General features: G+C 39.3%; 47 protein-coding genes, 2 tRNA genes, 1 other RNA gene and 1 pseudogene (1 of these 51 running past the window's edge). 29 read left to right on the top strand and 22 right to left on the bottom strand.

The window, feature by feature from the left end; genetic code table 11:
- The 6 genes and pseudogenes from NTX86_04265 to cmk form a co-directional block, all read left to right on the top strand.
- Window positions 1-1,613 (top strand): hypothetical protein (locus tag NTX86_04265; protein MCX5922515.1); only part of this gene is annotated, 1,613 nt, incomplete at its 5' end.
- 13 nt (window positions 1,614-1,626) lie between these two features.
- A complete protein-coding gene (locus NTX86_04270; GenBank protein ID MCX5922516.1) occupies window positions 1,627-3,384 on the top strand; it encodes a hypothetical protein in 1,758 nt (585 codons plus the stop codon).
- Window positions 3,338-3,634, top strand: coding sequence for a hypothetical protein (locus NTX86_04275; GenBank protein MCX5922517.1), 297 nt, complete (start codon window positions 3,338-3,340; stop codon window positions 3,632-3,634). The genes NTX86_04270 and NTX86_04275 overlap by 47 nt, the downstream gene beginning before the upstream one ends.
- Before the next feature lie 135 nt (window positions 3,635-3,769).
- Window positions 3,770-5,647 (top strand): annotated as a pseudogene (locus NTX86_04280) (hypothetical protein).
- Window positions 5,648-5,727: 80 nt separating this feature from the next.
- On the top strand, window positions 5,728-7,461 hold the full coding sequence (gene recJ, locus NTX86_04285; protein MCX5922518.1) for a single-stranded-DNA-specific exonuclease RecJ: 1,734 nt from the start codon (window positions 5,728-5,730) through the stop codon (window positions 7,459-7,461).
- Window positions 7,458-8,141, top strand: a complete 684-nt coding sequence (cmk, locus tag NTX86_04290; protein MCX5922519.1) for a (d)CMP kinase — start codon at window positions 7,458-7,460, stop codon at window positions 8,139-8,141. The genes recJ and cmk overlap by 4 nt, the downstream gene beginning before the upstream one ends.
- 73 nt (window positions 8,142-8,214) lie before the next feature.
- Here the strand turns inward: cmk and NTX86_04295 are convergent, their stop codons facing one another.
- The gene (locus NTX86_04295) at window positions 8,215-8,445 is read right to left on the bottom strand and encodes a hypothetical protein (protein ID MCX5922520.1); all 231 of its coding nucleotides are present in this window, start codon (window positions 8,443-8,445) and stop codon (window positions 8,215-8,217) included.
- A 122-nt stretch (window positions 8,446-8,567) separates the two neighbouring features.
- Window positions 8,568-11,030 carry an endopeptidase La gene (gene lon, locus NTX86_04300; GenBank protein MCX5922521.1) on the bottom strand — a complete coding sequence of 821 codons (2,463 nt, stop codon included), beginning with the start codon at window positions 11,028-11,030 and terminating at the stop codon, window positions 8,568-8,570.
- A 495-nt stretch (window positions 11,031-11,525) separates the two neighbouring features.
- On the opposite strand from lon, the gene NTX86_04305 reads away from it, so the two are divergent.
- The 7 genes from NTX86_04305 to raiA all read left to right on the top strand — a co-directional run bounded on the left by NTX86_04305 (window position 11,526) and on the right by raiA (window position 18,196).
- Window positions 11,526-12,998: a hypothetical protein gene (locus NTX86_04305; protein ID MCX5922522.1), complete on the top strand. Its 1,473-nt coding sequence runs from the start codon at window positions 11,526-11,528 to the stop codon at window positions 12,996-12,998.
- Window positions 12,999-13,146: 148 nt separating this feature from the next.
- Window positions 13,147-14,016 carry a 30S ribosomal protein S2 gene (gene rpsB, locus NTX86_04310; protein MCX5922523.1) on the top strand — a complete coding sequence of 290 codons (870 nt, stop codon included), beginning with the start codon at window positions 13,147-13,149 and terminating at the stop codon, window positions 14,014-14,016.
- A 21-nt stretch (window positions 14,017-14,037) separates the two neighbouring features.
- Window positions 14,038-14,126: transfer RNA gene (locus NTX86_04315), tRNA-Ser, on the top strand.
- Between the two features lie 216 nt (window positions 14,127-14,342).
- Window positions 14,343-14,436: signal recognition particle sRNA small type (ffs, locus tag NTX86_04320), an RNA gene on the top strand.
- A gap of 215 nt (window positions 14,437-14,651) precedes the next feature.
- Window positions 14,652-16,439: a DNA polymerase III subunit gamma/tau gene (gene dnaX / locus NTX86_04325; GenBank protein ID MCX5922524.1), complete on the top strand. Its 1,788-nt coding sequence runs from the start codon at window positions 14,652-14,654 to the stop codon at window positions 16,437-16,439.
- A complete protein-coding gene (gene der, locus NTX86_04330) occupies window positions 16,423-17,751 on the top strand; it encodes a ribosome biogenesis GTPase Der (protein MCX5922525.1) in 1,329 nt (442 codons plus the stop codon). Before dnaX ends, der begins: the two co-directional genes overlap by 17 nt.
- A gap of 100 nt (window positions 17,752-17,851) precedes the next feature.
- Window positions 17,852-18,196 (top strand): ribosome-associated translation inhibitor RaiA, encoded by a 345-nt coding sequence (raiA, locus tag NTX86_04335; GenBank protein ID MCX5922526.1) that lies wholly within the window; start codon window positions 17,852-17,854, stop codon window positions 18,194-18,196.
- On the opposite strand, the gene NTX86_04340 is transcribed toward raiA, so the two are convergent.
- Entirely contained in the window at window positions 18,176-19,078 is a 903-nt protein-coding gene (locus NTX86_04340) for a hypothetical protein (GenBank protein ID MCX5922527.1), read from the bottom strand. The genes raiA and NTX86_04340 overlap by 21 nt on opposite strands.
- A gap of 90 nt (window positions 19,079-19,168) precedes the next feature.
- Between NTX86_04340 and NTX86_04345 the strand changes: the two genes are divergently transcribed.
- Window positions 19,169-19,241: transfer RNA gene (locus tag NTX86_04345), tRNA-Ala, on the top strand.
- 514 nt (window positions 19,242-19,755) lie between these two features.
- On the opposite strand, the gene NTX86_04350 is transcribed toward NTX86_04345, so the two are convergent.
- Window positions 19,756-20,580 (bottom strand): hypothetical protein, encoded by an 825-nt coding sequence (locus tag NTX86_04350; GenBank protein MCX5922528.1) that lies wholly within the window; start codon window positions 20,578-20,580, stop codon window positions 19,756-19,758.
- Between the two features lie 158 nt (window positions 20,581-20,738).
- Here NTX86_04350 and NTX86_04355 point away from each other — a divergent pair, with 158 nt between their 5' ends.
- From NTX86_04355 to rpsT, 11 genes are all read left to right on the top strand, one after another.
- Entirely contained in the window at window positions 20,739-21,176 is a 438-nt protein-coding gene (locus tag NTX86_04355) for a hypothetical protein (protein MCX5922529.1), read from the top strand.
- Window positions 21,131-22,009, top strand: coding sequence for an HD domain-containing protein (locus tag NTX86_04360; GenBank protein MCX5922530.1), 879 nt, complete (start codon window positions 21,131-21,133; stop codon window positions 22,007-22,009). Before NTX86_04355 ends, NTX86_04360 begins: the two co-directional genes overlap by 46 nt.
- Before the next feature lie 33 nt (window positions 22,010-22,042).
- Window positions 22,043-24,886, top strand: a complete 2,844-nt coding sequence (locus NTX86_04365; protein MCX5922531.1) for an ankyrin repeat domain-containing protein — start codon at window positions 22,043-22,045, stop codon at window positions 24,884-24,886.
- Window positions 24,887-25,226: 340 nt separating this feature from the next.
- Complete coding sequence (locus NTX86_04370) at window positions 25,227-25,910, top strand: MotA/TolQ/ExbB proton channel family protein (GenBank protein ID MCX5922532.1); 684 nt, start codon at window positions 25,227-25,229, stop codon at window positions 25,908-25,910.
- A gap of 9 nt (window positions 25,911-25,919) precedes the next feature.
- The gene (locus NTX86_04375; GenBank protein MCX5922533.1) at window positions 25,920-26,336 is read left to right on the top strand and encodes a biopolymer transporter ExbD; all 417 of its coding nucleotides are present in this window, start codon (window positions 25,920-25,922) and stop codon (window positions 26,334-26,336) included.
- Window positions 26,305-27,201, top strand: a complete 897-nt coding sequence (locus NTX86_04380) for a TonB C-terminal domain-containing protein (GenBank protein ID MCX5922534.1) — start codon at window positions 26,305-26,307, stop codon at window positions 27,199-27,201. Before NTX86_04375 ends, NTX86_04380 begins: the two co-directional genes overlap by 32 nt.
- An 11-nt stretch (window positions 27,202-27,212) precedes the next feature.
- Window positions 27,213-28,640 (top strand): hypothetical protein, encoded by a 1,428-nt coding sequence (locus NTX86_04385; GenBank protein ID MCX5922535.1) that lies wholly within the window; start codon window positions 27,213-27,215, stop codon window positions 28,638-28,640.
- A 108-nt stretch (window positions 28,641-28,748) separates the two neighbouring features.
- Entirely contained in the window at window positions 28,749-30,581 is a 1,833-nt protein-coding gene (ftsH, locus tag NTX86_04390) for an ATP-dependent zinc metalloprotease FtsH (protein MCX5922536.1), read from the top strand.
- A 17-nt stretch (window positions 30,582-30,598) separates the two neighbouring features.
- The gene (locus NTX86_04395; protein ID MCX5922537.1) at window positions 30,599-31,393 is read left to right on the top strand and encodes an inositol monophosphatase family protein; all 795 of its coding nucleotides are present in this window, start codon (window positions 30,599-30,601) and stop codon (window positions 31,391-31,393) included.
- Between the two features lie 82 nt (window positions 31,394-31,475).
- Window positions 31,476-31,679 (top strand): bL28 family ribosomal protein, encoded by a 204-nt coding sequence (locus NTX86_04400; protein ID MCX5922538.1) that lies wholly within the window; start codon window positions 31,476-31,478, stop codon window positions 31,677-31,679.
- Between the two features lie 27 nt (window positions 31,680-31,706).
- Window positions 31,707-31,988 carry a 30S ribosomal protein S20 gene (gene rpsT, locus NTX86_04405; GenBank protein MCX5922539.1) on the top strand — a complete coding sequence of 94 codons (282 nt, stop codon included), beginning with the start codon at window positions 31,707-31,709 and terminating at the stop codon, window positions 31,986-31,988.
- Between the two features lie 114 nt (window positions 31,989-32,102).
- Here the strand turns inward: rpsT and NTX86_04410 are convergent, their stop codons facing one another.
- From NTX86_04410 to NTX86_04440, 7 genes are all read right to left on the bottom strand, one after another.
- On the bottom strand, window positions 32,103-32,663 hold the full coding sequence (locus tag NTX86_04410) for an ankyrin repeat domain-containing protein (protein ID MCX5922540.1): 561 nt from the start codon (window positions 32,661-32,663) through the stop codon (window positions 32,103-32,105).
- 30 nt (window positions 32,664-32,693) lie between these two features.
- The gene (locus NTX86_04415; GenBank protein ID MCX5922541.1) at window positions 32,694-33,209 is read right to left on the bottom strand and encodes a hypothetical protein; all 516 of its coding nucleotides are present in this window, start codon (window positions 33,207-33,209) and stop codon (window positions 32,694-32,696) included.
- Window positions 33,210-33,253: 44 nt separating this feature from the next.
- Window positions 33,254-33,715: a hypothetical protein gene (locus NTX86_04420; protein MCX5922542.1), complete on the bottom strand. Its 462-nt coding sequence runs from the start codon at window positions 33,713-33,715 to the stop codon at window positions 33,254-33,256.
- A 103-nt stretch (window positions 33,716-33,818) separates the two neighbouring features.
- A complete protein-coding gene (gene mrdA / locus NTX86_04425) occupies window positions 33,819-35,576 on the bottom strand; it encodes a penicillin-binding protein 2 (protein ID MCX5922543.1) in 1,758 nt (585 codons plus the stop codon).
- Window positions 35,577-35,582: 6 nt separating this feature from the next.
- Window positions 35,583-36,506: a tyrosine-type recombinase/integrase gene (locus NTX86_04430; protein MCX5922544.1), complete on the bottom strand. Its 924-nt coding sequence runs from the start codon at window positions 36,504-36,506 to the stop codon at window positions 35,583-35,585.
- A 14-nt stretch (window positions 36,507-36,520) separates the two neighbouring features.
- Window positions 36,521-39,256: a sigma 54-interacting transcriptional regulator gene (locus NTX86_04435; protein ID MCX5922545.1), complete on the bottom strand. Its 2,736-nt coding sequence runs from the start codon at window positions 39,254-39,256 to the stop codon at window positions 36,521-36,523.
- Window positions 39,257-39,505: 249 nt separating this feature from the next.
- Window positions 39,506-42,220 (bottom strand): sigma 54-interacting transcriptional regulator, encoded by a 2,715-nt coding sequence (locus tag NTX86_04440; GenBank protein ID MCX5922546.1) that lies wholly within the window; start codon window positions 42,218-42,220, stop codon window positions 39,506-39,508.
- Window positions 42,221-42,488: 268 nt separating this feature from the next.
- On the opposite strand from NTX86_04440, the gene NTX86_04445 reads away from it, so the two are divergent.
- Entirely contained in the window at window positions 42,489-43,166 is a 678-nt protein-coding gene (locus tag NTX86_04445) for an endonuclease III (protein ID MCX5922547.1), read from the top strand.
- Between the two features lie 162 nt (window positions 43,167-43,328).
- Here NTX86_04445 and NTX86_04450 read toward each other — a convergent pair whose 3' ends face one another.
- The 3 genes from NTX86_04450 to thrS all read right to left on the bottom strand — a co-directional run bounded on the left by NTX86_04450 (window position 43,329) and on the right by thrS (window position 47,093).
- Window positions 43,329-43,901, bottom strand: coding sequence for a hypothetical protein (locus tag NTX86_04450; GenBank protein ID MCX5922548.1), 573 nt, complete (start codon window positions 43,899-43,901; stop codon window positions 43,329-43,331).
- Window positions 43,902-44,219: 318 nt separating this feature from the next.
- Window positions 44,220-45,086, bottom strand: coding sequence for a hypothetical protein (locus NTX86_04455; GenBank protein ID MCX5922549.1), 867 nt, complete (start codon window positions 45,084-45,086; stop codon window positions 44,220-44,222).
- A 297-nt stretch (window positions 45,087-45,383) separates the two neighbouring features.
- Entirely contained in the window at window positions 45,384-47,093 is a 1,710-nt protein-coding gene (gene thrS / locus NTX86_04460) for a threonine--tRNA ligase (protein MCX5922550.1), read from the bottom strand.
- A gap of 201 nt (window positions 47,094-47,294) precedes the next feature.
- Between thrS and NTX86_04465 the strand changes: the two genes are divergently transcribed.
- Window positions 47,295-48,773 carry a PhoH family protein gene (locus NTX86_04465; protein MCX5922551.1) on the top strand — a complete coding sequence of 493 codons (1,479 nt, stop codon included), beginning with the start codon at window positions 47,295-47,297 and terminating at the stop codon, window positions 48,771-48,773.
- A gap of 95 nt (window positions 48,774-48,868) precedes the next feature.
- Here the strand turns inward: NTX86_04465 and yidD are convergent, their stop codons facing one another.
- From yidD to rpmH, 3 genes are read right to left on the bottom strand one after another with little or no spacing between them, the layout of a single operon-like run.
- Window positions 48,869-49,057, bottom strand: a complete 189-nt coding sequence (gene yidD, locus NTX86_04470; protein ID MCX5922552.1) for a membrane protein insertion efficiency factor YidD — start codon at window positions 49,055-49,057, stop codon at window positions 48,869-48,871.
- The gene (locus NTX86_04475) at window positions 49,054-49,548 is read right to left on the bottom strand and encodes a ribonuclease P protein component (protein ID MCX5922553.1); all 495 of its coding nucleotides are present in this window, start codon (window positions 49,546-49,548) and stop codon (window positions 49,054-49,056) included. The genes yidD and NTX86_04475 overlap by 4 nt, the downstream gene beginning before the upstream one ends.
- Window positions 49,549-49,574: 26 nt before the next feature.
- Complete coding sequence (gene rpmH / locus NTX86_04480) at window positions 49,575-49,721, bottom strand: 50S ribosomal protein L34 (GenBank protein ID MCX5922554.1); 147 nt, start codon at window positions 49,719-49,721, stop codon at window positions 49,575-49,577.
- A gap of 349 nt (window positions 49,722-50,070) precedes the next feature.
- Between rpmH and NTX86_04485 the strand changes: the two genes are divergently transcribed.
- Window positions 50,071-50,478 (top strand): hypothetical protein, encoded by a 408-nt coding sequence (locus NTX86_04485; GenBank protein MCX5922555.1) that lies wholly within the window; start codon window positions 50,071-50,073, stop codon window positions 50,476-50,478.
- 124 nt (window positions 50,479-50,602) lie between these two features.
- Here NTX86_04485 and NTX86_04490 read toward each other — a convergent pair whose 3' ends face one another.
- The 5 genes from NTX86_04490 to NTX86_04510 form a co-directional block, all read right to left on the bottom strand.
- The gene (locus tag NTX86_04490) at window positions 50,603-51,049 is read right to left on the bottom strand and encodes a hypothetical protein (protein MCX5922556.1); all 447 of its coding nucleotides are present in this window, start codon (window positions 51,047-51,049) and stop codon (window positions 50,603-50,605) included.
- Between the two features lie 54 nt (window positions 51,050-51,103).
- A complete protein-coding gene (locus tag NTX86_04495) occupies window positions 51,104-52,738 on the bottom strand; it encodes an ankyrin repeat domain-containing protein (protein ID MCX5922557.1) in 1,635 nt (544 codons plus the stop codon).
- 40 nt (window positions 52,739-52,778) lie between these two features.
- The gene (locus NTX86_04500) at window positions 52,779-53,924 is read right to left on the bottom strand and encodes a hypothetical protein (protein ID MCX5922558.1); all 1,146 of its coding nucleotides are present in this window, start codon (window positions 53,922-53,924) and stop codon (window positions 52,779-52,781) included.
- A 199-nt stretch (window positions 53,925-54,123) separates the two neighbouring features.
- On the bottom strand, window positions 54,124-55,059 hold the full coding sequence (trxB, locus tag NTX86_04505; protein ID MCX5922559.1) for a thioredoxin-disulfide reductase: 936 nt from the start codon (window positions 55,057-55,059) through the stop codon (window positions 54,124-54,126).
- Between the two features lie 32 nt (window positions 55,060-55,091).
- Window positions 55,092-56,447 carry a hypothetical protein gene (locus NTX86_04510; GenBank protein ID MCX5922560.1) on the bottom strand — a complete coding sequence of 452 codons (1,356 nt, stop codon included), beginning with the start codon at window positions 56,445-56,447 and terminating at the stop codon, window positions 55,092-55,094.
- Between the two features lie 399 nt (window positions 56,448-56,846).
- Here NTX86_04510 and NTX86_04515 point away from each other — a divergent pair, with 399 nt between their 5' ends.
- Window positions 56,847-57,671, top strand: partial view of a hypothetical protein gene (locus tag NTX86_04515; protein ID MCX5922561.1) — the 5' portion only. It continues 285 nt past the right edge of the window; the window shows 825 of its 1,110 coding nt (coding positions 1-825); the start codon lies at window positions 56,847-56,849; the stop codon falls past the right edge of the window.

The following is a 57,671-nucleotide window of genomic DNA, read 5'->3' on the forward strand; positions in this document are numbered from 1 at the left end:
CGGTTGAGTACGAAGTAGTGTTGCCGGCAATTGCCAAATTAAGTAATGTTAAAAATCAAATAAAGCAGGTGGTTACTTCTTCAATTGCGGAGTATATGAAGCCGCTTTCTCAGTATGTTAAAAGGACTTCTAAAGCGGTGCAAGAAAATCCATATAAAGATAAAATTGCGCATGTGCGGATTGGTAACGAATTATGTACTGAAGAAAAAGCGTATCTTGAAAAACGTATGCCTAAAGTAAAAGTTACACTTGAAAAATTACTGGGTCGTTCAATAGATTTAAAAAATGTGCCCAAAATTGCTCTTCTTGGCAGCGGTGGTGGTCATCGAGCTCTCGTGAGTTTTACTGGGTGGGCTGAGGGCTTTACGAAAATAGGATTGATGGACACGGTAACCTACATGGCGGGTGTTTCTGGATCTACGTGGTTTGTAGCATTATGGTTATTGAGTGGTTTGCCCATCGATAAGTTTAAAGAAAAACTTTCTATGACGGTTGGCGAGGGGTTACTAAATATAACTCCCTATGAATTTATATTGTTAGCTAACAGCTTTTTGGTGAAAGCTGCTTTTGATCAAAATGTAACCTTAATAGATATATGGGGTGGCTTAATCGCCAATACGTTCTTGAAAGACTCTGGGGATAAACGTTATATGCAATACTTATCACAACAAGTAAAAACCATAGCGGATGGCGATTGGCCGTTGTCTATTTATACGGCAATTCGTGCGGATGAGAATAGCAAGCAAGATATCTATGAATTTACGCCATATGAAATTGGAGCGACCTGGCTGGGGCCACAAGGTATTTATGTTCCCACATGGGCATATGGAAGAAAATTTAAAAATGGTGTCTCAGTAGATTTTGCACCACAGCAAAACGTAGGATTTATGAAGGGAACTTTTGGTGCCGCAATCGCTGCAAGAATCGATACTTCTCTCGCATTTATTTTCGCGAATAAAAAAATACTGCCGCCTTTTGATCAAATAGTTGATGTAGTGTTATCGACTATTGGCAATCAACGAGTCACTACTGCATCCATTAATAATTTTGCTTTTGGCATAGAAGGTAGTGTGGTAAAAGATGCGGAGCAGATAAATTTAAGTGATACCGGCAATGAGATTAATTTACCCTATGCGCCATTGAGTGGTGAGCGACCTGAACGGTTAGCTGACATTATGATATTCTTGGATGTTTCATTGGGGCTTCCAGGTGATTTTCGTAAGGTTGAAAAGTATGCGCGGAAAAAAGGGCTTAAGTATCCTGTCATTAATTATGCGAATGTAGAAAATCGTACGGTAAGTATTTTTAAAGATGCAAATGATTCTACCGTGCCGTTAGTTATCTACATGCCACTAGTGAGTGATTCCTCGTTAATTAAAAAAGCAAAAGATGCTCAATTATTTACAGGATTGATAGCTCATATTGATGGTTTTGATGTGCAAAAATGTATGCATGGTGGCTATTGTGATACAGCGAATAATAAATATACCAAAGAACAGGTTGAACAGCTCAGTGCATTAACAGAATTTAATGTGCTTGCTAATAAAGATACAATTATTGAAGCGATTGCATGGAAAGTTGATCAGTTAGAAAAATCTCATACATCAAAATAAGTGTAGGAAAATTATGGCTGATATACGTTTAAAGAGATTATTGGTAGTGGGGTTGTGTCTTAATTTATATTCTGTGACGACTAGGGCTGGTATTATCACGCTTCACAATAAAACTGATCGCGATGTATTTGTTTCCATGTATCGGTCGGCATCATCGGAAAAATCTGGCGTGCATGCTAATGGGCAGTCGGTGATTCCCATCATGATAAAAAAAGAGGGCTTTGTAGATATAGAGCGGCCTGCCGACGATCGTGTATTAGGATTTTCTTTCATTGAAAAGGATCTTGGCAGTTCTATAGAAGCTGATACATTCGCCAAACTTGCGCACGTTCCAGTCCATCTGGTTTCGGGTGATTCGCTCTATTTTGCGGTGGATGGGCCTGAGTTGAAGGGGTACGACACGGTTGAGTACGAAGTAGTGTTGCCGGCAATTGCCAAATTAAGTAATGTTAAAAATCAAATAAAGCAGGTGGTTACTTCTTCAATTGCGGAGTATATGAAGCCGCTTTCTCAGTATGTTAAAAAAACTTCAAAGGCAGTGCAACAAAATCCTCATAAAGATGAAGTAGCACAAGTGCGTATCGGCAACGAGTTGTGCATGGAAGAAAAAGCGTATCTTGAAAAGCGTATGCCAAACGTTAAAACGGCGCTTGAAAAATTATTGGGACGTTCAGTAAATTCAAAAAATGTTCCTAATATTGCTCTTGTAGAAAGTGGTGGCGGCTACCGTGCTATGTTGTGTTCTATCGGTTGGCACCTTGGCATAACAAAACTGGGAGTTATGGATGTTGTTACCTATATGGTTGGGCTTTCTGGTTCTACGTGGTCGATTGGTTCGTGGGTTGCCAGTGGATTATCGATTGAGCGTTTTAAAGAGCAGTTGATTCCAAAAACGGAACAGGGTATTTATAGTTTAAGTGTTCCTGAACTTATGTTGTTAGCGGGCAATCTTTTGGTTAAGGCCGCCTATGATCAAGAGTTAACAATTATAGATTTGTATGGGGCTCTTTTGGCTAATGCCTTGTTAAAAGATTTTGGGGACGATCGTCAAAAAATTTATTTATCGCAGCAAGCAAAGACAATAGAGGGTGGTGATTGGCCATTTCCTATTTATACGGCAGTACGTGCCGATGAGCATGCAAAACAGGATTGGTATGAATTTACGCCCTATGAAATTGGTGCGACCTGGATCGCGACTGATAAACGTGGCATGTATATTCCTTCTTGGGCTTATGGAAGAACATTTTTTGCTGGTAAGTCGATTGATTTTGCACCTGAACAAAGTTTAGGATTTCAAAAGGGCACCTTTGGTGCCGCGATTGCTGGATCGGTTGAAGAAGCAATTCAAAAAATAACGGAAAGCAAAAAGGTGCTACCACCCTTTGATCAAGTTATGGATGTCATGATCAATACATTGGGCAGCCAACGTATTACTACTGCCGTTGCTAATAACTTTTCTTTTGGTATGGAAGCGAGCACTATAAAAGATCTTAAGCAGCTGCGCTTAGCCGATGGTGCTACTGAATTTAATTTACCCTATCCTCCGGTAAGTGGTGAAAGGCCTGAGCGAAAGGCAGATATTTTAATTTTTGTTGATTTTGCAGATGATTCTCCAACTGACTTTAAAAGAGTTGAAAAGTATGCCAGAGACAAAGGGCTTAAGTTCCCTGCAATTGATTACGCTGCCATAGAAAATCGTGTGCTCACTGTATTTAAAGACGAACATGATGCTTACAGTTCCTTTAGTAATCTACATGCCGTTGGTGAATGATGCGGTATTGTTGGCAGAGGCTAATAATAATTCAGAGCTTGCGGCATTTGTTCCTCTACTAAAGAACTTTAATATTTTAGAGTGTATAAAAAATGATTATTGTAGTACGACAAATCTTAAATATTCAAATGAAGAAGCACAGAGGGTAAGTTCTCTCATGGAATTTAACGTGCTTTCAAATAAAGATAAAATTATTGAGGCAATTGTGTGGAAAGTTGATCAGTTAGAAAAAGCTCATACACCAAAATAGAGGTGAAAAAATATGGCTGATATATGTTTGAGGAAATTATTAAGAATGGCGTTCTGTTGCAGCATATGCTCGATTGTTGCTCGGGCGGAGATGATTACCCTCTATAATAAGACTGAGCGAGATGTATTTGCTTCGATGTATCGTCCAGTGTCATTGACAAATATTGATGTGCAGTCAGTTGTTCCTATCACTATCAAAAATGGTGATTCTGTTGATATAGAGCGCCCAACGGATGAGCGTGTGTTGGGATTTTCTTTTTCTGCCAAAGATCTTGGAAATTCTATTGAGGCTGACGCATTTGCAAAAATTGCACAGGCTAACATACACCTTATTTCAGGAGATTCGCTCTATTTTGCATTGGATGGACCAGAGTTGAAGGCATACGACACGGTTGAATACGAAGTGGTGCTGCCGGCGGTTAATAAACTTAAAAATGTAAGAAATCAAATCCTACAGTTTGTAACACCATCTATTGTAGAATATATTCGGCCCATAGCATCGTATATAAAAAAAACTTCTGAGGCAGTGTTAGACAATCCGCATAAAGATGAAGTAGCGCATGTGCGGATTGGTAACGAGTTGTGTTCTGAGGAACAAGTATATCGTAAAAAACGCCTGCTCAAGGTTCAATCAGCCCTTGAAAAATTATTGGGTCGTTCAATAGATACAAGAAATGTACCTACTATTGCGATTCTAGGCAGTGGTGGTGGTTATCGCGCCATGGCTACTTTGGCGGGTTTTAATGTTGGCTGGAATGTTATTGGTCTTATGGATGCGACCGCTTATATAGCTGGCGTCTCAGGATCAACGTTTACCATTGGTCAGTGGATGTCGAGTGGTTTTTCTGTTGAACAGTGTAAAGAGGCGTTGATTGCCAAAATGGCTCGTGGTTTATGGTCGGTTTCTATTAATTAATTTTTTTTATTGGCGCAGGGCTTGTTGATTAAAGCGGCATTTGAAGAACAGGTGACCATGATAGATTTGTGGGCAGGTCTTACGGGTAATGCCTTACTAGAAAATTTTGGTGATAATCGGTATAGGTTGTATTTATCGCAACAAGCAAAAACAATTTCTGATGGTGCCATGCCGTTTCCTATTTACACGGCTGTGCGTGCGGACGAACATGCATCGCAAGATTGGTATGAGTTTACGCCGTATGAAATTGGTGCATCGTGGATGGGTACTAATACGCGTGGCATGTATGTTCCGACATGGTCTTTTAACAGAATGTTCAAAAATGGTGTTTCGACCAATGATGCGCCAGAGCAACCTCTTGCTTCTTTGCTTGGTATTTGCACTTCTGGAGGGGCCACTAAAATTGCCAGTCAAATTAGTTTTTTTATGCAGGGAAAGAAGATAGTCCCGCCGTTTGATCAAGCTATTGATGCTATTCTGAACTCGATTGGCAATCAACGTATTACAACAGCAGAAATTAATAATTTCACTTGTGACATGAAAGATAGTCAACTTAAGAACGTTAAAATTATTAATTTAGCAGATGCCGGCGGCCATATGAATATTCCATACCCTCCGCTGAGTGACAAGCGACGTGCAGCAGATATCATGATAATGGTGGATGCTTCTTTTGATTTACCTGTCGACTTGCCAAGGATTACACAGTATGCCAAGGAGAAAGGGTTAAAGATCCCAGTTCTTGCGCATGAAAATGTAGAAAAATATTCGGTAAGTATATTTAAAGATGATAATGACCCAACGGTTCCACTGGTTATTTATATGCCGCTTATTAGTGATACGGCGTTATTGGCATCAGTAAAAGGTAAGCCTGAGTTTGCAGAATTTATTACGTTATTGGAAGGATTTGATGTTGCCAAATGCATGCTGGATGGCTATTGCCACACCTCTAATTTTGAATATACCAAAGAGCAGGTATTGCAGCTGAGTGGGCTCATGGAGTTTCATGTACGTGCCAATGAAAAAAAGATCATTGAGGCAATTGCGTGGAAAGTCGCACAGTTAGAAAAACATACTGCATTAGGTGTAGCAATAGATTAGTAGCCCATGCTTTAAATTGTTGTGGTTTCTTGTTACGCTGGTTGAGTAATAGTGTAATAAATAACATCAAGGTATATTCCATGCAGACAGTTCAAGGCGCTAAATATCTATGGAAGCTACCTGTTTACGATAACGCAACGGTGCTTGAATTAGCATCAGCGTACAATCTTTCCTTTCCTATTATTCAAACATTGATGACGCGTGGATTTACTAATAAAGCGGCTATTGGCAGCTTCCTTTTTACTTCGTATGAAGGTGACGTTGCGCATCCATCATTAATGAAAGATGCACTAAAATCAGCTGAACGAATTCTGCAAGCAATAGAGCGCAAAGAAAGAATTTTGGTGTGCGGTGATTACGATGTTGATGGCGTGACTTCATCAGCTATGATGTTAATTAGTTTGTTACCACTGGGTGCCGATATTAATTTTTTTATTCCTAATCGTGCACGCGATGGCTATGGCCTTTCAGCAAAGGTTATTGAACGTGCCGCGAGTAATGGTTATAAAGTGGTGATCACGGTTGATAATGGCATCACGGCGTTTGAACCCGCACGTCGTGCAAAAGAGCTGGGTGTTGATTTAATTATTACCGATCACCATAAAACCCATGCGCATGTGCCTGATGCATTTGCCATTGTTAATCCTAATCAACATGATTGTGATTATCCTTTTAAAGTATTGGCCGGTGTTGGTGTTTCGTTTAAATTGCTTTCGTTATTATATGAATTAAAAAAATTAGAGATGCCAGCAAAAGCGTATGAATTGCTCATGCTGGGAACTATTGCAGACGTTGTGCCTTTATTGGGAGAAAACCGATTCTGGGTTCGTCATGGCTTGAATTACATTAATAAGTTAGAAAGTTTATCTTTCAAGACATTGAAAACCAATGGCAAACTCGAAAAACCAAAAATTTCAGCAACTGATATTGGCTTTTGCATTGCACCACAAATTAATGCGCTCGGAAGATTAGAAGATGCGCGCCAGGCTGTAAAGTTTCTCATTGGTTCAGATGAAAAAGAAGTTAATGATGTTGGTCGCGTGCTTCTTGAATTGAATCAAGCACGACGAGATATTGAACGTTCTATATTTCTTGAAGTTGATGCGGAAATTGCACATGGATCTATTGACGTAAAACAAGAGAATATAATTGTTGCGGCAAGCACAAAGTGGCCTGCGGGAGTTATAGGTCTTGTTGCTTCACGGTTTGTAGGTGCTTATGGGAAACCAACCATATTATTTCATCTCACAAAAGATGGGCTTGCCAAAGGGTCATGTCGCTCGATTCCTGAATTTGATATGTTTAAAGCATTGCAAGAATGTCATGATCTTTTAATACAATATGGTGGCCATCCTATGGCTGCTGGACTTTCTCTTAAAGTTGAGAATGTGCCTTTATTAAAAGCAAAATTAGAAGCATTAATCGCTGAACAGTTAACACCCTTTGATTTACAACAAAAATTAGTGCTTGATGCTGAAGTTACGTTGCCCGATCTTACTAAAAAATTTATGGAAGACATTGGTCAACTCGAGCCGTTTGGTAATGCCAACACCAATCCTACTTTTTATGTTAAAAATGTTACGCAGGTACAAAAGCCGACACTCATGAAGGATGCGCATGTTAAATGTCATGTCTTTGCCGATGGTGTTATTAAACCAGTAGTATTTTTCAATCGTCCTGATTTATTTGAACTGTTTCTTGCACAAGAGCAGGAGCCGTTTTCTTTGGCCGCACAGGTTTCAGAAAATCATTGGTCTGGCCGGGTTAATATTGAATTAGTTGGTCTCGATGTTGCGGGGTTAAAATCAGTATGATTATTACTATTGATGGCCCCGTCGCTAGTGGCAAATCAACGATTGCGCGGAGCATAGCACAACGACTTGGTTATTATTATATTGCCTCTGGCGCTGTGTATAGGTCGCTGGCTTATCTTTTGATGCGTGAATGTGGCTACCGCCTAGAAACTATTGGTGCTGTAGCTCAATCTGATATTATTAATTTGTTAGATGCCAAGCGCCTACTGTATTGCTATGCTTCAGGCACGGGTGAGACATTAGTATTTGATGGGGAAGATATTACGCAGTATTTGTCTGCCAGTGATGTCGCCAACGCTGCATCAGTAATGAGTGCCAATCCTATAGTGCGCGATGCGGTGGTTTGTTTCTTACGCAATTTAGTAAAAAATGTCGACAGTATTACTGATGGTCGCGATTGCGGTTCTGTATTGTTTCCTGACGCTGAAATTAAATTTTTTTTGACAGCCTCGCTTGATGTTCGCGCATTACGTTGGCAAAAATTGCAGGCGGTCTTGGGCAATGTAGTGGATTTCGATGAAGCTAAAAAATTAGTGAGTGCGCGAGATAAGCGTGATAGTGAGCGTGCAGTGGCGCCGTTAGTCATTCCGGATGGCGCTCTTATTATTGATAGCTCAGCATTAAGTCAGGATCAAGTGATTGACCTGATTATAGATGTAGTTAAAAATAAAATTTCTTAATTTTTTGTACATAAAAAAAGCGAGGAAACTTTCGAAAGTTTCCTCGCTTTTGTATTTTTAAAGAATCTGTCTCTTATTTTTGTGAGTAAGATTCTTCAGCTATTTCTCTTGTAGTTGCTACTTTGCCAGTTTTAGCTGTTGGAGCTTTTTTTGAGGTAGCTTTTTTTGTTGTTGTCTTTTTTTCTTTGGTGCTCTTTGAGGTTGTTGTTTCTTTGGTGCAGCTATTGCAGCCTCTTTTTTTACATGCAGGTACCATAGCAAGCAATGAAACGCACAATAGGGTTAGTAGTCCTTTTTTCATCATTTCTCTCTCCTTAATAATGGTTATTAAATGACTTCACTAATCTATTCTTTCTTGTCTTTTACCATAGACAAGATGCGTGGTTCATTGCAAGAATTTCAATGTTTTCTTAAAAAGAATTTTGTTTAATTCTTTTTTTTCTTGGCAGGTTTAGCTTTTTTTTTCGTTGGTTTTTTATGCTGGTTATCATCAGTGGCTTTTGCAGCTTTAATGGTAGTTTTATCAAATGGATTTTTCACAAAGGCTGCTTTGAGTACTTCATCCATACTTGATACATACATCAATTGTAAGCCACCAATTTCAATTTCCTTGAGAATTTCTTGAACATCATCGTAATTTTCTTGCGGAACAATGACCGTTTTAAAATTATGTTGTTTAGCGGCAAGAATTTTTTCCTTCAAACCACCAACTGCCAGTACACGCCCTTGTAAGGTTATTTCACCCGTCATGGCAAAATCATTGCGTATTGGATTGTTAGTGAGTGCTGACACCAGTGCTGTGCACATGGTGATACCAGCCGACGGACCATCTTTAGGGGTTGCGCCTTCAGGAATGTGAATGTGTATATCTTTAGTTGTGTAGAAAGAGCTTTTTAATCCAATATCTGCAGCGCGTGATCTGATATAGCTTAATGCAGCATGAGCAGATTCTTGCATTACTTCACCCAGCTGGCCGGTTAAGGTAAGACCACCTTTTCCTGAAATAACCGTTGTTTCAATTTCAAGTACGTCGCCACCTATTTCAGTCCATGCAAGGCCGGTAGCAATACCAATTTTGTTTTGATTGGTCGACAAGCTTGTTTTCCTGAAGGTAGGATGTCCTAGCCATTCTTTTATTTTTGCATCGGTTATCGTGACGCTCTTAACTGATTTCTCTTTCAACAATACTTGAATAGATTTACGCATGAGTTTGGTGATAACTCGTTCAAGTTGGCGCACGCCGGCTTCTTTAGTGTAGTTGGCAACAACCGTACGGATGATGTCGCTGGTAATTTTGAATTTTTGTTTAGTAAGGCCATAGGTTTTTAAATTTTTAGGAATTAAAAACTTTTCAGCAATGTCTATTTTTTCATCTTCTGTATAGCCAGATAGATTGATAATTTCTAGGCGATCATATAATGCATACGGAATACCATCAATCATATTGGCAGTTGCAATGAACATAACTTTTGAAAGATCATATTCAACATCAAGAAAGTGGTCAACGAATGATTTGTTTTGTTCTGGGTCAAGCACTTCGAGCAACGCGGCTGAAGGGTCACCATGCATATCGCGTGACATTTTATCAATTTCATCAAGCAAAATGACAGGATTTACGGTGCCCGCTTTGCGCATTGCTTGCACAATTTTTCCGGGCATTGCGCCGATGTAGGTTCTACGATGACCGCGTATTTCTGCTTCGTCACGAATACCGCCAAGTGAAATGCGCACAAAGTTGCTGCCTAAGCTTTCAGCGATTGATTTTCCAAGTGATGTTTTGCCAACACCAGGAGGACCAACCAAACAAATGATGGGAGACTTATCAAGATTTTTTGAGAATTTTTTAGCTGCCAAAAATTCAATGATACGTTCTTTGGCTTTTTTAAGTCCCGCATGGCTTTCTTGGAGCATGGTTTCTGCTTCCGTAAGACCAATCGTGTCTTCGCTTATCTTTTTCCATGGAATTGAAATAATCCAGTCGATATAGTTACGACTTACGACTGCTTCGGAAGAAAGAGGCGGCATTTGTTCCAAACGCTTGAGTTCGCGTTCAACTTTTTCAAGAGCTTCTTTTGAAAGACTGAGTGTCTTGAGTTTTGACTTGATAGCTTCAAGCTCAGCTGATTGATCTTCGCGTCCCAGCTCTTTTTGAATTGCTTTGATTTGTTCGGTGAGATAATATTCGCGTTGGTTTTTTTCTACCTGCGTTTGAATGCGCCCACGAATTCGATTTTCTGTTTGCAGAATTTCGATTTCATTTTTAAGCATAGCACACAAGGTAACCATACGTTTTTTCAAATCAGTGATTTCAAGTACTTTTTGGCGATCATCAAACGATAAATTGGTAATGTGAACAGCGATGGTGTCAGTGATATAGTCCATGTCGTGCACATTTTTTGCCACTATGGCTAGATCGGCTGGAGCCTTTTCATTGAGCTTGGCATAAGCGGCATATAGCGCTTGTAATTGGCGCCACGTTGCTTCAAGCGCAACGGTTTTGCTCATATTGGTTGTTGGTAGATCTTCGCACCAAGCGCCTAAAAAACCATCAGTGGGCTCTGTTTTGAGAATGCGTGCGCGGCTAATGCCTTCAGCAAGAATCTTGAGAGCATCATTAGGCATGCGCATAACTTGTAGTATGGTTGATTTGGTACCGTATTTGTAAACGTCTTGTTCGGTTGGGTTTTCAATAGCAGAATTATGCTGTGCAGTAATAAAAATAGTACGATCGTGCTTGAGTGCATATTCAACTGCTTGAATAGAAGATTGTCTGCCTACAATAATAGGGATGATGCTTTTGGGCAATATTACTACATTTTTAAGCGGCAAAAGAGGCAGAAAATTGTGTTCTTTTATTGTGGTCGGTTCTGTTTGATTATCGATTATCATATTATATATCCTAGGCCGTGTAAGCCAATAAAATGCTAGGTCATGAGATCCATTATATGGTTCTAGTATACCATTTTTTTACGAGAGTACCTATACAAGTTTATCACTGTTAGGGGTTAGGGAGACTGCCTGTTGCCCTTTGTATTATTGGACTGCGGCAGGGGTCGGCTTGCAGTTCAATGTGAATACTCTTATTATTTTTTACAAATGAGTAATCTTTTGCTAGGATTCTCTTTCTCTTTGTATTAAATTAAACATGAGCTCTAATTTCTAATGGAAGAGGCTTTTCGAGTGTTATCTTGTGTTTTAGTTTGGTTATTTGAATTATTCAAAAGGTTATTGTCCTTTGTGATGATTCTCGGAATTGGTCTATTGATAGAAAAAGCCTTCTAGAATAATCTTTTTAGAAGGCTTTTTCTGTTTTTTTTAGTACACTGGTCTATGAACTAAAGGTTTTTTTGATTGTTTTTACTAAAAGGTCGGGGAACGGATTTTATGAGTATGGGTCTTAAGAAAAAATTTGGCAGTCTTCGTGAGTTTGCAGTTTCTGCTTTCAAGAATATATTGGGTGCATTCTATGACATTGAAAAGCACGAACGGTTAAAAGTTGCGCTTCTCACGCTCACCTTCTTTTTGATTGTAGCTGCGTATACCGTTGCTAAAGAGTTGAAAGATTCCGTTTTCATGCATATCGTAGGCAAAAATTATGTGCCTATGGCCAAGTGGACCTTTATGCTTGTCCTCATTCCAGCAATTTTTGTTTACTCCAGGCTTGTTGATAAAATGAAGCGTTATCAACTGCTGAGCTTCCTGAGTTTCTCTTTCGGGATGGTTGGTCTTATCTTTGCATTTTTATTAGGACATCCAACTATCGGGTTGGCTAATACTGTTGCGAGTCCCGACAGATTGTTTGGTTGGTTTTTCTATTTCTTCATCGAAGGATATTCTCCGTTTGTGGTCAGTGTATTTTGGGCCTTTGCAAACTCGATCAATTCTCCTGAATCAGCTAAAAAAAATTACGGTGCCATGGTATCTGGTTCTAAGCTGGGTGGCGTGACAAGTGCCGGACTAGCTTGGTATTTTTTATGCCAAGGTGGCAGCGATCTTGCCTGCGGTATCTCTGATTCTGATATTACTAAGCATCAACTGATTATAGGCTTAGCATCGTTGTGTTTGTTAGTGGTTCCGCTCATTGTTTGGGCATTGATTAGATATGTTCCGGCTCGCTATCTGCATGGTTATGAGGCGGTATATCAATTTGAAAAACAGCAAGACAAAGAAGGCAAGACAGAGACCGGCATGTTCTCTGGTATAACTATGTTTGCTAAATATCCTTATGTGCTTGGCATATTTGGTATGGTTTTCTTTTATGAGGTGATTTCTACCGTACTTGGGTTCATGCGTCTTGAAGTTGCCCAGGCAAATGCCAAGAGCCTGTCTGATGTTAGTGGTTTCTTATTAGAAATGTCATTTATGTACCACTTAGCGGGCGTATTTATTGCTCTATTTGGTACGAGTGCCTTACTCAAAAGACTTGGCGAACGTATTTGTTTGATTTTGATACCTATTATCAGCGGAATATTGCTGCTTTATTTGATGGCAAGCAATGCAAGTCCTTATGCTCTTATGGTTGCTTTTGTAGCCCTAAAAGCTTTAAATTATGCCTTTAGTTGGCCAGTCAGAGAAAGTCTTTATATTCCCACCGTTAAAGAGATTAAATTCAAATCAAAATCATGGATTGATGCCTTTGGTAGTAAGTTTGCCAAAAGCGCTGGTCAAGCGTTTAACGTTATGGCAGCAAGGCTCGGACCCGGATTATTTATGCCCGTGCATTCATTCTTTTTTGCCATTCTTGTTGGTGGTTGGTTTGGAACAGCATTGTTACTAGGCAGACGGTTTGATAGGGCGGTTGCCAACAATGAAGTCATAGGTGCTGAGGCGGTAGTTGAAATAGAGGCAGCATCTTAAGGGTTTTCATTGAAATTCCTTAGTATTATGCTAAAATTTGATTGATAGTTTTTATTAAAAACCTTGCTTTCTCGTTACATAAGGGTGGTCATTGGCGATATGCCAATCCCAGAGGAAGTAATAGTCATAACCCTTACAAGGATTATTCATGGCAGAAAAAAGAACAATTAATTTTCAAGATCTCGTTAAAGCCGGTGTTCACTTTGGTCACCAAACATCTCGTTGGTGCCCAAAAATGGCTCCTTATATTTGGGGCTACAAGAATAACGTTCATTTGATTGATGTTGCTAAAACAGCTAATCAATTAGAAAAAGCGGCTAAATTTCTTGAAAGTGTCGCAGCTGAAGGCAAATCAATTTTATGGGTTGGTACCAAGAAGTCTGCTCAAGGTGTTGTTACTTCAATGGCAACAAGCTTGAATATGCCTTTTGTAAATCACCGTTGGATTGGTGGTACTTTGAGTAACTATCCTCAAGTTAAAAAGTCAGTTACCAAATTGATGCACTTTGAAGATATTATTGCAAAATCAGACAAATATTCTCACTATACCAAAAAAGAATTTACCGTGTTTAAAAAACTGGTAGAACGTTTGGAAAAGAATATTGGTGGTATTAGAAATTTACATTGGCCGGTTGGCGCAATTGTATTAGTTGACGTAACCAAAGAACGTTCTGCTCTTAAAGAAGCAGCGCAAGTTGGTATTCCTGTCGTAGCAATTGTTGATACTAATGGCGATCCATCGTTGGTTAACTACGTTATTCCAGCAAACGATGATGCTCCACGCGCTATTAAAGTTATTATTGACTACTTAGGGCTTGCGGTACAACAAGGTAAAGATGCAGCTAAAGCACAAGGCAAAGAAAAGCCTGTTGTTGCAGAAGTTGTTACTCGACCAGCTATTGATGAAACTGTTGCATTAGTACTTGCTCAAGCTGATGAAGAAGAAGAAGATGCTAAGGCTAAGCGCAAAGCAGCAGAAGATCTAAAGAAAGCAAAAAAAGCTGTTTTAGCTGAGTAAGCAAAACGATTGAAATTTTTTGGAGAGATGTCTGAGTGGTCGAAAGAGCACGATTGGAAATCGTGTATGTCTCGAAAGGGGCATCGAGGGTTCGAATCCCTCTCTCTCCATACTTTGCTCTTTAAGGAGCTTCGTATGGCGCGGCCATCTTCTTAAGGGACTTTATCTATAAAGTTTGATAAAGCGAAGCGTGCTTGTTCTTCGCAGCTCGAAGTCCGGCGTAGCTAGCCAAGCCTGATGGCCTGGATTAGCGTAGAGGGATTAGCGAAGTAGAACAAGAAAAAAATGTCTTAATTTAATGTTAAGACAAAAAATGAAAATACAAATCTGGGGAAGTAAGTAAAGAATAAATGCATAATCTGTCAGGTCCGAAAGGAAGCAGCAGGGGTATTGATTTCTTGTAGTTACTTCCCCTTTTTCTACTGCGCCAGAAACTCCATGTGTTTGAAGTTGGGGATGAGTGGCGAGTAGAAACCCTTCGTAGCTAGCCAAGCCGGGAGGCATGGATTAGCGAAGTAGGGTGAGTGGCTTGCAAGCCGTTTCTTTTGGCGAAGCAAAATTTATGGTATAATTAATAGAGTAATGAAAGCGACGACGGTAGATACTTATTCCTGAATTATTGAATATAAATTATTATGAGCACTGTTCTTAATCTTGCGCGAAAATGGCGGTCAAAATCATTCGATCAAATGGTGGGACAAGCTTTGCCCATCAGAATGCTTAAAAACAGTCTCTATTTAGAAAGTTTTTTCCCGGTCTATCTCTTTTCAGGTCAGCGAGGATGTGGCAAAACAAGTATGGCTCGTATCTTTGCGTCGGCCGTCAATTGTGAGAAGTTGCCTGATTTTCAAAAAAATCCAAAAATTATTAAAGTCCCTTGTCTTGAGTGTGCTTCATGCATTGCGATGGCCAATGGCCAACATCCAGACTTTATCGAAATTGACGCCGCGTCCTATACCGGTGTTGATAACGTTCGTCAGATTGTTGACGCATCATCCTTTTTGCCGGTGATGGGTCGTAAGAAAATTTATCTTATTGATGAAGTTCACATGTTGAGTAAGGCGGCATTTAATGCTTTTCTGAAAGTCATGGAAGAACCAACGTCATCAGTGCTCTTTATTTTAGCGACGACTGATCCTCAAAAAATTCTTGATACGGTTAAGTCTCGTTGTTTCCATGTTTTTTTTACGCCAGTAGACGCACCAAGCTTGTCTAATCACTTGGCTGCAATATGCCAGGCTGAGAACATTAATTTTGATCAAGCTGGTTTGGATCTTATTGTAAAAACTACAGAAGGTTCGGCACGAGATGCGATTAACTTGTTAGAGCAGGTACGATTCTCAACGAGCAATGTAACCAAACAAGCTGTGCTTAATGTATTAGGTCATCTTGATGATGAGCGTTTAGTCGCTTTATTTAAGATTTTACTTTTTGGTGGTGTTGCTGAGCTCTTGCGTTACATGAAGGCTCAGAATGTTGCCAGCTACTCAGCTGAATTTGTATGGAACAAATTGAATGAACTTATTCGTGCTGCATTGTGGATTAAGCATGGCGTTGAGCCGCAGCATTTTATAGAACATCTTGATGTGCTTAAGAGAATGGTACAGAAATGTCCTGTTTCAAAATTGCACGAGCTTCTTGATGTTTTGTATGCACATGAAAATTCATTTTTAAAAACTACCGCGCAACATGGTTTACTCGAAATTATTTTACTGAAAATGTGTCAGAAGAATAACGTTGATGATAATTCTGGTTCTTCTACTCCTCAAAATGCTTCAGCTGCTGATGTTGGTGATGCGGCTCCTGTTGGTCACGATCTTCAGGATGAAGGTGAAGATGTCGAAGATGAGGATGAAGAGGAAGTTGAAGGGATGTCTGTTTTAAAGCCATGGCAGAACTTCTTGTATGATGTAGAAGCATTGCAAGATCCGTTACTTAACTCTGTGTTCAAACAGGGTATCTGTGTCCGTTTTAACGATACGTCTAAGATTCTTGAAGTTGCGTTTTCAAAAGAATTAATATTATTTAAAGATTGGTTGGATGGTGCTGCTCGTTTGTGGCAACCATTGTTGCAAAAATATTTTGGTGGCACAGCAACCTTGAAGCCTCTTTTTACGTTAGAAAATAAAACGACAGATATGCCACGAAAAGTGGCAACTCCGTTTATTAAGATTGAAGTCTCACGAGAGTCTTTTGTAAAAAAGAATGTAAGTGAGCAACCAGTAAACAAAGAACAATCCTATAAAAAAAATTATGTTGCACCGTTTAATTCTGGAAAAAAATATGGCGCTCCATCTGAGCAGCTTAATCCACGCATTGATGTTTCAGATGCTACAGTATGGAAAAAAGCGACCATGATTTTACAATACTTTCCAGGTACCGTGCGAGAATTTAAAGAAAGCGCCCATGAGCAAAAATCCTAGTGTTATAATTGTTGGCCGTATGAATGTTGGTAAATCAACATTGTTTAATCGGTTATCTGAAAATGTTAAAAGTATTACGCTTGATTATGAAGGTGTAACGCGCGATTTTATTAAAGATACCGTCTCTTGGCAGGGGCGATTTTTTGATTTAATCGATACGGGCGGCATTAGTTTGCGTAAATCAATGGACCCTATCGCGGAAAAATCTCGCCAAGGCGTACTCGACCTTATTCAAACGGTAGACGCTGTATTATTTGTTTGTGATGCTGTTGCGGGTCTTACGTCAGAAGATCGCGAAATAGGAAAATTATTACACAAGTCTGGTAAAAAAACGATTCTTGTCGTTAATAAAATGGATAGCAAAATTTCTGCTGAAAATATCGATGAATTCCGTCAGCTTGGTTTTGAAACGATACTAGAAATCTCGGCTGAGCATTCGCGAGGTATTGGCGATATTCTTGATTTGGTCAGTAACATGTGGCCTGCTAAAGAAAGAGCTCTGCCAGAAGAAAAAACTGGATGCAACGTCGTATTGCTTGGCAAGCCCAATGTAGGTAAATCTTCATTAATGAATTTATTGCTCAACAAAGAGCGTTCAATTGTATCTGAAATTGCTGGTACAACGCGAGAAGCGTTTAGCGAAACGATATCTTTTTATCAAGAAGACATCCAGGTTACCGATACACCTGGTATTCGTAGAAAGCATTCAGTGACGGAAGACTTAGAATCATTGATGGTCAAGAGCTCGTTTCGTGCTTTGCAGGAGACGGATATAGTATTACTACTCATTGATGCTTCCGAAAGCAAACTTGCCGACCAAGAACTTAAGCTTGCCTTTTATGCGTTCACTGAAAAACATAAAGGGTTGATCTTATTGTTTAACAAACAAGATTTGGCAACTGAAGATTCAAAAGAATTTATGGCATCAAGTATTGATGAATATAAGTATTTGATCAAAAAAGTACCGCAGTTAAACATCTCATGTTTGACGGGTAAAAATGTTGGCCGTGTATTGCCACTTGTCAAAGAAGTTTGTGAGCGCTACAACCAGTGGATTACTGAAGAAGATCTTACTATTTTGTTTAAAGCGGCTATAGAAAGAAAACCTCTTTATCACAAAAAATCTATTTTGATTGTCTATGGTGCTAAGCAAATTAAAAAGGGGCCGGTCACTATTCTATTAATTGTGAACGAATCTGATTGGTTTGGACCAAGTCAATTGATGTTCTTCGAGAATCTTATGCGTGCGAACTATAACTTAGTTGGTGTTCCTGTTCGATTTGTTCTGCGTAAAAGCTGGCGCGCTCGCTAGTTTTTTATGTAAACATTAGGTATGGGTTGCGTTTTAACTTTCCTTTAGTATAGACTTTTTCTACGTTAAGTAGTGAGTTTAACCTAAGGGGAGTTATCAAATGAACGTCAAATTTACCTTTCGGCATATGGAAAAATCAGCTGGCATGGAGCAATACGCTCAGGATCAATTGGCAAAAGTAGAACGCTTTCTAGAGAACGAAGCTTCTCCTGTTACCATAGAGTTCATTTTTGAGCCATCTAAGGTTCGTGAGCATCATAAGGTTACTTTGCATGTTCAGTCACCGAATTACAAGTTAGTATCAGAATACGAACACCAAGGGGATGATTTTTATCAAACCTTAGACCGTGTTGTTGATACGATGTATCGTCAGCTTCGTGAAGCAAAAGAAAGAAGAGTGAGCGATCGTAATCATCCTAAAGATTCAATTAAGAAGTTTGAGTAATGTATGCATATAGTACGTTTGATATGCTTGTGCATAGAGTACTATAGAGCCTGCAACTAAAAATATGCCGATGGTGTTCAAAAGAGAATGCCATCGGTATTTTTTTTTGAACTGTCCAAGGTAGATACACACTATGCCGCTCAGAGTGCATGAGCCAGCAAGTATCCATAACGTTATATGTGGCGGGAGAAATATGTTTAGAAAATATCCCACAATGCCCATAATACCTATGCCAAGGGCGTAAAACCATGGCATCCAATAGATAGTATATCCTATACCTATGAGAGCAAGGGCAAGCGCTATGATTTTAACCCACCATATTTGCACAATGGTGAGCGCGGCGTTGATGTATTGTGTTAATGGATCGAGGGGCTGTACGGACACTCTGGTCTTGGGCAATTGCATGTCATTGCCTTCTGATGGCACATCAACATGTTGGGCAAGAGCAAACGTTGTTGTTTCTTGAGCTGATTGTTGAAATAATGAACACAGCGCCGTTTGTATATGCTTGCTTGAATGTTGGTAGTAGCTGACATGAAGTTGGGCATCATTGAGGTTTATATTCTCTGTTTTTGCAGTAACGGTTATTGAAAAGCTTTGTATATATACTTTTTTTGTTTCTTTAAAGGCAGTGTCGTAATACGCTTGTGCTTCACTATTACTGCGCCATTCAGATAGGGTAATTGCAGGATGGTCAGCAGTAATAGTTAGATATTCTTTATAAACGAAATCGCCCGGTTCTAGCGTAAACGTAATGGTAATGTGTTGTTCATTATTGTGTATTGGTGTTATGTTGAGCTGAACATGTGCATTAAGTTTGGGAAGTATGCAGAGTACGTTTATGATCAGTAGAAAGTAGATAGTGTTATTTGGGTGAGCCATAGCAACGTATCCCTTTTTTTATTGCATTTCCCTTAATTATCTTTAAAATAATTATACTTCTTTTATTTTAATTTCGTAATGAAATTTTTTGGGGCTATAGCTCAGTTGGTAGAGCGCATGGATGGCATTCATGAGGTCACCGGTTCGACCCCGGTTAGCTCCATACTTCGCTTATCCGGGCCTTCCGGATCGGCAAGCTTCGTATGGCGCGGCCATTTTCTTAAAGGAAGACAATCATTAAAAAACGACTGCGTCCGGCGAAGCCAAAGGCGAAGACGGAAGTGATTTTGCGAAGCAAAATAGTATCGAACCACGTATGGCAAGCCATCTTTTTAAAGGACTCCGTATTATTAATAAAAAAATATTGGTAGAACTGAGCGAAGTATGCCCGACGTAGTTTGCCGAGCCTGATGGCCCGGATAAACGTAGCCTGGGCTGGCGGCACATTGTAAAAAGCTTTCTTCCCTCGTGCTTGGCCAGTTTTTTCAAGGAATCAAGATCATATATTACAAAGAGTTTCTATCCACCGCTCGCCCTGAGTTTTTTTTGAAATGCGTAGCATGAAAAAAAAGTATCGAATGGGTCGGTGGACAAGTGATTTGCAATGGTAAGTTTTTTAGGTTTAACTCTTATCGTTTGGATTCAAACGCCCGCACCGTGTGGCGTACCAATCTTTCTTAAATTTTAGCTTTTGAAGATGATTCTCTTGCTTCATCCTCAGCGGCAGTAGAATCTTTTTCATTCTTACGTTTTGCCCCTGCATGTTGTCCAGCGGCCTGTAAGTCTTTTCTCCATGAATCATCAGTTAATAAATCACCAATATCTTTAATAGGTAATTCATCAGTTTTGTTATCTTTTCGAATTTCAAGTGCTGCTTTTATTAGAGTGTATGCTGATGCTGCTTTGACATGTTCACGAACATGTTGGGGCGGCCATTTCGTATGTGTTTCAAGTAAAATATTTGGTAATGTATGAACACTGTCGCGCGTACTGTTATAATTATCATGAATGAGAATATTAGTTAAAAGTACCACGTCATTGATTCGAGTTGATTCAAGTGCGCAAGCTATGGAGCAAGATACGTTGTTGTTTTCAATGAGAGCTTGTTCTGTGACAGCTATTGCTCCAGCAAGCATATTAATCATGGGCATGCAAGTGTTTGCTGGGATTATTTTTTTTGTTGGTCGATGTACAACCATTGTTTCCTGACGGCCGGATATGCCACTACCTGCAACAAATTGAAGAGGAGATAAGCCTAATATGCCAGGGATTGAATTTTCTCTTATTATTTCTCCAATGCGCATTTGTAAGAAGCAGTGTCTTGCATGTTTTGACTGTTGCATGAGGCTGGATAAGAATTTATCGACTTCATTTTGACGGTAAAAATCTTCTTTTTCGCTTCCAGCTTGAACGTTATCAGATTCATTTTTATGTTCCTCATCTTTTCCCATGCAGCCAAGGGGGGCATGTGCAAGTGCCAATAATAGTAACATCTTTTTCATAGTCGTATCCTTCTATAAATATCTCATTAATATCGTACATGCATTATGGTAGATCTTTTTGAATTTTCAGTCTATTGATTCATTCAGCATACTCGTTGCAATTAATAGTGCTATAATGGTACATAAATAAGAAACGTCTTAACAAAAAAGTGGTATGTATGAAAAGTATAAAAATCTCTTCTCAACATCAGCAAGCGCTCCAAGAAGTGTTGATAAAATACTATCCTGTACGCGATATTATTACTCAGATTGATCAACAAGGTGGACGAGTATTCCTGGTAGGTGGTGCCGTGCGCGACGTTTTGTTGGATCGTGTTATCAAGGATTTAGATATCGAAGTGCATGGTTTATTACTCTCGCAGCTTGAAGAAATTTTGCGTCACTACGGGCCGGTGAGTTTAGTAGGCAAATCATTTGGTGTATTGCGTTTGCATGTGCTTGATGTTGATTGGTCATTACCGCGTACTGACAGTAAGATTTACACAATAAAATTTTGCGTGCGCCCGATTCGGCACTGTTTGCTGAAGATCCCCTACGATTTTTCCGTGTTATGCAGTTTGTTGGTCGCTTTGAAATGGTGCCCGATGTTGCATTGAACGAGCTATGTAAAACAATGGATATAAGCGGCGTATCGCGTGAGCGCATTGAAGTTGAGTTTGAAAAATTATTTTTAAAATCAAAGCGACCATCATTAGGCATTCGTTGGTTGCACAGCATTGGTCGTCTTCATGAAGTGTTGCCAGAAGTTGCTGCATTAGTTGGCGTGCCGCAAGAACCTGATTGGCATCCAGAAGGCGATGTGTTTGAACACACGATGCAAGCGGTCGATGCAGCAGCAGAAACAGAGTGCGACGCGGCAAAAAAACTTATTATAATCTATGCGGCTTTGTGTCACGATCTTGGCAAGGCAACTACCACAAAGCTTATTGATGGAAGATTGCGAAGCTTTGGTCATGCCGATGTTGGCACAGAATTGGCAAGAACAATGTTGCATCGCATTACGCATAACGTTGCATTGATTGATTCTGTTTGTTTATTGGTGAAGTATCATTTGTTGCCCGGTGAATTTATTGCCAGCGACGCATCACGTGCTGCGTATAAGCGCTTGGCACGTAAATTGGCACCAGATCTCAACTTGCAGATGCTTGCTGATGTTGCACGAGCCGACAAACGTGGGCGTAATCCTTATGGGCCGGAGCCGTTAATGGCTCCAGTCGAAGATATAGATAAGTTCTTAGAACGTGCGCAAGAAGCACAGGTTAAAGACCATAGCGAAGAGCCTGCATTACAAGGGCGTGATTTAATTGATCAAATCCAACCAGGTCCCGCAATGGGCGAATTATTAAAAAAGGCCTATGAGACTCAGATTGAAGAAGGCATTCAGGACAAGGAAGTTTTGAAAAAGCGCGTTCTTGAAAATTTATCGTAGAGTAATTTTTATTTTTAAAAAAAAGGAAGCCGTATGAAGTTGAGCAAAATACTTACTGTATTCATTATGATGCAGGTGTATGCCATTACTATTTTTGCTGCACAAAAATCAACGGTATCTACGGTGACTGATGCAGGGCAATTAGTTACCAAAAAATCTGAGCAAACTGTATTGAGTAAGAAGTTAGATGAACTTAAAACAGCAATCGACAAGAAGGATATGGAAGCTGTTGCAAAATTAGTACCTGAGGTTGAAAAGATTAAACAAGAAACTATCGTTGATAAGCGTGTTAAAGATGCTTTAGCTAAAACAAGGGCTGATCTTGTTTCTGCAGCTAAGAAACTATTACAAGATAACAAACATCAAAGGCCCGATAATCAACATAATGTTGCCATATGGTTAGATAAAAGTGAGTCAGGTAAAGGTCTGATGACCTACATTGTTGCCTTTGCATTCTGTGATGCTCGTTATCCCATGATTTTAAGCAATTTTTTATTACATTCATTTTTTACGTCTGAGATTGATGAGGTTAAAAGGGTGCAACAGGCTGTATTAGATAGTTTTAAGGAAAATGGATGGTCGGTATATAAAAATAAATCAGAAGATTTTTACCTGTTTATTCCTAAATCCTATTTGACTGATAAACAACTACAAGAAGATCCTAAAAAAAGTGGATTTAATATTAAGGATCTTATCAAAATATCTGATCCAATGGATTTTAAAAATATAAAAATTGGTTCGGATAGGACTGCGCCGATTAATCTTGATAATTTATTTGCATTGTTTATTCAAAGTAAAGATGAATCGGCAGGTATGTGGAATATCTATCTGGAGGGGCATGGAATATATTCAAGAAAGCTTGAAGCTGTAATTGATTCTGGAGAATTACCAACGCAATTTTCATCATTAAAAATTGCCGATTATGATGATGCATCAATAGCAGGGCTTAAGTTGCCTGCCTTTAGAAAGATGATACAATTTTTGGTGCATAACATTAATACCAATTTTTTGTACTATTTGACATGTCATGGTGGAGGTTATAATGCGTTATTACCATTTGCTTCTACTCTTGTTACTGAAAAGGGTAATATTTTAGGGCTGGGAATAGAAGAACCTGATTTTGTTATTGTTAATGGATCTATAGGAGAAGATTCGGTTATAACTTCGGTATCTAAGAAAAATATCGATCTATGTGTGGCGTGTTCTAAGGATAGGGACTGTTTAGACAAGAATTCTTACTCACTAGCGGGATTATTTAATGCACTCAATACATTTTCTTACACTATAGGTGTTAAGCCGACTATTTTCAAAGATGAGGAATTAATCCATATACTAACACCAATAACGATTAGGGGGAGCTTCCTTAGAGTTAGGGAAGATGTTTCGAATCTTCCTCAAGTTATGTTCCCCAAAAGCAAAATATTTCGTGCGGTGAATCTGAAGGGTGTCTACACCATTACTAATGCCTTAGCCGCAAGTCGAGCATTAGAAAAGAAGCCCATCGTTATTGGAAGCGAAAGAGTTCTTCTCTACGCGAGAAATCTTTATGAACTTACGGTTGAAGGCTTTTCTAACGCGAGTATTTTGTCGGTACTCCCCTATATTTCATTGCATAAAATTTCTACATTGAATATTGAAGAGCGCCGTTCTATTGATGAATTAGTAGGGCTGTTTTTTGGTATAATCTATAAATTTCCAAAGTATTTTTATATTGACATGGTTAATTTTCACAAAGATTCTATGAAAATTAATAATATGTTGATCAGGATGCAGGGATTTGAGGCACATGTTATTTATAGGACTGTTGATGATAAGGTGTATTATGACATCTATGGAGCAGATGAAGAAGTTAAATATGTCACGAAAAAATCGAGCAAATTATTGTCAAAAACGGAGCTTCAAGAAAGTAAAAACAAACAAAAAAGTGAGATAATAAAAGATCAGTTCATTTCAACTGTTATAGAATATTTTCAACATAACGAAGTTAAAAGATTTTTTAATTATGACACAATTTTTTCCAAGCTTCTATCGTCAGATGAGCTAGTTGTTGTTTCCCAATATGTAAATCCTATAGCTAATGTAGAGTTGTCTGAAATAGCATCTTGGGAAAATAGATTGCTTCAAGCTGCCTCATTTGATATTAAAGCGATAGAAACATTGTTAAATAGGCAAGATATTATAAAATCTGGTGCTAATCTTAACGCAGTGGATGAGTTGGGCAATACCGCACTTATCTTGTTAGCGCGACAGGATGAAAAGAAGAATACAATAATCATACCTTTGATCAAAAAAATGATTAAAATGGGCGCGGATGTAAATTTATCAAGTGAGGATAAGACTGCGCTTAAGGCAGCGGTTTTGCAAGATAACGCAGGTATAGTACAGGCATTAGTTGATGCTGGCGCTAAAGTTGATAGCTCTACATTCCTGTTAGCAATTCGCCGAGGTATTCAGACTATTGTTGAGATGTTGATTAAAGCTGGCGCGGATGTAAATGTCAAAGATAAAGATGGCAATTCGCCACTCGCAGTTGCTGTTTTATCTAACAATAAAGATATTGTTGAAATCCTGATCAGAGCAAAGGCAGATGTTAAAATTAATAATCGTAGGGGACAACCAGTTCTTAGCGATGCTGTTACACAAGGCGATAAAGATATTGTTGGCCTCCTACTAGGATCTGGTGCTGATGCAAATACCAAAAACAAAAACGGTCGTTCGGTGCTCATGCAAGCAGTAGAAAAAAATGATGCAACCCTTGTGAGCATGCTGATTAAGGCCGGAGCAGATGTCAACGCTAAGGATTTGCAAGGTAGAACAGCAGCTAATTTTGCCACAACTCCTGAAATTAAACAGCTATTAGAAAGTGCTTCAAAGTAATAGTTGCAGGGACGCGACTTGATTGATCAAATCGAGCCAGGTCCGGCCATGGGATTATTATTAAAAAAGGCGTATGAGATTCAGATTGAAGAAGGTATTCAGGATAAAGAAGTGCTGAAAAAGCGTGTTCTTGGATAGGAAGTCTTAAAGTAGACAAAAGGTATGCCTTGGTCAAATTGCCAGGGCGTACCTTTTTCATTTCCATTGCATGAGGTCATCATGAGCATCACGAGCATTAATGCATGATTTTATTTTCGTATGTTCTTTTAAAAAAGATACAGGGTGTGATACACTGTGCGTAGTTAAGCGTATAAAAAATTATAGATGCAAAGGATAGTATATGATAATGGGAAATGCGATTTGGCAGTTGATAGCACAATCAGATGCCGTGAGTAAGTTTGTATTGTTAGTGTTGTTAGGTATGTCTATTGCGTGTTGGACAGTGTTTTTGTACAAGCTTGTGTTGTTACGTTTGAAAAAACGACACATGGACAAAGCGCTTGATCTTATAAAAGCAATGCGGACGCTTGATGATATGCTGGTGGTGGCAACTCAGTTGCATAACACCATGCCTGGCTATTTTCTCTCAAAAAATTTAAGCTTTTTAAAATCAATGATAGAGCTGAATAAAGAACGTGGCAGAACTGAATTGAGCCAGCAGGATTTTGAATTATTCCAACAACATATGTATCAAACGGTTGATGATATGGTCTACAGCGATGAAGCTTATGTGCCACTTCTTTCAACCTGTGCAGCAGTTTCTCCTTTGTTAGGATTGTTTGGTACGGTTTGGGGCTTAGTTCACTCGTTCGTTCGTATTAGTGAAAAACAATCTGCTGACATTGCAACCGTAGCTCCTGGTATTGCAGAAGCATTGATCACCACCTTGGTTGGTTTAATCGTAGCAATTCCTGCATTAATCATGTTTAACTACATTCAAGTGCGCGTGCGTGAACTTGAACAACATTATAACGCATTAGCTGACAGAGTTGGTTTTACGATACAACGTTTATTGCTCAAATAGGAGGGGCTGATGGCTTTTATACGTAGAAAAAGAAAAACACCTTCGGCATTACACGATATTCCGTTAACACCGCTTATCGATACCGCATTGACGTTGCTTATCATTTTTATGGTGACGACTCCCATGATGCAAAATGCGATTAAAGTGACGTTGCCCGACGGTCAAGCCAAGGAAGATGGCGGCGCTAAACAAGATTTAATTGTGTATATCGATAGCCATGAAAAATTATTTTTTAATGGCATGCCGGTAACTAAAGATAGTTTAGTAGGCGCTGTTAGACAAAAAATTGGCAACGATACGCAAAGTACGGTTTTTGTAAAAGCAGATCAATCGGTGCGCTATGGCCATGTTATACAAATTGTTGATCAGCTGAAAGTTGCGGGAGGCGTTCGCTATGTGGCTTTGGCTACAAAAAAAGTTGCCTAAAGTTCTTACGCTTTGGGCAAAATTATTTATTTTCACGACCGGCATACATGCTGGATTACTCTTTGTTATGTTGTTTATGTATAAGGGTGATTCGGCGCATTATGCGTTTTCTATTAATCAAGCGATTGATGCTGATGCGGTCGTAGTTTTTTTGCCGCTGCAAAAGAAAGTTTACAATGCACCACGTGGCAAAAAAGGTGGTAGAGGGAAATCTGCTTGTGCTGCGCAAGCAAAGCCTGTAGCAAAGCCGGCAGCGCCGGTTGAAAAAGCTGCAAAGGAAACAACAGTAGCTACGCCTGCAGAACCAAAAAAAGTAATTGCGCCGAAAAAAAGCAAAACAGAAACAGCACAAGATGCTACTAGTAAAAAAGACAAAGCAAAAAAAAATAAGCAGGAAAAAGTAAAAGTTCCAGAGAAAGTAAAAGAAAAACTTGTAGAAAAAGTTGTAGAGAAACCCGCAGAAAAAGTGGTAGAAAAATTACCAGAAGAAGAACTAAAAAAAGAAGAGCTCCAGCCACTTGTTGTGCCAGATATGGCAGCAACGGGTACGCAAGAATCATCGACAGAGGGCGATGGATCGCCTAACATTCGATATGTTGGGCAGGATGATTTAGATGCAATGTATATGCAAGATGCGGTGATTCAAGAAGTTGCACAGCATTGGCGACCTCCGGTTGGTATATCAAAAGATCGTGTATGTGTTACTACTATTACCATTGATTGGAATGGTAAAGTAAAAAAAATTAAGATTGATACACCATCGGGTGTTCCTATGTATGATATTTCAACGCGTTCGGCAGCTCTTGCTACGCAGTATCCAAAAAGCCTTTGGGGCAAAGAATGTACCATAACTTTTAAACAATAAATGAGATACCTATGAAAAAAACAACAAAGAGTTTATTAGGAAAGTCTTCGACAAAGCTCAGACAGGACGGCGAGAGAGATTTTCTTAAGCCGTCCTCCCTGAAGGCAGCGCTTTTGCGCGTACTTGAAGGGGCAAAAGTTTGGGTATTATTCGTTGGTATGGTTAGTGCTGTAGCGATGCCGATGAGCACTGCCCAAGAAACACAATCGCCAACGTTTGCAATAAGTGTTGCGCCAAAGGAACATGCAAAGCTCTCTTTGTTCTTGGGAGTCGTTGGTGCTATGACTCCAGCATTGCGCGACATGGTGGCGATAATAAAAAAAGATCTTGAATTTAGTGGTCAGTTTGCTGTTGCTGTGCATGAAATCAAAGCATTGCACACAAAGAATGAGATTACTAAACTGTTTGAGCAGGGATATTCTCTGGCCGTATTTTTAAATGATACACCGGCTCACGATGGTGTTGAATGGCGTGTGTACGACACAACGCAGGTTGTTATGCTCAAAGGGTCAAAGTATACCAAGCGTGGCACCGTGCCTCGTGGGTGGGCGCATAATGTATCCGATGTCTTATGGTCTGTGTTGACAGGCGACGAAGGATTTTTCTCCACCAAGCTTGCCTATTGTAAAGATATGCATCGTCCTAAAAAAAGGATGGTCAAATATATTTACGTTGCTGATTATGATGGCTCCCATGAGCAGGAGTTGGTTACGTTGCCAACGGTGAGCGTTGCGCCGCGTTGGAATAATGACGTTAAGTCCCCACTGCTGTTTTATTCAGAATATACTAATGCAAACGTACGTCTTGTGGGCGTTAGTATGAATAAAAAAAGAAAAATAGCTTCTAATTTTGATGGTATTAATATGTTGCCAGCATTTTCTAAAGACGGTAAGCATGTGGTCTATTGCGCATCGCATGGCGATGGTACTTGTCAATTGTATTACCACGACAAGGGTGCCTTTAGAAAAATAACCAAAAATAATGGCAACAACGTGTCACCAACGTTTTCTGCAGATGGCAAAAAGATATTCTTCTGTTCTGATTTCCAGACTGGCAAGCCACAGGTCTATTGTTACAATATAGAAACAGATAATCTTGACCGTTTAACGCATGGTGGCTATTGCGCTGCGCCAAGCTATTGCTCGCGTCATTGCAAGCTCGTGTATTCAAAAATTGTGGGTGGGACAATGCAGTTATTTTTATATGATACTAAGCATCAAGAGCATACCCAGTTGACCTTTGATAGTGGCAATAAAGAAGAATGCTCGTGGTCACCATGCGGCAACTTCTTATTGTTTTCTGTCGAGCAGGGAGAAAAAAGCCGCATTGCTATGTTGAATATTGTGACGAACGTGAGGCGTTATATTACCTCTGAAAAACAGGTGTGTAGCTATCCTGCATGGTCACCGACGTACGAAGAATTTCCTATTGTTGCTTAATAGCGTGTGCGTTTTTTACTATCGACAGGATAAGCCACTTTTATTATACTTAAAGGTAATAGTTGATAGCACTAATGATTTATTTCAAATGAACAGGTAGTATATTTTATGAAAATGAATAAAAATAAAAACACCCCGATGTTTCAGGGTGGTCCAAGAAACATTCTTATCCTAGCACTTCTTCTTTTGGGAGGCATGCTTCTTTTACACGAATTTACCGATTATGCACGTCAGATAAAAACTATTTCTTATGATACTTTTATTAAAGAAGTTGAACAGGATAAAGTTAAGGCAGTTCGCTTGACTGGGCTTGATGCAACCGGTGTCTTTAAGGACAACTCTCATTTTGAAGTAGTGGTTGGCAACAATCCAAAAAACTGGGATGTATTAAAAGAACATAATGTTGAAGTCTGGGTAACCAGTCCTGCTGGTCAGATGAGCATGTGGTATATTTTGCCTCTGCTTCTTTTATTAATGACCCTATGGGCTATTTGGTATTATATTCGTCAATCACGTGGTGGTTCTAATGGCGGTGGTGGCGGTGGCAACATCTTTAATATGGGTAAAAGCAAAGCTAAAATGTTTATGCCTTCGACTATTAAAGAAACCTTTAATTCGGTAGCCGGCAACCAAGAAGCAAAAGAAGAATTGCATGATGTGGTTGATTTCTTACGCAACCCAGAAAAATATAAACGACTTGGTGCTAAAATTACTCGCGGTGTCCTTTTGGTTGGTGAACCAGGTAACGGTAAAACCTTACTGGCAAAAGCTGTTGCGGGTGAGGCGAACTGCCCATTCTTTAGCATCAGCGGTTCTGATTTCATTGAAGTATTTGTGGGTGTTGGTGCTGCTCGTGTTCGCGATTTATTTGCTCAAGCGCGTAAGCATTCACCAAGCATTGTGTTTATTGATGAAATTGATGCAGTCGGTCGTCACCGTGGCACTGGTATGGGTGGCGGACATGATGAACGCGAGCAAACCCTTAACCAGTTATTGACAGAAATGGATGGTTTTCAAACGGTTGGTGGTGCGGTTATTGTTATGGCAGCAACCAATAGAGCTGATGTATTAGACAAAGCATTGCTTCGTCCAGGTCGTTTTGATAGACGGGTAGAAGTTCCGTATCCTGATTTGATGAGTCGTGAACAAATTTTAAGATTACACGCACAAGCAGTTAAGATTGATCCTTCAGTGGATTTGTCCAAGATTGCTCGTGGTACTCCAGGATTTACTGGTGCCGATTTAGCTAACCTTATTAATGAAGCGGCTATTAATGCATCGAAATTTAATCAAGACCTTATTACTATTAAAGATTTTGAAGAAGCGCGTGACAAGATGTTGCTTGGCAAGGAACGCAAAAGTGTGGTGTTGTCTGAAGACGATCGTCGCGAGACGGCATTCCACGAAGCTGGCCACGCATTGGTGCGTTTGTTATCGCCTAATTCTACTGATCCGTTACATAAGGTAACAATTATACCTCGCGGTGGCGCTCTTGGCGTAACTCATTATTTACCAGAAAGAGAAAAATATATTACGACTAAAGAAGAACTCTTGGCATCTATCGATGCAGCATTAGGTGGTTCGGCGGCAGAAGAGCTTGTCTTTGGCAAACGAACGACCGGTGCTTATTCAGATTTCAAAGCGGCGACTGATATTGCCCGTAAGATGGTATGCTTCTATGGCATGTCTGATTTGGGTCCGGTTGTATATGGTCAACAAAATAGTGATTATCCGTATTCGCAAGCGACTGCGGAGAAAATAGATGTGGAAGTTCAAAAAATATTGAGCGCTTCCCATGCAAAAGCCCTTGAAATGTTGAGATTGAATCGTGATAAATTAGACTTGTTGGCCACCACATTGGTTGAAAAAGAAACGCTTTTTGCGGGTGAAATTTATGAATTGCTCGGTATCGCACCGCGCACTGAGCATACATTCTCCTAATAAAAGGACGTTTTTATATGATTCATCAAGAACGTGATTTAGCATTAGAAGTAGCCCCGATCCTTAAAAAGGCCGGGGCTCTTGTCCTTTCATACTTCCACAAAAATCTGACTCGAACCGAGAAATTCGACCACGGTGCGAGCTCCGGGTTTGTCACTGAGGCAGATCTGGCCAGCGAGCAGTATCTTATTGAGCAGTTACGGGGTGTGATTCCTGAGGCGCATGTTTTTGCGGAAGAGTCGGGAAATGTTGGCGAAAAATCAGACTATTGTTGGGTTATCGATCCTTTGGACGGTACCACCAATTTTGCCCATGGCCTCCCCTATTTTTGCATATCAGTTGGGTTAACCTGTAAGGATAAGCCGGTCTTTGGTATGATTTATCAACCACTGACAGACGAACTTTTTTATGCAACGGTGGGAAAAGGGGCCTTTGTTAATGGCGTACGGTTGGCAACGTCTCAGGAAGCTTTGAATAAAAGTGTGATTGCCATTGGTTTGCCCTATGCAAAAAACACCGCTTACGCCCATTTGCTTGAAAAAGCTCCTTTTATTGCCCGCCAAGTTTATGCGATACGACATTTTGGGGCTGTGGCCTTAGACATAGCGTATGTGGCATCCGGGCGCCTAGAAGGGGTCGTTTTTGAGGATTTGGGATGGTGGGATGTCGCTGCAGGCATCGTTCTAGTGCATGAAGCGGGTGGATTCTCGAGTGATTTTGAGGGGATAGAGGTCGGGCCTGCCTATAGGTCGTTTTTGGCCGCTGGGAACCCAGAAGTATACAAAAAGTTGTTTTTATTACTAAAACCTTAGGTTTAATTTGAAAAAATCAGCTTTTCTAGTATACTTTTAGTAAACAAATTGTTGCTATTGGTGATTGAAAGGTTTTAGATACATGGCACGCATCTGCACAGTATGTGGCAAACGTCCACAGGTAGCTAATTCAGTAAGTAACGCAAATAACAGGGTTAAACATTGGGTTTATCCTAACGTACATTCCATGCGCTATACCACGGTGGGTTGCCCATCAGGTACCGTAGCACGCGGAAACGTATGTACTAAATGCGTAAAAGCTGGAAAAGTTCAAAAAGTTGTATAGTTGATAGATTAATACAAGAGGTTTACTATGCCTAATATTAAGTCGGCAAAAAAACGCGCTTTACAAGGTGAAGCACGTAGAAAGAAAAATTTGGCTCGTAAGTCTGCAGTGAAAACTGCGATTAAAAAAGTATTGACTGCTTTGAGCGCAAATGAAGAAATGTCAGTAACCAAAGAATTATTGCGTGCGGCAGAAGCTACTATAGCTCGCGCTAAATGCAAGGGTATACTGCACTGCAATACTGCAGCTCGTAACGTCAGCCGTTTGGCAAAGAACGTTGCAGCTAAAGAAAAAGCACAACAGGCCTAATCGGCTATTCTTATATGTATCCTGAAAAGGTGCATATCGGGTTAATTCAAAAATAAAAAAGCGATCGGAATAAAATCCGGTCGCTTTTTTTGGTTTAAACGTTCTTTTTTAATGTTAATTGTTGTGACGTAGTAACTTTACGCAGTCTGGGTGGTCCCACAGAGTTGCTATTCTGTGCGCCGTTTCGCCATTACTGTTTTGTGCGTTGCGATCTGCACCATGGTCCAGGAGTAATTGTATAGAGAGTGGATTGCCAGATCGTGCAGCCCAGATCAGTGCTGTATCTCTACCATTTTTTTGAATAGTAGTGTCCGATTTTTTTTCAAGAAGGAATGCGATACTTTTGTTTTTGTTAGCATGAATAGCAAACATAAGTGACGTTTTTCCATATCTGTTGTACGCATTAATGTCGGCTTGTTTTTCTAGGAGTATCCCAAGACATTCTGTGTCGCCACTAAATGCTGCATGCATGAGTGGCGTGCTATGGTAATCGTCGCGAGTATTAACATCGGCCTTGCGATTAATGAGATTGGAGGCTGCGGTGGTATCGCGCACGTTAACTGCTCGTATGAGTTCTTTATTAAGGGTTATTTGTTGGTGGTTGAGCATTGCAAAAAATGCGCTGGGCATAAAGCAGTGTGCCATGAAAATTGCTTTGGGGATGCTCTTGATCATATGTTGTTACTGCCCTTGGTTGGTCTGTCTTTAGTAGTGGTGAATTAAGTCTGCATCATAATCAGCCATATGGAATAATGGATTTTCTATTGGGCCTAATCCTGAATCTCTGCTCATGACATCAAGCAGAATCTGATGTTTTTTTGCTTGAACTTTGTTTGATTGCCCGTAAAGATAGCAATAGGTCATCCAGCTTGCAAGCCAGGCGGTTATTTTTGTGGTGAGTTCGTGACGGTTACCCGCTAGGTCTTTTGAATTAACAAGAGTGTTTCTGATCATAGGTTCAACGATAAAAGATAGTGCTATGCCTTTATTGCTCGTTATATCAGTTAAACCTTGGCCTAGTGTAGCGGTTAAGGTTCCTATAACCGCACCATGGAGCACGCCGAGGACAAAGCCCTTAAGGTTATTAGTGGGCTTTATTTCTTGAGTACTTTGCGTTGTTGGTTCAGTATTAATGATATCGGATGCTTGTATGGCACATGGAGCTGGTACTAATAAAGCGATGCTGAATGTGATAATGAGCAATTTTTTGTGATTATCCATAAAAAGTAATAGGCCTTATGGTTGTTGTGATAATTATTGATAAATTATACAAAGATATAGGGGGTGCCGTTAGGTGTTACAAATTGATATGTCTTTGTTACTTTAAGAGTTGCCCGAGATTGGTTTCTAAATATTGCGCATTTTTCTGGATAAAGGGCTGCATAGGTGAGCAAATAGCTAATCCAACTTGCACAGCGAGCATAGTATTGAACTTGCTTGGTATCTAAGTCGTTATCTTCAGCGATGTCTTGAGCAAGTTGACTTCTCATGCTTGGTTCAAGAAAATAAGAGATAATATTACCTGCAAAAGGTATCTCTAGCAGAAAGGTGGCAGCTGATAGCGTTCCCGATATTGTTCCTATGGCAGCACCATAGAGCATGTTTTTATAGCGGACTGCAGATTTTTTTTGTTGCAAGGGTGCTGAGCTTGTATTTTCATTGTCAGTGTGAATAGCCATTGAGCACGAAATCATGAGGGATAGGAGTATTAATGATCTAAAATTCATAAAAAATCTCTGATATATGGGGGTGATATTATACTATATATAAAGAGTATATCAGACGATGAGATTAAAAAAAGGGCTTATGTATAAGGGTTTTCTGATAAAATTAGCTTATAAGAGGCTCGGGTTCTTCGGCCTCTATTTTTCTAAAATCCATGAGTTTTTTATAATCAACCACAAAGTTTTTGGCAATTTCGGTGGCAGCGCGAGACGATCCAACGTTCTCTGCCATTACTACAATAGTAAGTGGGGGGTTGTTTTTATACTTTAAGTAAGCGACAAACCAGCCATGTTCCAAGTATTGGATGCCCAACTCCCGCTTGCTATAGGTGCTGATCTGTGCCGTACTGGTTTTTGCATAAATTTCAATATCTTTTACCCGACTGATTCGTATGCCGGTACCCTTGGTGACTACCGATTGCATAGATTGACGTAGAAAATCTAGGGTTGATTTTTTTATGGTGAGTGGTCGTTGTTGAATCGGCTCTTCCTGCAGAATGCGTGGTTTGACCAAATATTGGGTGAAAATACTGGAAATCATGCAGGCAACTTGAATAGGGGTCACTAATAAGAAACTTTGGCCAATTGCTGCCGAGAGTGTTTCGCCCGGCCACCAGCGTTCACCTTTGACGCGTTTTTTCCATGCCGAGGTTGGAATCAAACCATCGGTTTCAGGAAAACAAATATTAGTTTTCTCTCCCAAGCCAAAAATATGGGCGTATTCGGCTAGGGTATCGATGTCGATATGTCGTGCAATATCAAAGAAAAGAATGTTACATGATTGTGCGAGTGCTTGTTGTGGCGTAAGAGTACCGTGTCCATCACGACGCGAACAATAATAGCGTCGTTCGCAAAAGGTACTGTAGCCATGACAGGTGATGCTGGAGTCGGGTTTAAGATAGCCATTTTCAATTGCTGCGCAGGAAGTGACGAGTTTAAAGATCGATCCTGGCGGGTAGGATGAAGTGAATGCGCGATTTAAAAAAGGGTGTTTGTCTTGTAAGATGCTCCATTGCTCAGCATTGATGGGATTTAAAAATATGTTAGGATCAAAATTGGGACGCGAGACTAGTGCTACAATGGCACCATCGTTGGGATCCATGACAATAAAAGTACCTGCTTGTTGTTCGGGGAAGATTTGTTCGCAAATGTTTTGCATGTCGATATCAATGGTTGTTTCAATGTTTCGGCCACTCAGGGCTTCTTTAAGTTCAACTTCTGCTAGATTTCTACCAACAGAATTTATTTTTTTAATGGTTGTGCCATGTTCGCCCTTGAGCGTTTCTTCAAACATTTTTTCAAGGCCCATTTTTCCTTGTGGTTCAAGATTCATGGAACCAAGATAGCCTAGGATATGACAAGCAAAGGTTTTATGGGGGTAGAAACGTTTAAAGTGGGTTGCAATAGTAATGTTTTGATCGGCGGAAAATTGTTCTTGAAGTTGGCTTAATTGTTCAAAGGTTAAATCGGACGTGAGTAAGAGCTTGTGTTGCTTTTTTTCTGCCATCATAATTGTTTGTAAAATATTGATATCAGTTGTGAGTGGCTTGTCGATGATAGTAGCTATTTTTTCAAGTACCGTGCGCTGTAAGTCACTGAGAGTGGTATTACCAGTGCCGCGCCAATAAACGTTGGTCAGCGGTCGATTGGTAGCGAGTAATACGCCAGAACAATCGAGGATGTTGCCGCGTGGTGATTGTATTTTTTCAATACGGGTACAATTCTTTTCACTTTGTTCGAGTAATGCATCGCTCTGCTTAATTTGTAAATAATAAAGACGGATGCCAATGAGCATAAAACCAAGCATAATGCAAAAAGGCAAAAGGATAATTTTAGCATTGAGCGTATGAGATTGTTGTTGCATGGAGGATTAATCTTCTTTGTTAGGGAGCATACCACGTAATGGATGTTTAGTTTCGCACATTTTAGAAAGTTCTTCCAGTGAAACATGGGTATATTTTTCGGTGCTCGCTAAGGTCTTGTGGCCTAGGAGTTCTTGTACAACCCGTAAATCGGTTCCTTGATTGAGAAGATGGGTTGCAAATGAATGGCGAATCTTGTGGGGTGTAATTTTACGCTCAATGTGTAGGAATGACCGGAACATCTCAAACATTCTTTGAATTGAACGGCTGGTCAGAGGTTGGCTGCGATAGTTGAGAAACACATACTCATCAAGATTGTGTGGTGTTGGCCGTTCATGTTTAAGATATTGGTTCAACTTATCCTGTGCTTTTTGTCCAAAGAGCACCAGGCGTTCTCTGTTGCCTTTACCGCGAATGCGAATGGTCTTGTTCGGGGTGTCGATATCTTTAAAGCGTATGCCAATGAGTTCTGAGCATCGAATGCCGGTTGCATAAATGAATTCAAAAATTGTTTTATCGCGAATCGGATATTTTGTAGGCAGCTCATTATCTTGAATAGTATCGAGTAGGTGGAATATTTCATCGACACTTAAGTAGAGCGGTAATTTTTTATCAAGGCGTGGCCGTTTTAGCTTTAATGATAGAGTAATGCCGCAGGTGTGCAGAAATTTTTCGAATGATTTAAAGCAGGAGAATTTCCGTGCGATGGTATTCTTATCAATTTTTTTATAAAACAGGCTGACTAAAAATCGTTCGATGACTTGACGTACTTCCAAATGTTGTTGATCTTCCGCGCTTAATTCATGCCAGAATGTGATAAATTGGTTCAAGTCGCTCTCGTAGGCACGGTAGGTGTTATCAGCTAAGTTCTTTTCAACATGGAGATAGATTAAAAATTGCTCTTTTCTGTCTATAAACTCTGCTAGCGTCATTATAAGTTCCTTAACTATGCTAAATTATAATCCTTGCAGCGACGATTAACCGATGAGCGATTGACCCCAAGGAAGGCGGCAATTTGATTTTGATTTTTAAATTTGTTCCATAATAGACTCATGATTTTTGGATCGCGCAATGCATGCTTTCCTAAATTTGAGGCTTCAGTGAGTTCGGGGTCACTGATGGCATATGCAGGACTGAATTGCGTTTCGTTATAAATTTGGTTCTTTTTAGATTTCAAGATAAGCGCTTGATAAATTTTGTTTTTTAATTCGTGCAAGCTTGCCGGACGATTCATGAGTAATTTATTTTTTTCTTGTGGAGACAATTCGAGTAACGATTTAAAGGCTTGTGTTTTGAGGAGTTGCTCAGTAAATCCATGGATAAGGTCTAAAAATTCTTTTTCTGGAATGATACTCAGGGGTGGAAGTTCAACGGTTGTAGCGTGTAATATTTCGAACAATGACTTTGAAAAAGTATTATCGTGCACCATCATCTGGAGATTTTGTTGTGTTGAGCAGATAACGCGAACATTGCTGTTTATTTTTTGATCACTTTTTGTTACGCAATATTCACCAGTTTTCAGGTAGTCAGCGAGCATCTCCTGTGTTTCTAGATGCAAGAATTCAACGTTTTTGATATAGAGTGTTCCATTGTTATCTAACTTTTTAAACAATGGCTGAGCATTGCTGTTGCCAAATATAGGATTGACGCCGAATAATTTGATTGAGGTGTCGGTGTTTTTATCATAGGTGGCAAGGTTCAAGGTAAAAAGAATTTCCCTATTACTGGTTCGGTGCAGCAGTTCAACTGCTGGCAGCACGTCATCTTCGGGGAATTCAAGCAAGGTGGCCTTGGTGCTTAAAGCTACTTTAAGTAAATCAAATTTAAAGTGTAACAACAGTTCTTGATATCCAGGGACCATGTGATTAATGAGTTGTCCCGTTTGTGTTGTTTCTAAATAGAGTAAATAGTCCCACTTGCTAGGATCTTTGAGTTGAGTGATTTGCTTGGTGATAATGTCAGAAATTTCTGGATAATAGACGGTGATAATAACATTGCTGTGTTCTAGATTGGGTACACCGCAGAGCACTAGCTTATTGTCGTGTATGTCTCTGGTTATGATTGTTTGTGATGATTTGTACTCTTCGACTTGGCGTGCAATGAGCTTTAATGCTTGGGTGAGCGAGTGGCCTTCTTGCTTATTGATGTTGATTTGTATTAATTCTTTTGCCGTCTGATTGCCAAAAACAAAGCGTCTATTTTTATAAAAAATGATACCGATTTCTTTTTGCTTGGTGGGTCGCAAAAATGATCGGATACTTTCTTTATACAGATTGATTGTTTGGCGAGAGCTGGCCAGTTCTTCTCTGAGTTCTTTTGCTTCGTGGATGAGGGGTTCAATGTTTTGATGTTGTAACAAGTTGAGCGTATTGCTCAGATAGTTTGCAAACACTAACATTTGATCCCGTTCAATGTTGCTATAAAATTCTCTGATGCGTGTGTGTCGTTCAATAATAATATAAGCTGCTATTCTTTGTTTATCATAAATGGGTAAAAATACGTCAGCATTAATACCTTCTAAGAAATCAAGTACTTTTTTTTGATTGGGGTCTTCATTATAAAAATGAGTGAAATCAATTTCATCGTAAATGAGAATCTTTTGTTTATGAATGAAAAGGCATAGCTCTGAATCGTGGCCATTCATAAATTGTTCTACCGTATCTTCCAGCTTATGCAGGTCTTTAGCTCGGTGAAAATTGGGCGTTTGTGTATTATTGGCTCGAATACAGATCATTGTTTTACGTACGGGGATATGGAATGCTTCTTTAAAAAATGTTTGCACAATATGATCTAATTCTTGAGCGCTGTTTATTTTGCCGAGTTGTTCAAAAACATTCTTAAAGTCATCAATAAAATTAAAGGTGTGTTCAGATTGTACGTGGCTGTGGAAATTTAAAAATCGTAATCCCATAACCCGTTGCATGCAGTAATAGATGACATAAATGAGGAGTAGGGTGGAAACACTGACGGTTGTATAAACATATACCCCAAAAAATTTAAATAAAAAATGAGCGGCTTGTAAAAATTCGATTAATACATAGGGGAAGATTAAAAATTGAATAAAAGTACGGAGTTGTTTTTTTAGAATTTTAGGCACATTGGAAAAGCGCAATTTTTTGAACGTTACGTAAAGGCTCGGCATGAGAATAAGACTAAATAAATAATACACGAGATAACGCATGATAGAGATTTCTAGGGGGATACCTGCAACGAGTGTTTTTGCTTGGGCTCGTTCAAACTCGTCAATGAGGCTGTTGTCAAAAAAAGCGATATAAAAGAAATAAATACTAAAAATTGTTCCTATCAGGGTGAAGACTTTGTGTGAAGTACGGAGCTTGAAGTTTTTTTCGCTTAAACTTTCAATAAACAATGCGAGTGATTGATATTGAATAATGAGAAAGCCCCACGCAATGCGTATAAAAAAAGTTGGCAGAGCATAATTTGTATGTGGCGCCCACAATTCTCGTGTTAATTTTATAATCCAAGCAATATCACCAAACATTGATCCTATGAGGAAGCCCAGCAAAAAGAACCAAGATTTTTGAATATTGGTTGATCGAAGGCCTTGTGGAATAAGGATGCTCAAAAAATAAATTTTAACGGAGAACGCAAGGAGGATAGCCACCAATAAAAATATGGGGCTCGAGACGGTGCTGCTAATAACTTCTACTACATGTATCATAATGATTATTGATTTTAATGCGCTGAATAATTATACTACCACTCAGTATGTTATTAAAAAGATAACATGCTGACAATAATAATAACGTTTTAATTGCAAAGGACAAGCTATGTTCGGATGGCCACCACCAGCACCTGCTGTTTCATTATAATTTTTAAAGTTACGAGTGCCAGCTTTTGGACCGTAAATTTAAAATAATTTTTTTTGAGGCGAGAGAAGTGAAGCTGATAGAAATTTATGCCGGTGCAGTTAGAATAAATTATAATCTTTGCATCGGCGATTTATTGATGAACGATTCACGCCCAAAAATGTTGCCATTTTATTTTGATTTTTAAATTTGTTCCATAATAACGCCATTATTTTGGGGTCCCGCAGTGCGTGTTTACCCAGGCGTGCCGCTTGTATAATGTCCGGATCGCTTATTTCATACGCAGGATCAAACTGCGTCTCTTGATAGATTTCATTCTTTTTTGATTTCAAAATTAGTGTTTGTTGCACTTTCTCCTTTACTTCTTTGAGGCTTATAGGCCGCTGATGCGATATTTTTATTTGTTCTTGATTGGTTAATGCCAAAAGATTTTTGAAGGCATTATTTTTATGCAATGCTTGATCTGCAAAGCCTTGTGCTAAATTATGCAGTTCATGCTCGGGAATGGTGAGCAGTGACGGCATGGAGAGTGAAGTCTTTTTGAGTTCGTTAAACAAGTTTTTAGAAAATTTACCCTCTTGTGTCATCGATTGCAAATCTTGGTTGGTTGAGCAGACAATGCGGATATTGCTTGGAATTTTTTGATCACTCTTAAATACGCGATAAAAACCATAACGAATAAATTCGGCAAGATGCTCTTGTGTATCGAGCGAGAGGCATTGAATGTTTTTAATAAAGAGCGTCCCGACTTCATCGAGTTTTTTGAGTAATGGTTGTTGCGTGGCAGTTGATAAACCAAAGAGTGGGTTTATGCCAAACAGTTTTACTGCCGTATCAAAATTCTTTTCCGGACCTTCTAAATGGAGTATGTGGAGAGTTTCTCGCAAACTTATGTGATGCAAGAGCTCAACCGTTGGCAGCAAATCTTCTTCAGGCATGGAGAGCAAGGTCGCTTTTTTGCTTAATGCTGTCTTGAGTAAGTTTATTTTAAAGTTAAGGAGTTGTTCCCCTGATCCAGGAACCAGCTGATTGATGAGTTTTCCTGATTGAGTAGTCTCAAGATAGAGTAAATAATCCCATTTGCTTGGATCTTTAAGTAAATCTATTTGTTTAGTGATAATATCGGAAATTTCTGGATGATAGATGGTAATAATGACGTTGCTTTGTTCCAAGTTGGGAACACCGCAGAGCATTAATTTTTCCCCATCGCTATCGGTAATCATAGAAGATTGTGCTGTTTTGTAATCTTCCACTTGATGGGCGATTTGTTTAAGTGCTTTTGTTAGCGGATGGCCTTCTTGGGTATTAATGTTTATTTTAACCAGTTCTTTGGCGGGTTGATTGCCAAAAATAAAGCGTCTATTTTTATAAAAGATAATACCAATTTCTTTTTGTTTACTGTGTTTCAAAAATGAGCGAATACTTTCTTTATACTGGCCGACCTCAAGGTGCTTATTGTACAGCTCTTCCTTGAGCTCTTTTTCTTGGTGAATCAGAAGTTCTAAGTTTCTTGTTTGTAATAAGTGGATGATATTGCCCAAATAGCTGGTGAACACGAGCATCTCGTCTCGTTCGATGTTAGTATAGAATTCAGCGCGAGCATCTCGTTCGACAATAATGTAGGCAATCACTTTTTGTTGCTCATAGATGGGGATAACCACATCGGCATTAATGGTTTCCATAAATGCATGCATGGTGGTGATAGTTTGATTCTTTTCATAAAATTGACTGAAGGCGATTTCATCGCGAATCAGGATTTTGTTATGAGCAATAAAGGCACTAATTTCATCGTCATGAGCGTTAAAGATGTGTTCTGCATGGAGCTCAATATGGCTGATTTCCTGTTTGGCCATGTTGGTATTTTTGTTGCTGTTTTCCATATTACGCATAAAAAGCAGCGTGCGACGTAGAGGAACGTGAAACCCATCTTTAAAGAATGTTTGGGTGATATGCCCCAACTCTTGAACGGTAGTTGCATGGCTGAGTTGTTCTAATATGTCTTTAAAGTTATTGATAAAGCTAAATTTTTGATGCGCTTGTATCTGTGGTTGAGTATTCAAAAAGCGTAAGCCAATGATTTTGCGTGCACAGTAGAAGATGGCGAAAGTTAATAAGAGACTTGATATGTTTGCTATTGCATGAGCTCGAGCAACAGACATTTCAGAGTTAAAAGGGAAAATTTGGATAAAGTCTAAAGCGAGGTGGGGAATAATCAGAACCTTAATAATGATTTTAAGTTGTTGCTTTAAAATTTTTGGTAAAGATGAATCACGTAATTTCATGAGGGTATAAAACAGCGTAGAAAGCATTAACAAGAACTTTGAGTAGAGTGTAAATGCTTGTTGTATGAACGGCTGAATTGCTACTCGATCGCTGATTTGAAAGCAATTGAAATTGTATATAGCCAATCCAATAAAGGATAAGCCAAACATGCTACTTATAAATATAAATAATTTTTGGCGAATATTGAATGGTTGTGTTTTATCAATAAGACTTTCTATGAATAATGCCAATGCCTGGTATTGCACGATAAGCGCAATCCATGCAACACGAACCCATAAAGTTCTAAGTCGGTAATCAAGTGTGGGAAAGATATTGAGTATTAATTTCATTATCCATGCTGAATCGGCAATAAGTGAGCTTGCTAGTACAAAGACTAATAAAAGCCAGGAACGCTTAATGGGTTCGGTGGGATTTTTTTTAAGAAGTGCAGCAAGAATACATGCCTTTAATACATACGCTGTAATCGTAGTTATGGAAAGAAAGAGGATGCTGGCAACAATTGATTCAATTATTGATAAAAGTGTGTAAAGCATAAATTATTGATCTTGTAATAACTCTATATTATACTATCGAATGTCATAAATATATTTACTAATTATAAAATTTTATTCACTAAGGGGCTCTATGAATAGATTGTATGCAATTTTAAGTAAACTCACCCATCCGAATGTTATGTTGGTCGTAATGTTAGTGCGCATTGTTCTTGATGGCCCTCCAGTAGATGCATAATTTTATATTAATCATCCTAGCACAAAAAAGCCTTTAAACAAAGCAATTTTGTGCCATTCCAGGAGATGAAAATTGAAGTTGCCGGACCCAGATTCTACCTTAAGAATCATGAAAATTATCCATATACTGCGCCAATCGACGCAAGCATATGTTCAGCCGGCATCAATTACCCTCGTCAAACAGTATGGCCGAGATCCGTTTTTGGTCTTGGCCAGTTGTCTTTTAAGTCTCAGAACCAAAGATACGGTCTCCCTCCCTGCTTCACAGCGCCTTTTTGAGTATGCTAAAACGCCTCAAGAGATGCTCAAAGTTCCCTTGGCCATCTTAGAAAAAGTTATTTACCCTGTTGGTTTTTATCGCCAAAAAGCTCGGACACTCCATCATATCAGTGCTGAGCTCCTGGCTAGGTTCAATGGCCAGGTGCCAGAAACGTTTCAAGAACTTATTTCACTCAAAGGTGTTGGGCCAAAAACGGCCAACCTTGTCCTAGCAGAGGGTTTTAATATCCCCGCCATTTGTGTCGACACTCATGTGCACAGAATCTCCAATCGATTAGGTATTGTAAAAACCAGCACGCCGGAAGAAACCGAGCGGGAACTTAAAAAAATCCTACCACAAGAATATTGGCGTGAATGGAGTAGTCTTATGGTCATGTGGGGTCAAAATATCTGTATGCCTGTTTCGCCTTTTTGTTCAAAGTGTCCTATAGTCGATCTATGCCCCAAGGTCGGGGTAAAAAAACGACGTTAATTAACCCCTCACACGGCTTTCAAGCAGTGGTTTAGGGGGGGCGGAAAAAGGGCTTTAGCCCATTCATCCTCAGTCTTGAAAAGACGTGGGGTTTTCTGGGGATAAAAAAAGGGCGGAATTTTTAGTTCCACCCTTTATAAAATCTTATTTTCTAGATTCGTATTATTTCTTTTTTGCCGGTGCCGGAGCATTTGCGACTGGCTTTGTCGCTATCGCTGGCGCGGCAGGGCAAAATGATGCGCCGAGTGTTGATTTTAAGGTAACGAAATCAGCTACTGAAACTGATTTTGTAGTTGTTGCCTTTTCAAGATCCGCGAGCGCTACACTTTTAGGGTTTGAGTTTGCTTTCCTGAGCACATCTACTTGTGCTGCTGGCCAGGTAAAGGTGATAACGCCAAGCTGCGCAGTTTCACCAGGCATTCCGGCCGCCGTTGCTTGTGCTTGGGTATTTAATCGAATGCTGCCTTGTGCGGCTACGGTTAAAGGATTGCTGGCCTGTTTGGTATCGGCTCGGTTGAGTGCTTGGATTTTAAAGTCAGAACCTTCGAGTCTAAGGTAGCAACGAAGTCCTTCTTTGACTGTTGTGCTCCAATGGTAGTTGCATTTGAGCTCTTGGTCTTGAGCTCCAGTAACCAGACCATCTTTTATACATAGTAATTTGTGTGCTTGGACAAATGTTGAGGTGTTGGCTAGAACTAACGCTAGAGTTATCGTTAGCAGTGTGTTTTTCTTCATAAAACTCTCCATTTTTTATTATTCATAAGTAATCAAAATATTGCAGTACTCTATCATTATCAATATTAATATTACTAATAGCAAATAAGACAAGTCAATAGAATTGATTGTTTGTTCATAGGGGGATGCATTGTATGGGGTTTTTACTGAGAAAACCGAAGATTATGGGGGCAATAGGGGGTAGGATTTTTATGTGCCCGCAAAAATCATGCTTATGGTGTAGAAATCATTTAAAAACCAAAAAAAAGCCCTATCTCATGCTGTATATTTGCATAAGGTAGGACTTTTTTTTAAATCGTGTTATTTTTCAGATCTTAGTTAAAAAGAGAGGTTTTGTGCACATAGAACGCAGTTTTTTGTATATGTTGTGTGCATAATGCAATGTTTTTTCCCATGCAATGGGCTAGCGCTACTATTGAATTGGTTATTAGTACGGGTTGTAGATGGACTAAAAGGCGTGCGTTGCGTAGAGGTCTTTGTCATTGCTGCTATTATTTGTGCTGTGTGCTGTTGTATATCATCTTTACTTGCTGTATTTGCGATTGCAGTTCTGAGCTCTTCTTGGCGTTTCTGGAAGGCTTGGTCTGAAGCTTCTAGGCGTTCTTGGAGCTCTTTTTTTAATTTTTCTGAGTCATCTTTTGTTGCGCATTGATCAAGTTTTTCATGAACTCTTTTGAGTTCTGTTTCTATTTTCGCTACGTCTTCTTTTGTTGCGCATTGTTTGATTTGAATATCTAAAGAAGCTATGTCACGTTGAATAGCTGCTTGAAGAGTATCAATTTTTTGGTTTGTTTCTTCAAATTGTTTTTTTGTCTGGTCTTGAGTTTTTTTGATTACTTTTTCTAATGTTTGGTTAGAGACAGGTAAAAATCCGTGTATTGCATTATAGCAAGCTTTAATCTGAGGACCGAACATATAATATATGCCGCCACCCACAATAGCTGCTCCCAAAACTACTCCTGCCGTTTTTCCCACGACATATTTAGTTGCACCGAGGGTACTATTTGCTACAAATTTTAAGCCCGCTGTTGCACCAGATGCTGTTGCCGATAAGGCTCCGGATGCTATGGTATAAAGAAAAGACGGCTCTTTTTGGGATTGGTTTTGTGATGATTTTGGTTGTTCGTTTGTGTACGATGGGACAGCAAAGCCTAAAGACAATGCTATAACAGCTGTACGTATCATTATATCCTTCATGAAAAACCTCCGTTTTATTCAGGACTAGATTAAACTCGTAACTATTGTTTTTTCGACATCATTTTTTGTGATGTTATTACTTATAGTACACCAAAAAACATCTTTGTCTAGTGAATAAGTAAATAAAATCAATATATATTCAATTTGATCATATTTTCATAAAAAGTCGGGGTGTTTTTATATCTATAGATATCGTGTGGATAGTCTTTTTATGGGTATTCTATGAAGAAAGCCCCTTCTTTATTTTAAGAAGAGGCTTTTTGTGTAGGATCTAAAAATATATGGTTAGCTATTAGCGGCCGCCGCTTTTTCAAGCAGTGCTTCTAAGCTAACGCCAAACTCCTGTTTTCCGTCAAAATAACGTAAAGTGACGGTATTTTGTTCGACTTCCTTTTTGCCAATCACGAGCATCCAGGGGACTTTGTCAAGCTGGGCTACCTTAATTTGGCCAGAAAGAGGGTCGGAGGAGGTGTCTAATTCGGTTCTAATGCCCTGTTTTTTGAGGGAGGCCAGAATAGTCTTGGCATATTCTTTTTGATCGTCAGTGATAGTGAGCACCTTAACCTGTAATGGTGCAAGCCAGAAGGGTAATAATCCCTTATAATGCTCAAGCAAAATAGCAAAAAAACGTTCCATAGAGCCATAAATGGCACGGTGAATCATAACAGGCCGTTCTTTATTGCCAGATGATGCAACATAGGTTAAATCAAAGTTTTCTGGTTGGAAGAAGTCGATTTGAATCGTACCGCACTGCCAGGTTCTTCCCATGGAGTCTTCGATGCCAAATTCAATTTTAGGGCCATAAAAAGCCCCTTCGCCTTCATAGATCTCATAGGTTAGACCAGCGCGCTCAAGAGCGCTTTTTAGTGCCTGAATAGCTGTATTCCAAAGATCTTCTGAGCCCATAGCATTGGCGGGGCGTGTGGACACACCAATATTAATTTTATTAAAGCCAAACTTTTTATAAATTTTATAGGTCATGTCGATAATATTGAGGACTTCTTGTTCGATTTGCTCAACGGTGCAATAAATGTGTGCATCATCTTGAGTAAACGAACGTACGCGCAGCATGCCGTGCAAAACGCCCGAAAGTTCGTGGCGGTGTACAAGCCCGAATTCAGAAAGACGCAATGGTAATTCGCGATAGGAATGTGGTCTGTCTTTATAAACTAAGATAGAGCCAGGACAGTTCATAGGTCTAATCGCGTAGCTTTTTTCGTCAATGTTACAAAAGTACATGTTGTCTTTGTAGTGAGCGTAGTGACCTGATCGGCGCCATAACTCATCGCTGAGCATGATAGGCGTAGAAATTTCTTGGTATTCAGCTTCGTCCAAAAGACCTTTGAGATATTTAATGAGTGCGTTAATAATGATTTTGCCTTTTGGATGGAAAAACGGAAACCCAACACCTTCTTCTTGGAAGGAAAAGAGATCCATTTGTTTGCCCAATTTGCGGTGATCATATTTTGCCGCTTCTTCACGATGTTTTTGATAGTCAGCTAATTCTTGAGCGGTAGCAAATGCGGTGCCCGAAATACGTTGTAATGCTTGTTTGCTTCTATCGGCACGCCAGTACGATCCAGATGTGCCAAGTAATTTGAAATTTTTGAGAAGGCCGGTGCTTGCCACGTGGTCACCTTTACACAGATCGTAAAAATCGCCTTGTTTTGCAAAGCCAACGGTGTCTCCTGGAATACCTTCAATGAGTTCTAACTTGAAAGGATTGTGGCTATAAATTTTACGCGCTTCTTCTTTTGAAATTTGCTCATGGGTGATCGGCATGTTTTGGTTTGCGAGTTCAAGCATGCGTGCTTCGATGATAGGCAAATCTTCTTCTTTAAAAGTATGTTCTGGTAAGAAGTCGTAAAAAAAACCTTCGTCAGTTGCAGGCCCAATGGTCAGTTGTGTTTTTGGGTAGAGCTCTACGATTGCCTGGGCCAAAAGGTGCGCAGTTGAGTGACGTAATGTTTTTAATGCAGCATTGTTATTTTTCATGATTTATTCCGCTTGTTTTTCGCTTTGATTTTCTCGCTCTTTAATACGTCAGTCAGTATAGCATTGATTGAATAAAAATACATAAACAGCATACGTATAGATTTTGGTTTGCTTCACGTGGTGACCTGTGCTACGCTGCAGACGTTGAGAGTCAGAAAGTGAGAGTAATCATTGCTAAATCAAGTAATTGAGAGGCTTGTCATGGCAGTAAGAAGCAAAAATCAAAATAAAAATCAAAATCTCTTTGTTCTAGATACTAACGTGCTCCTGCACGATCCAGAAGCAATCTTCTCTTTTGAGAATGCCATTGTCGGCATTCCCATTGTAGCTTTAGAAGAATTAGACAAATTTAAAAAAGAAGGCACTGACCGTGGACGCAATTGTCGGGAGGTAACCAGGCATTTGGATGCATTGCGAGAAAAAGGTTCATTGCGCGATGGTGTTACATTAGATAATGGCAGCATAGTGAAGGTTCTTTTTTTAGATAAAAAACCACTCAATACTTCATTAGATTTAGATATCAAAGACAATGAAATTGTCATGACGGCGGCCGTGCTTAAAGAGCAGGGCTATAATGTAAAATTTATTTCCAAAGATCTTAATGCGCGGGTTAAGGCAGATGTTCTTGGCATTCAAGCAGAAGATTATTTAAAAGAACATGTGACTGAAGAAGATTTTTATAAGGGCTGGCTTAAAATTCAAGTTCCCGCGGTGCAATTGAAGCAACAAGTTCCTCAAGATTTGACTGATCTGGTTAGAGATCATGCCCTTACCCTGAATGAATTCGTGTTGGTAGAAAGTCAGCATAATCCTTTTAATTATAGAGTGTTTCGTTATTTAGGCGGCACCCATTTTAAAGCAGTGAACGATCCTCAAATTCGCTGGCCGCTCAAGGCTCGTAACGCGCAACAACTTATGGCACTTGATTTATTGTTTGATGATTCCATTAAGCTTGCTTGTTTATTCGGGCCAGCTGGTACCGGCAAAACATTCTTGGCCTTGCTTGCAGGACTGTATAATGTATTAATTGAAGATGATTACTCAAAGCTTTTAATATCTCGGCCCGTTGTGCCACTGGGCAGAGATATTGGTTACTTGCCAGGTACCATGGAAGAAAAGTTGCATAGCTGGATGTTGCCCGTGTTTGATAATATGGAATTCATTATGCATTCGGTCAATATGGCAACACACTTTCAAGAACTAGGTAACGAGCAACATCAAGATAGAGATAAAGAGCGAGGCCATGACAGAGGTCACGATAGAGATAGGGACAGTAAATATCGTCACAAAAAAGGCAGACACCACGATAGACATAAAGAAAAGTCACATAAGGGTGGTGGCTTGATGTCTGTTCAAGACCTCGTTCACAAGGGTAAATTAAGTATGGAAGCTATCACTTACATGCGTGGGCGCTCGATTCCTTATCAATATATCATCATTGATGAAGTCCAAAACTTAACGCCTCACGAAGTTAAGACATTAATTACTCGTGTGGGCGAAGGTAGTAAGATCATCTTGGCGGGTGATCCGTATCAAATCGATTCGCCATACCTTGATTTTAGCAGTAATGGTTTGGTTATTGCCAGCGAACGGTTTAAGGGGCAGGGGATCTTTGGTTCCGTGTATCTGGAAAACAGTGAGCGTAGCGAATTGAGTAAGATTGCGGGCCAATTACTGTAAATTTCCATTCATCCTTCGACAAAGCTCAGGAAGGACGGAAAAATAAGAATTTACCCCGCCGACTTCCCTGAGCCTTGTCGAAGGGTTGTTGGCGCTTAGACCGATTTATTCCACGGATTACACGATAAGATTCTTTTGATGCTCTTCCACAATGCTTTGTGGAGGGGCATCTTTTTTAGGGTGCCAATAGTATATTCGCAACAACCAATGGGGTATTTGCATTCTGCATCACCTAATAATGGCCTGAGGCCGCGAATCATAAAGATGAGAATGTTATTAATCATGCGGGATCTTGTGTGGTAGCAGGGGTATTTTCGAACGCTTGAATAAGAAGCTGTTTAATGGCTTCAAAGGCGAGCTTTTTGCCTTCGGGTTTTATAATCACCACGCAATCATAGCCACGTTCTGCAAGCTTCAATTCGTAGTACAGTGCCTTTAATTGGCGTCTTATCTTATTGCGTTCTGGGGCATTGCCGATACGGCGGGGAGTGACAACCAAGATCCTACCTGTCCTTCGTCCTGTCCGCCGTAGCCTTGGCGAAGGAGGAAGCTCATTAGAGAGCGAAGTAGGACCTAGTGGGCTTAAAGTTTCGACATAGCTAGAAGCTGAATCTGATTGGCCAAGTAGAGCCTGGCCTTCGAAGCCTTGGCGAAGTAGGCTGGGCGCTAATAAAATATCCAAGCCTTTAGATCGTACGCAACGCTTTGCAGTAGAAAAAAGCTTGGATATTTCTTGTTGACTAAATTTAGAGAGGGAAGGTGTGCTTCCAGGCATTGCCTTACCTATCTTTCAGATGGGGATTAGTAAGCTTTAACGCCTAATCTCTTTCTACCCTTAGAACGGCGAGCATTCAGGATCTTTCTGCCATCGCGTGTTGCCATGCGTGCGCGGAAGCCGTGTTTTCTTGCTCTTTTCTTGAGACTTTTTCTAAATACCGTGACTGACATAGGATATCCTTAGTGTTACTTAATCTTTTTCATGAGCTCTTAAATAATAGTTCTATATATTCTACGTTTAAATTTGTTTTTTTTCAAATAAATATGCCATTTTTCCTTGATACAAGAGCTATAGTACGAGGTTTTTTTGTTTTTAGCCTGGAGAATATTGATTATTTGAAATAGGCGCAAGCGGAAGATTGCTCTTTGCTAAGTGCCGGGCTGGCTATTGACGCTAATTACTTTTTCTATAGACTATGTCGTTGAAATCATAAGGTAGAGCAAAGGTTCGCTTCATCCTATGGTGTTTGTGTTGAAGAATGTCTGTATTAACAATCCTATTTTATCAAAAAGGAATTCTATGAAGAATATGTTTAGCAAAGTGTTATTATTAGCACTTGTGGTTTCATCTGTTTCGTCATTTGCGGTCGACACTGTTTCTGTAGTACAAGAAGGAATTTTCAGAAGAGTTTTTAATGTACTTGCAGCGGGAACATCAGCTGTTGGTTCATCAGTAAGAAACACCGTTGGTTCAGTAAGATCTCACCTTACTTTGCAGTCAGCTCGAAATAATAAATACACGATTACTGCAGCAGTTGCAGCAGTTGCAGTAGCGGTTGGTCTTTATAAGAACCGTGAAGAAGTTAAGCGTTCAGTTAAAGAAAATAAAAATACCTATGCAGCAGTGCTTGCAACATTAGCAGCTGGCGCTGGCTTAGTATATAAATTTGGTATGCCATCATGTTTTGTATGCCCAGCAGCAAAATAAGCTTTTATTTGCTGAAATAATTTAAAAGGGACCTGGTAAAAAACTAGGTCCCTTTTTTTTGGTTTTTTGATTGAGTGGATTCACGTAAATCGGTTTCAAAAAAGGGTTATGGATGTATGAGTTATTAATATTTTGGAAAGAACGATGCATCTCTCGCTTTTAATAATAATCCGGTTTTGGAAAAAGATTCTGCATACCATCGGCCGAGTTTCCAATTTAATTCTTTTTGGTCTATCTCATACCCGTTTGTTTGATGATTTTTATGATGTTCTTGATGGTCGTTTTTTAATTCGTTTGCTTCTGGTTGTATTGGCGCAGCATAGTTGCTCGCTTGCGGTTGATAGTGTGAGACAACTGCTTGTAGTCCGCCAATCGTAACCACTATTGGTTTTGGTATAGGTATTAATCCGCCGATCGTAATTACTATTGGTTTTGGCATAGGTATTAATCCACCTAAGGTTATTCCCTTGTATTGATTTGATGGCGTGTGATTTTGATTCATAGCCAATGCATACTGTGTAACGCAGAGTATGGTCATAAGAGCTAAGCTATTTTTTAACATTTTTTTCATACGAGTTTCCTTGTTGTATTGATTGGTAATAATGAGTTAGTTTGGTTACTATGTTTAATGTTTTTTTTCGATCTCTTGGATATCATCATTCATATCGTAGAGTACCTCGTGTGCTCGTTCTATTTCTTCGGATAGTTTCATTTTCTTTGGAATTTTAAAGATTATTTGTGCCCATTTGCTACGAAGCTCCTTGAGTATATCCAGCGCCTCGGTCTTCTTTCCCTCTTCGTATTTATCCAAGGCTAATGTGTGAATAGATGCCACGTCCCCTAATTTTTGTAGGAGCGTATGGTTAGTAAAATGTTTGGTGGTGAGTAGGTGAAGATTTGCCAATCGTTGTCGGATGTCTTTTTCTAATTCTTTGGTTGTTGCCTCTTCATTTGGCGCTGAGGGTTGAACGCTGAATATTGTTTGTTTTCTTTGTTGATCTTGCTCTTTTTTGCAATAGTCTTTTTTTTCTTGAAGTTCTGGCTTTATTGGCGATGATGGCGCCGCTGTCAATCGTGTCATTGCGCTAACCGGTGATATCATGCAACGCAGCTCAGAATATGGTTCGTCTTGGCCTACCATAAAGCTAGAGGAACTAGAAGAAGAAGAAGAAGAAGAAGAAGAAGAAGAAGAAGAAGAAGAAGAAGAAGAAGATGATGCATTCGTTAGGAGGAGTTTTCTAGAGAGGTTTCTTCTAAGCGCAAAAAGGCTGTTGGGGATCTCGCAGTCTATATCGATAGTGAGTCCTTCTCCGTCGATGAGTAATTGATCTGGTACAGTATTGTTCGTGTGATCGCAGAGTTTATCTATGAGATCCCTGAGCTTCTCATTACTTTTTGATAGTTCATGGCTTGATTTTTCTAATGTATCGAGTTCTATTTCTAGTTTAATGGGATCTAATCTGTCCTGTATACTTCTTACTATCCCTAGTCGTTTTTTGTTTTTTTCTGCTAGAGGACAGCAGGTTTCTAGTAGGACAGTTATTTCACGTTCTAGCTTTTCTTTGACGTTGTGATATTCGTTGTATTGGTGTAAAAACTTTAAACATTCATTATTCTTGCCCAAATTTTTACCTAATTTTGCAATTCTGATTGCGTATTGTGTGTCCATTCGATGGTATTGGCTTTCTAATATCGCGCGTACGCAATCTGTATGATTGTGTTCTGCTGCAAGAATGAGCCCGGTTGCGTTATACTTATTAACAGTATTTACCAATGCTTTGTTTTTAATTAATAATTTGAGGCATGCAGCATGTCCATGATCTGCTGCTCGAATTACGGCTGTATTATTATCCACATTGGCATCTTCAAGATTGGCTTTTGCCCTAATTAATTCCTCTAGACATAGGGAGTGACCTTTGTCCGCACAACCTATTAGTGCGGTATCTTCCCATTCATTAGGCACATTAATAGATGCTTTCTTCTCAATTAAGAACTTTAAGCATTCGAGCTTGTTGTTGGTTGCAGCGTAGCTGAGGGCTGTCGTGCCATGTTGGTCGGTAGCATCAATATCGGCACCGCCATCTAAAGCGCTTTTTAGTTCTTTCAAATCGCCAAACGCTGCAGCTTTAATGAGCCGTAAATTTTCCTGGCTTGTCGCACCCACCTTGCCCGATTTTTGTTCGGGGTTCATAGCATGGATAGATATTCCATTGCCCAGTGCAGTGCATAGTGCAATAAATAGCGCGTATTGATTTTTCATAATAACCTCGTTCGGTAAAAATAGTGATAATGAAGTATGTTTATTGAGTTTGTTTCTTTTTCAATTGTTCTAAGTCTTCAATCATGTCCTGCAAAATTTCAAAAGCTCGTTCTTTTGGTGATTCTTTACCAACTTTAGATATTTTTGTTGTTGGAGATGGCATGGTACTGCAAACCTTGTGCCACTTATTGTAAAGTTTTCCAAGGAGAGCAATCGCATCATTCGTTTTGCCTTCTTCATTTTTATCGAGGGCATATTGATGAATGGACGATGCGGCTGCAATTCTTTCTAGGAGGGTGTTTTTATCTGTTTTATAAGGGGCCTGTATCAGAATTTGGAATTTTTCTTGTATTTCATCATCTATTTCTCGTGTTGTCCTTGGTAGCATTATTGTTGATGCATGGTGTTCTGTTTGTTCTATTTTTTGTTTGTTCTCTTGTATGGGCGTTGTTGAACTAGCTAGGGCTATTGTGATGCCTGCTTTGTGTAGTTGTGTCATAGGTTGACTCATACAAGATGTTGTTATTTCTGTTTTTGTAGAGGGTATAGTATATACGATTTGTTTTAGATAGTTTAATTTTTTTTCTGACTCTGTATGTATTTGTTGGCTAACACTGGTCATAGCGGTGGTTTTTATAATAAGAGAGTCGTCATTATGGAGTGGTAATTGTGCCAATGTTTGTTGAGAAATCTCTAAGAGCTCTTTTTGATAATGGTATATCTGTAGATTGCATTCAACAAGCTGTCTTTGTAAGGGTAGCAGTTTTTTTGCCAAATTTTTTGATACTTGTTCAGATTGTGTTGGTGTATTTAATGTAAGGCCTTGTATTACTTGTGAAAGGTCTTTTCGCTTAAGAAGTAATCGAGTGATATGTTTTTGTGGATTACCTAGTTTTTCAATGCGATGGTATGCGTCTTGAATTTGATGAGCGATAAGTAGGTCTTCTGTGCTTTCCTGATTGTTATCATTTTTATTATTTTTTCCCCGTTCACTTAAGAGAGATAGAGCTGCTCGTTGTATATTCTGTTCAGCTCTGTTAATAAAGAGTGCCTTTTTTAAATCAGCTTCGTTTTCTTCAGAATTTAGTGGATAAAGCCTATAGGGACGACTAAAGCATCCCGCATGCACTGATTGATACGCTAAGCATGTTAACACCAGTGATAAAAGTGTTGTTTGTTTTTTCATTGTAAACTCCATTGATTTCATTATTGTTTAACATTATTTTTAGGATTTTTCATTTAATGGCTTATTTTTAGTCATTAAAGTATAATAAACCCTATTTAGCATTAATTATACGCGAAAATCAATAATTATCAAATAGAAAAAATTGCACCTCCTGTGAATCTTATGATCACAGGAGGTGCAATACTGTATAAGAGGCGTATTATTTATTGAGGAGATGTTCTAGGTATCGTTCTGCATCAAGAGCTGCCATGCAGCCACTACCAGCAGACGTAATAGCTTGTTTATAGCGGTAATCTTCTGCGTCACCGGCAGCAAATACTCCCGGGACTGAAGTGTTGGTATTGTTGGTCACATTAATATACCCCCATTGATTGAGGTCTATTTGGCCCTGAAAGGGCGCAGTACCTGGTCTTCCACCTATGGCCAAAAAGGCACCATCGGCGTTCAGGGTTTGAATTTCACCTGTTTTCTGATTAGTAACCACGGCATGAGTTACGTGATCGCCATTACCTTTAAATTCAGTAACGGTGCTATTGTAGATAATCTTGATGTTAGGATTTTCCAAAACACGCTTTTGCATGGCTGCAGATGCAGTAAGTTTGTCATGGATATGTACGATAGTTATTTTTTGCGTGAATTTGGTCATGAATGAAGCATCTTCCATGGCTGTATCGCCACCACCTACGATGATAATTTCTTTATCTGGATAGAATGCACCATCGCACACCGCGCAGGTAGTTACACCTTTGCCCCAATATTCAGCTTCGCCAGGGCATCCTAATTTGTTAGGGATAGCGCCGGTAGCAATAATCACCGCATGGGCTTTTAGTTCTTTGTTGCGATGAGTCCAGAGGGTGAAGGGTTGGCTTGAAAAATCTACTTTAACCACTTCTTCAGCCAAGAATGAACTACCAAAATGTTTGGCATGCGCACGCATGTTCATCATTAAGGTTGGCCCAAGGATACTGATGTTTCCTGGCCAGTTTTCAATATGGGTAGTGCCCATTAATTGTCCGCCTGGAGACTTGCCTTCGAGAATCAAAGGTTTTAAATTTGCACGAGATGCGTAAACGCCAGCGGTAAGCCCAGCAGGACCAGAACCAATAATAATTAATGGGTGTATTGTATCGTTCATGGAGTAATTCTTTTCTTATTAAGGTAAGACATTTATTTTTTCATCAGATGATAAATTATATGATTTAATGTCTTTTCTCTCAAGTTAAATTGTTTTAATTCTTGTGTTGAGAGTGGGATTTCTTGTCCATGAACTTTTGTTTCCGGCGCATCAAAATACAAAAAGTCTTTCATGCGCGGACGATTGGTCAAATTGAGATACCCTTTTAAATCGCTATCAGAAACTTCCAGTTCTTCGTGATAGGCAAGTTGATTTAAAAATAATGTTTCGCGTAATTGCTTTTCAGCTAACTGACGAATACGTTCTTTAAAATCTTTTTGCATGCGGTAAACGTGATAATCAGAATTCTGTTTGATGCTGTCGAGTACAACTTCTTGTTGGCGTAATATTAAATAATTAGGAATGACAAAGCGATGTTTAGAGAGCAGTAATTTTAATGATTCTTCTGCCATTGAGCGACGCAGCGACAAATCATTACGATATGAAAACACTTCAATAAGTTTTTGATGCATTTCTTTGTTGGTTTTTAATCTAAAATGACGTTTGAAAGAGTCTAAGCAGAAAAAGTTATTTTTTAAAATATCGGTGATTTCTATTGAAAAGGTATAGTTGGTATCTATGAGATTGCTGAAATAATCTTGTAAGCTTTTACTGGTGGTAGTAAAGCAGCTGCCAATAGTTTTATTTAAGAATATGTCATGAAACGTATTGTCGATTTCTTCATCGCCTAATTTGAGCCACAAACTTGTGGTATGTGCATTGAATAGAGGTGTGTTGGTGTTATTGAGAAGATTGACTTTGAAATTAACCCAATCGCCAACCGCGAGTGTTGTAAGATCTGCGTTTTTTAAAAAGCCTTGTTCTTCTTTAACAAACATATCTACTTGTAGATCTAATTCTTTATAGTTTTTACGTTTGGGAGACTTGAATGGCAAATATTTCCATTCTTGGATGCCAATGGAATCGAACAGTGAAAGTTCAAATTTGAAACGTGCGGGTTGATTGAGCTCCACGGTTACCTCAATAAGACGCGGTTCTCCTGCAACGAGCAATTTTTTTGTGTGAATTTGTTCTAATAAAAAATCAACCACAAAAAATTTAAACAAAAATTCTTTAATATGTTCAATGAGGTTTACTTTAAAATTACTCGCAATGTATTCCAAAGGAACTTCGCCTTTATTGAATCCGAAAGCTTGGGTGTATGTTTTTTGTGATAATGAGGCTTCCAGATACAGCGTATTAATAATAGCCGCTGGAATAATAATACTGGCATGACCGATATGTTCATTTTCGTAACTGAGATCAAAAATCAGTGGTTGGATATTGAGCATGTTCAGACCAGAATCATGCTGTGAACCGTTTTGGGGATTGTTTTTGAGTGAATTCACTTCATCACCTTTCACTAGAATTGATTCCTTTTTGAATCAAACTACCGTGAAAGAAGAGAGCTTGTCAATTACTCTTTTTTTGTGTTTCTCGTGACTTACGTACTCGTCATTCAAAACATGAAGAGTGAACTGTAAAGATTTTTTATTTGCCAAGTTTGTGTGATCTGCTCGCGGAGCTCTGAGGGCATTTTTCTAGGGCTTGGTCCCCAGATTAGAGGTCTTTTTTTTTGAATTAATCTCATGGTACAGGCATGGAGGGGATCTTCGTAGTGCGACATTATCATAGAAACGCGATAATTGTTTTTTATTCAGATTGGCATTTATTTTTTTATAGTTAGAATGAACAATAGATGGTTATATTTTAATTGCATTTTAATAACCCCCCCATTGGAGGTTTTTATGAACAAAAAGAACCTATTTTTAACCCTATTGACAGGCACATTATTGTTGCCGGTTTTTATGCATACAATGAACCCACAAGAGGAAAATAAGGGAAAAAATGTCCCTAATCAGACGGTTCAGGTAATAAAGCCTTATCAGGCTCCTTTTGAAAATTCACGTAAGCAGTTTATCGATAAGCTGAAAGCTATGTCACGGGGTAAAGTTTCGGAAAAATACATTCAGGAGTTGGAAAAAGAAGAAAACAAATTGATGGAAGAATTTTTTAAGATAATGAAGTGTAATGCTTCAACATTCAATTGTTGGAAAATGATGTTTAATGACGAATTTTTAGATAACCAGCATGAAGAGGAATCTGTACTAAAGAAACAAACGACAGAAAATGATTTATCGACCTGGCGTGAGTGTATTTTATGGATTCAGTCAGCGATGAAAGAGTGCTTTATTGCTTCAGATAAAGTTACGATTAATGTAGTCGATGGTTCTGGTGGATCTCCTTTGTCAGCACAACAAAAACATATTACTATTTTTGATCGTGATATGAGGAATCATATGAGTGCGCCAGACCGTATTAAAGAAAGAGAAGCAATAATACAGCATACTATACGGCATGAAATTCAACATATTTTGCACGATGACGTATATATTGCGTGGGTTATGGACAACATGGAGCCTGAAAAAGGTCGCGAAAAAATGCATGATTTATTTGTAAAGAAATTTTCTAGATTTCAAGAAAAGCGAGCAGATATTTTAGCCGCTCTTATGCATACTGATTATGCAAAGGCAGGATTTGAGAATTTTGCATTGATTGTTCAGAAAAATCAA

It is taken from the genome of Candidatus Dependentiae bacterium (assembly GCA_026389015.1).
GTDB lineage: Bacteria > Babelota > Babeliae > Babelales > Vermiphilaceae > JAPLIR01.

Bases quoted from the DNA above. Each gene is read 5' to 3' on its own strand.
- NTX86_04270 (MCX5922516.1), top strand. From the start codon at position 1,627: ATGGCTGATATACGTTTAAAGAGATTATTGGTAGTGGGGTTGTGTCTT.
- NTX86_04275 (MCX5922517.1), top strand. From the start codon at position 3,338: ATGATGCTTACAGTTCCTTTAGTAATCTACATGCCGTTGGTGAATGAT.
- recJ (MCX5922518.1), top strand. From the start codon at position 5,728: ATGCAGACAGTTCAAGGCGCTAAATATCTATGGAAGCTACCTGTTTAC.
- cmk (MCX5922519.1), top strand. From the start codon at position 7,458: ATGATTATTACTATTGATGGCCCCGTCGCTAGTGGCAAATCAACGATT.
- NTX86_04295 (MCX5922520.1), bottom strand. From the start codon at position 8,445: ATGATGAAAAAAGGACTACTAACCCTATTGTGCGTTTCATTGCTTGCT.
- lon (MCX5922521.1), bottom strand. From the start codon at position 11,030: ATGATAATCGATAATCAAACAGAACCGACCACAATAAAAGAACACAAT.
- NTX86_04305 (MCX5922522.1), top strand. From the start codon at position 11,526: ATGAGTATGGGTCTTAAGAAAAAATTTGGCAGTCTTCGTGAGTTTGCA.
- rpsB (MCX5922523.1), top strand. From the start codon at position 13,147: ATGGCAGAAAAAAGAACAATTAATTTTCAAGATCTCGTTAAAGCCGGT.
- dnaX (MCX5922524.1), top strand. From the start codon at position 14,652: ATGAGCACTGTTCTTAATCTTGCGCGAAAATGGCGGTCAAAATCATTC.
- der (MCX5922525.1), top strand. From the start codon at position 16,423: ATGAGCAAAAATCCTAGTGTTATAATTGTTGGCCGTATGAATGTTGGT.
- raiA (MCX5922526.1), top strand. From the start codon at position 17,852: ATGAACGTCAAATTTACCTTTCGGCATATGGAAAAATCAGCTGGCATG.
- NTX86_04340 (MCX5922527.1), bottom strand. From the start codon at position 19,078: ATGGCTCACCCAAATAACACTATCTACTTTCTACTGATCATAAACGTA.
- NTX86_04350 (MCX5922528.1), bottom strand. From the start codon at position 20,580: ATGAAAAAGATGTTACTATTATTGGCACTTGCACATGCCCCCCTTGGC.
- NTX86_04355 (MCX5922529.1), top strand. From the start codon at position 20,739: ATGAAAAGTATAAAAATCTCTTCTCAACATCAGCAAGCGCTCCAAGAA.
- NTX86_04360 (MCX5922530.1), top strand. From the start codon at position 21,131: ATGCAGTTTGTTGGTCGCTTTGAAATGGTGCCCGATGTTGCATTGAAC.
- NTX86_04365 (MCX5922531.1), top strand. From the start codon at position 22,043: ATGAAGTTGAGCAAAATACTTACTGTATTCATTATGATGCAGGTGTAT.
- NTX86_04370 (MCX5922532.1), top strand. From the start codon at position 25,227: ATGATAATGGGAAATGCGATTTGGCAGTTGATAGCACAATCAGATGCC.
- NTX86_04375 (MCX5922533.1), top strand. From the start codon at position 25,920: ATGGCTTTTATACGTAGAAAAAGAAAAACACCTTCGGCATTACACGAT.
- NTX86_04380 (MCX5922534.1), top strand. From the start codon at position 26,305: ATGTGGCTTTGGCTACAAAAAAAGTTGCCTAAAGTTCTTACGCTTTGG.
- NTX86_04385 (MCX5922535.1), top strand. From the start codon at position 27,213: ATGAAAAAAACAACAAAGAGTTTATTAGGAAAGTCTTCGACAAAGCTC.
- ftsH (MCX5922536.1), top strand. From the start codon at position 28,749: ATGAAAATGAATAAAAATAAAAACACCCCGATGTTTCAGGGTGGTCCA.
- NTX86_04395 (MCX5922537.1), top strand. From the start codon at position 30,599: ATGATTCATCAAGAACGTGATTTAGCATTAGAAGTAGCCCCGATCCTT.
- NTX86_04400 (MCX5922538.1), top strand. From the start codon at position 31,476: ATGGCACGCATCTGCACAGTATGTGGCAAACGTCCACAGGTAGCTAAT.
- rpsT (MCX5922539.1), top strand. From the start codon at position 31,707: ATGCCTAATATTAAGTCGGCAAAAAAACGCGCTTTACAAGGTGAAGCA.
- NTX86_04410 (MCX5922540.1), bottom strand. From the start codon at position 32,663: ATGATCAAGAGCATCCCCAAAGCAATTTTCATGGCACACTGCTTTATG.
- NTX86_04415 (MCX5922541.1), bottom strand. From the start codon at position 33,209: ATGGATAATCACAAAAAATTGCTCATTATCACATTCAGCATCGCTTTA.
- NTX86_04420 (MCX5922542.1), bottom strand. From the start codon at position 33,715: ATGAATTTTAGATCATTAATACTCCTATCCCTCATGATTTCGTGCTCA.
- mrdA (MCX5922543.1), bottom strand. From the start codon at position 35,576: ATGCAACAACAATCTCATACGCTCAATGCTAAAATTATCCTTTTGCCT.
- NTX86_04430 (MCX5922544.1), bottom strand. From the start codon at position 36,506: ATGACGCTAGCAGAGTTTATAGACAGAAAAGAGCAATTTTTAATCTAT.
- NTX86_04435 (MCX5922545.1), bottom strand. From the start codon at position 39,256: ATGATACATGTAGTAGAAGTTATTAGCAGCACCGTCTCGAGCCCCATA.
- NTX86_04440 (MCX5922546.1), bottom strand. From the start codon at position 42,220: ATGCTTTACACACTTTTATCAATAATTGAATCAATTGTTGCCAGCATC.
- NTX86_04450 (MCX5922548.1), bottom strand. From the start codon at position 43,901: ATGAAGAAAAACACACTGCTAACGATAACTCTAGCGTTAGTTCTAGCC.
- NTX86_04455 (MCX5922549.1), bottom strand. From the start codon at position 45,086: ATGATACGTACAGCTGTTATAGCATTGTCTTTAGGCTTTGCTGTCCCA.
- thrS (MCX5922550.1), bottom strand. From the start codon at position 47,093: ATGAAAAATAACAATGCTGCATTAAAAACATTACGTCACTCAACTGCG.
- NTX86_04465 (MCX5922551.1), top strand. From the start codon at position 47,295: ATGGCAGTAAGAAGCAAAAATCAAAATAAAAATCAAAATCTCTTTGTT.
- yidD (MCX5922552.1), bottom strand. From the start codon at position 49,057: ATGATTAATAACATTCTCATCTTTATGATTCGCGGCCTCAGGCCATTA.
- NTX86_04475 (MCX5922553.1), bottom strand. From the start codon at position 49,548: ATGCCTGGAAGCACACCTTCCCTCTCTAAATTTAGTCAACAAGAAATA.
- rpmH (MCX5922554.1), bottom strand. From the start codon at position 49,721: ATGTCAGTCACGGTATTTAGAAAAAGTCTCAAGAAAAGAGCAAGAAAA.
- NTX86_04485 (MCX5922555.1), top strand. From the start codon at position 50,071: ATGAAGAATATGTTTAGCAAAGTGTTATTATTAGCACTTGTGGTTTCA.
- NTX86_04490 (MCX5922556.1), bottom strand. From the start codon at position 51,049: ATGAAAAAAATGTTAAAAAATAGCTTAGCTCTTATGACCATACTCTGC.
- NTX86_04495 (MCX5922557.1), bottom strand. From the start codon at position 52,738: ATGAAAAATCAATACGCGCTATTTATTGCACTATGCACTGCACTGGGC.
- NTX86_04500 (MCX5922558.1), bottom strand. From the start codon at position 53,924: ATGAAAAAACAAACAACACTTTTATCACTGGTGTTAACATGCTTAGCG.
- trxB (MCX5922559.1), bottom strand. From the start codon at position 55,059: ATGAACGATACAATACACCCATTAATTATTATTGGTTCTGGTCCTGCT.